This is a genomic window from Corallococcus terminator (assembly GCF_049194865.1).
Taxonomy (GTDB): Bacteria; Myxococcota; Myxococcia; order Myxococcales; family Myxococcaceae; genus Myxococcus; species Myxococcus terminator_A.
This window is the reverse complement of record NZ_JBLZWL010000130.1, coordinates 1-57671: the sequence shown is the minus strand read 5'-3', so window position 1 is coordinate 57671 and position 57671 is coordinate 1. Positions and strand designations below refer to the sequence as shown.

Here is a 57671-nt window from a genome sequence, read left to right as displayed (position 1 = left end):
AACGGAATCACCAGACACATTCCACTCCTTTGCAAGACTCAACGCAGGGCTTCGTAGAGAGAACCCGACAGCTCGCCAATGCTCTTGCCCCCCAGCAACTCCTGGAGGGGAAACTCGACCCGCAGCTCCGCGTGCAGCAGCTTCTTGAGCTCCACGCCCATCAGGGAATCGAGCCCGAGCTCGTGCAACGTCTGCTCCGGCTCCGGGAGCTGGGTGGCGCCCAGCTCCAGGACCTTCGCCACCCGCTCGCTGAACCACTCGAGCACCGCGCTCCGCCCGTCCTCCGCGGAACCTCCGCGAACGCGCCGCAGCAGCTCGCGACGAAGTTCGGCGCCCGCGCGGCCCGAGCCGACATCCCCACCGAAGTCCGCGAACAGCGGCGGCGGTCCATCACCTGGGAGGCCGCCGAGGAAGGTGGGCCAGTGGATGGGCATCACCCCCACCACCGCCGGCACCGGCCCGAACACCTGCTCCAAGATGGCGAACGCCTGTTGCGTCGGCACCATGCCCACGCCCCGCTTGCGCATGCGCGCGTCCAGCGCCGCCGCGGCCGCGTCACCGGGCTGTGCCCAGGCGCCCCAACTGGAGCTCTGCCCGGGCAGGCCCAGGGACCGCCGATACTCGGCGAGTCCGTCCAGGAAGGCCGTGGCCGCCAGGTGGTTGCCCTGGCCCGAAGCACCCATCAACGACGTGGAGGAGGACAACGAGAGGAAGAAGTCCAGCGGTGTGCCCGCGAGCCACCGGTGCAGGTTCCAGGCGCCGGAGACCTTCGCCGCGAACACCCGGCCCAGGCGCTCCCGCGTCTGGTGCACGAGGATGCCATCGTCCACCTCGGTCGCGGCGTGGATGATGCCTCGGAGCGGCGGCATGCTCTTGGAGATGCCCGCCATCACGAAGTCGAGGTCCGAGTCCACCGACACGCCCGCGAGCGAGATGATGGCAGCGCCCCGGCCGCGCATCTCCCGCACCTCCTCCGCGGACACGTCGCTGGCGCGCTTGCGCCCGAGGAGCACCAGGTTGCGCGCCCCCCGGTCGACCATCCACCGCGCCACCTGGAGGCCCAACCCGCCCAGGCCCCCTGTCACCAGATAGGTGGCGTCCGCGCGGAACTGGAGGCACCCCGCGCCCTCCCAGTCCCACTGTCGGTGCCGCGCCAGCCGCAGCACGTGGCGGCGCCCTTCGCGCAGCAGGACCTGATCCTCGTCGTCGCGCGAGCGCAGCTCCGTCCACAGCGCCTGGGCCCCCTCTTCCAGTCCGCGCTGGGGATCCAGGTCGACCCTGCGGCAGTCGAGCTCCGGGTGCTCATAGGCAATCGCCTTCCCCACGCCCCAGAGCGGAGCACCCAGCAGGCCAGGCAGGCCTCCCGCGTCCTCCGCGCGCTGGGCTCCCCGGGTGACAATCCAGAGCGAAGGCGAAGCCGGATGGCTCGCGCCCGCCTTGAGCAACGCCTGGGTGAGGTACAGGATGCCGCCACACGCATCGAGCGTCTCGTCCTGGAGTTGAGAGACGGTCAGTCCCTCGGGCCCCGGCACATCGAGGCCCCACAGGTAGACGACGTGGGAAGGCGCGGGCCCAGCGGCGGACAGCGCCTCCGTCAGCCGGAGGAAGGCCTCCGGGTTCCGGAGGGGCACCTCGTAGCTGCCGTCTTCGTTCTGTCGGAACACCTCGCCCCGGTGGACGAAGGTGCAGCGGCCCCCCGCATCGCCCACGCTCCGCGAGAGCGCTCCGCCCAGTCCACTCCTGTCGGTGAAGACAAGACAGTGCCCGGGCGGCGAAGTGGCCTCCTCCAACAGTGGACGGCTCGCGACGGGCCTCCACCTCGGCGCATACAGCCACGTGTGCGGGAGGTCGGCATAGCGAGGAGCCGTCATCAACCGCTCGCGGTTCAGCGCCTCCACCTGCCGTGGCTCCAGCTCGCTCCGCTTCTCCGCGGTCAGCAGCAGATACGCCGCCGCGCCTCCCCGGAGCAGCCCTCCCATCACGTCGTACGCCCGGGCCGCCTCCGCGCGTGCATCCTCGTTGCCCCAACCGAGCTGCGACAGACGCGCGTCCATCGCGGGCTCGTGGAGGAAGTTGCCCGCCTCATTGGCCGCATCCACGCAGTCCACGATGAGGAAGCCATTCGTGGTGAGCCAGGTGACCAGCTCCTCCAGGAGGGGCAGCGACAGCCGCTCGACGTGCGGCGGCGACAGGCCCGTCTTCAGGAACACGTCCCCGAGGACCAGCCGTCCACCCTCGCGGACCTTCTTCCCCAGGGCCGCGAAGAGGGAGGCGCGCTCCTCCGGATGGCGGAGGGCTTCCACTCCGAAGGCGACATCGAAGCCCGCCTCCAGTCCCTCGGAATCCAGCCCGCCCGTCACGACCTGGATGCGCCCTTCCAGCGAGCGGGCGCGCACGCGCTCGCGGGCAGCCTCCGCCTCCTGCGGCGAGGACGCATGGCCGATGACTTGAAACGTCCCGGGCCGCCGGGCCAGCGCCACCCACTCCCGCCCGTCACCGCCACCGAAGCCGAGGACGCGCTCACAGGCGGTGAGGTCCACGGCCCTGAACAGCGCCCCGCGCAGGTCGCGGTGCGCGTCCTCCAGGAGTCGGGCCTGCTCATCCGTCCGCGAGCCCCGCGCCGCCAACAACCAGGAGAACGACGGAGCGACCTCCGGCAGCAGCGCCAGCGTCGCGAAGTCCTCCGTCCCCTCCTGGAGCACCGCGCCCAGCGAAGGACGAGGGCCCGGCGCACGAGGGGCCGGAGCTCGCGGCCCCTGCCCCTTCAGCGCCAGCTCCAGCAGCGCCCGCCGCTCGGGCGAAAGCGCGGCGAGTCGCTCCGCGAGGCTACGTCCCTGTCCCTCTTGTTCCATGCGACCGCCTCCTCGACGACACCTCGCCCGCGGCGGGACAGCGCCCACCGTCGTGGCGAGGAAAACCGTGGATGCACAACGCGGATGACCCGGACTAGGTGAGGATGATCTTCTCCGGGCCCGTGGAGCCGGAGCGGCTGTCCGGACCGCCTTCCGTGGCCCTGCCGCTGCCCGCGGCGCCATGTGTGGGATTGCCCGGGGCGCTGGCCTTGTCAGACGCCGGGGGTTCGTGGGGCGGTGCGCCCTTGGACGCGCGGAGCTTCGCGCTGGCCTCATCCATCAACTGCTTGATGGTCATCATGCGCGGGCTGAGCGGCGCCCCCGTCTGGATGGCCGAGTCGATGTGCTCCAGCTCGTGAATCTGCGCCTGGAGCAGATGGGAGAAGCCCTGCAGCAAATCTCTCTTCGCGCGGAAGAGCTGCTGGACGAAGCCTCGCCCTCCTGGAACCACGGCGTCGACGACCTCGGCGACCTTGGCCCCTTCCTCGGGCTGGGTCTCGAACCGGAAGAAGCCCTTCGGCAAACTCTTTTTCTGCCAGGCCATATTCAAACCCTCTCTTTCTTGAACTCAACGACAAGTTTGTCGCCATCCATGCTCGCCCCGACGGTGGCGAGCCGCGCAATCATCCTAGGGAGCAGGACATTGCGTCGGAAGGCACCTACCTGGATGACGAGCTCCGCCTCGCGCCGGGAGAGCGTGACCTCTTCCTTGCTCACGAAGGGCAGCTTGACCTCCAGCCTGTACACATCCACGGCATCCTTTCCAACCCCGAGGGCGGGATGGATGACCATGAGCCGCGCCGGGTCCTCGCCTCGGTAGAGCAGCGCCGAGAAGGTCTCAAGCGTCCCTTCTCCGACCACCTCTCCTCCTTGGAGCGCAATCCCTGTCACGGGGATGGAGCCGACGAGGCGCTGGAGGTTCTCGACCGCGGGGTGCCGGGCGAGCGCCGCGTCCGGGGACTCGGCCGTTCCCGCCGGCACCAGGCGATTGAGGACGATGCCATCCAAGGCAATGCCTTGCAGACCGAACGCCGTGCAGGCCCGCCGGGTGGCCTGTTCGGCCCTCCGGTCATGGGTGGTCACCAGCCGCAGGGTCGTCACCGTGGGGTCGCGCAGCAGCGCGCCCACGTCCATCAGCCTGTCACTCGCCCCGTGGAGCACATCGGGGTCCGTGCGCGAGGGCCTCGCCCGCCGAGCGCTCTGCTCCGGCGCCCTCGCTCTGCGCGCGTACCAGCTCACGCAATCCGCGCCGCCGACGAAGCGCAGCGCGTCCCCCGTGCTGGGAGCATCGATGATGATGAGCTCGTACGTCCGCGCGCGGGTGTACTCGCCGAGCAGGAGGAGCGCCAGCAGCGCATCCAGCCCCGGGGTGAGCGCCACCTCCTCCGCCGCCACGTCCTCCAGCCCACCGCCCAGCAGCGCGGCCACCTCGCCGCGGCCCTCGCTCCAGCGGCGCCGAAGCTCCGACGGGACATCGAGCTCCTGGAGGTGCAGGTGGTCATTGAGGCGAACGGGCAGGCCACTGGCCCCCGGGAGCACCGGCACCTCCAGGCCAAAGGCACCGCTCAGGTCTCGGGAAGAGTCGAAGGAGAGGACCAGCGTGCGCAGGCCCCGACGCGAGGCCGCCAGGCCCGTCGCCGCCGCCACCGTCGTCTTGCCCACGCCGCCGCTTCCCGAGACAAGGAGGATTCGGGTCATCTCAGCTCACCTCGCCGTTGGCTGGCCACACTCGGTCTCCCACGCACATCAGGTCCCGACCTGTGAGGGCGGCGCGCCCTGCCGCGAGTCCCCCAGCCAGCCGGACTTCTCGAGCCAGTGCCGCGTTCGCTGGAGCTGGTCCATGGTGGACTGCTGGCTCAGCATCTCGACGAGCGCCGTCCCCACCTGCTTCTGGTCGTAGGCGGAGATCCGCTGCTCCACGACGGGATTCAGCCGGAAGTACTTCTTCCGGAGAATCATGCGGCACTGGTAGTTCACCGCGTCCGAGCCCGCCTCCAGCAACATCTTCACCAGCACCATCGGGTCGCGGGTGTCCAGGAGCCACGGGGCGAAGCCCCAGTTGGCCTCTCCCTCACAGAAGGTGGGCGCGAGATAGGTGGACATGATGCCATTGCCCGATGACAGCACCAGGATGGAGTCCAGGCTGGGCGGCTCGGTCGCCAGCGTGTCCACCTGCTCGTGCTTGCTCGGACGGGACATGTTGTTGATGGCCTGGGCCAACCCCACGAGCGAGGGATTGTTGGCGTAGAGCCCGCCATCCACGTAGCCGCTGCCCTGCTTCTTGAGCCCCTGATAGATGGGATAGGAGAGCGGAGGAGACCCGCTGCGCATCAGGACGTCGACGAGCAGCTCGTTCAGGTCAGGGTCATTGTCCGGGCCCGTGTTGTGGAAGATCTTCGACTTCCAGGTCCGCACGCCCTTGCGCTGCCCGTCGAGCTGGAAGCTCGGAATCACGACCTTGCGCTTGAGGTCCCCCAGCCGCGTCGTCATCCCGAAGTAGCCGCCCAGGAAGTCGCGCATGTAGTTGGAGTCGAGCAACGAGCTGGTGCCCGTCAGCGCCCTCAGGGAGCGTCCGACGGACACGCCCTTCCTGTTCATGGCGACGGCCTCGCCCCAGAACTGGAGGCTCTTGTCGAAGGCGCTGTCCGGGTCCGCCTCGCTGGCGAAGAAGGCCGCGTTGAAGGAGCCCGCGGAGGTGCCCACGAAGAGGTCCACCTGATTGAGCAGGGTTCGTCGGTCACCTCCTGAGTCGAGCGTCTGCCGAAGCGCTCCCAGCATCCCAGTGGTGACATAGCCCTCTCCACCGGAGATGGAGGAACCATCCATTGACAGGATTCGATGCGGCATCACGCGACCTCCTTCGAGAACTGCGCGTTCCACCCGCTCGCGGGCAACAGCGCCCGAGGGGCTTCTTGAATCGACACACCCGATGCAACCGCGTCCAGACACTGCTGGAGCCGTGAAGCCAGCACCGCGGCGTTCTTCTCATCCATGATGAGTGTCATGTGATTGCCGGGGACCGTGATGACTTGCACTCCATTGGGAGCGAACCTGCGCACGCTGTCGACGAGCGAATCCCTTCCTTCGCTCGGAGGCTCGGCCCTGAAGAGGGTGGCGCGGCCGCCATACGCGGTGAAGGTGTAGGAGCGCTCCGCCCGCAGGGTGACCAGCATGTTGCGGGCCGTTCGCGCCACGTCCTTCAGGAACCTCTTCAGGTAGGTGCGCCGCCCGCCCGAGTCCTTGCGCCAGAGGTCCCTGGGAGTCTCGGGCAGGCTGATTCCCATCCACTCGCCCACGAGCCTGAAGTTCTCGTAGTCGCGCGGGAGCGGGGTCTCCACCAGCACCTTCACGAGCTGCGAGCCCGTGGAGACCGCCTGCCGAAGGTCCTGGCTGTCCTGCGCGGCCTTGCGGTCTAACGAGGCGCCATCAATCAGGCCGAGCAGCGCGACCTGCTCGCCCCGGGCTTCGAGCTGGCGCGCCATCTCGCACACGACGATGCCCCCGAAGGACCACCCCGCGATGCGATAGGGCCCCTGGGGCTGGACCCGCCGCATCACGTCCACGTAGTGCGCCGCCGTCTCCTCGACGGTGGCCCTGGGGGCGCTGTCGTCCATCAGGCCCGGCATCTGGAAGCCGAAGACGGGCTGCTCGGGGCTCAGGTGACGGGTGAGGGAGACATAGACGGCCGGATTGCCCGCGGAGGGCGGGGCGATGAACAGCGGCGGGTTGCGTCCTCGCGGCTTCAGCGCCACCACGCCGTCGGGCAGTCGCGGGGCCACCACCCCGACCTGCGCGTCGACCCACCGAGCCAGGCCCTCCACGGAGGGCCGCTCGAAGATTTCGTTGAGGGGGACCTCCACGTCCAGGACGCTTCGGATGCGCGAGATGAGGGTGATGGCCAGGAGCGAGTGCCCTCCCAGGTCGAAGAAGCTGTCGCCGGGAGCCACGGCGTCGAGCCCCAGCAGCTCGCCGTAGAGGCCCTGGAGCTTGCGCTCCGTGTCGGTCAGCGCCCCCGCGTCGCGCCTCGCCAGCCCGCTCTCCCGCCTCCCCGTGGGCGGTGGGGGAAGGGCCTTGCGGTCGACCTTGCCGCTGGACGTGAGCGGCAGCGCGTCGAGGATGAGGAAGACCGACGGCCGCATGTACTCGGGGAGCTGCTCCTGGAGGGACTTGCGCACCGCGGCCTCCAGGCCCTCCCCGTCAGCGGGGAGTCGTGGCTCCGCGGGCTGGACGTAGGCGACGAGGCGTGGCTCCTGGCCGGGAACGCGCTGCAACACCACGGCGGCGTGGATGACCCGCGGGTGTCGCGCGAGGGCAGCCTCCACCTCTCCTGACTCGACGCGGTGGCCACGAATCTTGAGCTGGTCGTCCAGCCGCCCCAGGAACTCGAGGGTGCCGTCCGGGAGGTACCGGACCAGGTCTCCCGTGCGATAGAGCCGCGTCCCCCCCGGGCCAGAGGGCTCCCCCGCGAAGGGGTTGGGGACGAAGCGCTCGGCCGTCAGGTCCGGACGCCCCAGGTAGCCCCGGGCCAACCCCGCGCCGCCGATGTGCAGCTCACCCGACACGCCGACGGGCACCGGCTGTCCGTTCCGGTCCAGGACATACAGCTCGGTGTTGGCGATGGGTTTGCCGATGGGGATGCGCTCGGGGAGCGGGCCTCCGCCCGAAGGCACCTCGTGGAAGCAGCACGCCACGGCGGCCTCGGTCGGGCCGTATTCGTTGATGACGCGCGCGGCGAGGCCTTGAGCGCGCCACGTCTCCAGGTCTCCGCCGTGAAGGCCCTCGCCACCGAGCACGACCGCGTGGGTCCGCTCGAGCACCTCGCGCAGTCGCCCCAGGCCGTCGAACGCCCGCAGGTGGGAGGGCGTCAGCTTGATGAAGCTGAAGCCCTGCTCGGGGTAGTCCCTGGAGGACAGCAGGTCCAGCTCCTGGCCCGGTGGGAGCAGGAACAGGGCGCGTCCCGAGATGAGCGGGGCGAAGAGGCTCGTCAGCGTGCCGTCGAAGCTGATGGACCCGAGCACCGGGCTCCCCGTGCCCTCGTCGAGCCGGTACGCCTCCACGCTCCACTTCAGGTAGTTGACGATGCTCCGGTGCGTCACCTCCGTGCCCTTCGGCTGGCCCGTCGAACCGGAGGTGTAGAGGACGTAGGCGAGGTGGTCGGGCGTGACGTCCCGGCGCAGGCGCTCCCCGATGGCACCCGGGAAGTGCTCCGCCGACGCGTCCACGTGGAGGACCGTCGCGGCGGCCTCCAGCTCCGGTTGCGCACCCGAGGTGAGCAGCACCCGAGGACGGGCATCGCCGACGATGCGCCGCAGTCGCGCGGGAGGTTCGTCCGGGTCGAGCGCGAGGAACACGCCGCCCGCCTTGAGCACCGCCAGCAGGCTCACGACCAATCCGGGCGAGCGCTCCATGCAGACGCCGACCCGCGTCTCGGGTCCCACCCCCATCGCTTGCAGCGCCACCGCGAGCCGGTCACTGCGCTGGTCCAGCTCGCCGTAGGTCAGCTCCCAGTCCCCGACAATGAGGGCGCAGGCGTCCGGGGTCCGCGCCGCGCGGGCCTCGAACAGCTCGTGCAGACACGGCCCGCTGGCCCCCTCCGCGCGCGTGTCGTTCCACTGCCGGAGGATGCGCTCGCGGTCGGCCGCCGGAAGCAAGGGGAGCTCGGCCACCGGCCGCTGGGGCTCGGTGAGGAGCCCCTGGAGAAGCAGCTGGAAGCAGTCCGAGTAGTGCTGGAGGGTGCTCCGGTCGAAGAGGCCCCGGTTGAACACGAACCGCACCGTGAGCCGGTCTCCGTGGTCCTCCACGAAGAGGTTGAGGTCGAAGCGGGAGGTGGTGGTCTCGAACTCGAGCGGCAGAATCTTCATCCCGCTCGCTTCCGGACTCCCGCCTGGCGCCCGCGTCCAGGAGAACACGGTCTGGAACAGCGGGTTGTAGCCGGGGTTTCTCGCGGGCTTCAGCTCCTCGACGAGCAGGTCGAAGGGCAGGTCCTGATGCGCGAAGGCATCGAGCACCACCTCCCGGACGCGCTCCACCACGGTGGAGAAGCCCGGGCGGCCTCCCAGGTCCACCCGCATCACCAGGTTGTCGACGAAGAAGCCCACCAGGGGCTCCAGCTCGGTGCGGGTCCGGTTGATTGAGTTGGCGCCGAGCACCAGGTCCTCCCGTCCGGTGAGCCGGTGCAGCAGGACGAAGAAGGCGCCCAGCATGCCCATGAAGGGCGTGGCGTTGGCCGCATGGCTCAGGGCCTTCAGGGCCTCGGTGAGCGGGGGCCCCAGCTCGAAGTGGACCTCACCTCCTGCGTGGCTCTGCACCCGGGGACGCGGCCGGTCCGTGGGGAGCTCCAGCAGCGGAGGCATCCCGGCCAGTCGCCGCTTCCAGGCGTCCACCAGGTCGCGGCGAACCTCGCCCCGCAGATGACTCCGCTGCCAGATGGCGAAGTCGGAGTACTGGAGCGGCAGCGGCGGCAGCGGCGAGGGCTGCCCCTGGGCGAAGGCCGCGTAGAGCGTCAGCAGCTCGCGGATGAGGATTCCCCGTGCCCAGACGTCCGCCGAGATGTGATGCAGGCAGACCTGGATGTACTGGCCCCTCGTCCCCCGGTCGATGACGAGGACGCGGGTCAGCGGTCCCTCGGACAGGTCGAAGGGCCGCTCCCCCTCGCGGCGGAGGAACCCCTCCGGGCCTCCGGGCTCGTAGGCGAACACCTCCGTCTCGTCCATCACCACGAACTCGAGCCGTGGCTCGGGGTCGACGATCTGGACCGGGACGCCCTCCTGCTCGGCGTAGCGCGTGCGGAGGATTTCGTGGCGCCGGAGGATTTCGAGGAAGCAGCGCTCCAGGAGCACCGCGTCGAGGTGCCCCTCGACGCGCAGGGGCATGACCAGGTTGTAGGCGACGCCGCCGGGCTCGAGGCGGTCGAGGAACCACAGCCGCTGCTGCCCGTAGGACAGCGGGGCCGGCCCCGTGCGTGCAACGGGGGTGATGGGGCGCTCCTCGTCCACCCGGTGGCGCTCTCGCAGCAGCGCCAGCAGCTCGTGCTTGTGCTCGGCGAGCACCTTGCGGAGCTCCTCGCCCGCGGCCCCCTTCGGGCCTCGGAGCTTCAGGTGCTCCCCTTCCGCCCAGACCTCGAGGCCCCGCCGATTCAGCTCGGCGAGCAGCTCTCCCATTTTCATAGCGTCAGCTCCTCGACCTCGGACTGGGCGGCGGGAACAGGGACGCGCGCGAGCAGCTCACTGAGCTCGAGCTGCTCGTGCAGCGCCTCCACGATTCCGGCGACACCGGTTCCATCGATGAAGCGGGCCATGGGCAGGTCCACGCCCAGCTCACGGCCCATGCGGTTCTTCAGCTCGACGGCGCGCAGCGAGTCGAGGCCCATCTCGTTCAGGGAGATCTTCTTCTGGAGCACCTCGTGCTCCGGGGTGAACCCCAGCAGGGGTGCCAGCCGGCCCTGGAAGTAGTGCATCAGGAGCCCGCGCCGACGCGTGCCGTCCGAGCGCTTGAACTCCTCCAGCAGCTCCACCATCCGCGCCGTGCCGGCGGAGCGGGCCTGCTCCCGCATCGCCAGCTCGGAGAACAGGGGGCCATGTCCCGGCGAGGGCGTGGCCTCCAATGAGGAGAGGTTGACGGGCACCACGCCCATCTGCGCGACGTCGCGGCCCAGCAGCTCCTCCAGAATCCGCAGCGCCCGCTGGGGCGGAAGGCTGGAGGCGTCCGCTGTCGACGCGCGCCCCGGGCCCCGCGCCTTCTCGGCCATTCCTCCGCCAGCCCACCGCCCCCAGTTGACGCTGAGCGCGGGCAGCCCCTTCGCGCGGCGGTGGTGCGCCAGCGCGTCGAGGAAGGTGTTGGCGGCCACGTAGTTGGCCTGCCCGGCGACACCGACGAGCGACGCCGCGGACGAGTACATGACGAAGAGGTCGAGCGGGAGCCCGGCCGTGGCCTGGTGCAGGTTCCACGCGCCCAGCACCTTGGGCGCGAGCACCCGCGCGAGACGCTCCCGGTCCTGCCGCAGGAACACGCCGTCCTCCAGCACGCCCGCCGTGTGGAAGATGCCCCGCAGCCGCGGGCCTCTCGCGGAGAGCTCCTCCACGACCCGCCGCACGTCGTCCGGGCGCGAGACGTCGGCGCGCGCCACCGTGACCTCGCAGCCACGCTCGCCCAGCGCGTCGAGCCGGAGCTTCGCCACCGCTCCCGACGCTCCGCGGCCGACCAGGACCAGATGGCGGGCCCCGGCCTCCACCAGCCACTCGGCGGTGGCGAGCCCGAGGGCGCCCAGCCCCCCCGTGATGAGATACGCGCCATCGGCGTGGATGCCCATCGGACTGGCGCTGCTCGACGGCGCGCCGGGCCGCACCAGCCGAGCCCCGAGGAGCCGGGAGCCTCGCAGGGCCAGCATGTTCTCTCCCGGCGCACGGGCCATCCGCTCGAACAGCCGCGAGGCCGCGTCCTCTCCGTCGTCCAGGTCCACCAGCCGACAACCCAGCTCCGGGTGCTCGATGGCGGCGGCGCGACCGAGGCCCCAGAGCGTCGACTGCGCGAGGCCCTCCACGGCGTCCCCCGGCGTGGCCGCGACGGCGCCTCGGGTCACCAACCACAGCGCGGGCCCCTGGGCCCCGGTTGCACGGGCCATGGCCTGGACGAGGTGGAGCACGCCTGTCGCGCTTCGCGTGGTGGCACCCGCCAGCGACTCCGGTGAGAGCGCTTCGGCCCTTGGCTCGTCGAGCCCCCAGAGACAGACGACCGTCGTCGGCGCGGCGCCCTCCGCTGACAGCTCCTGGAGGAGCCTGGCGAAGCCCTCCGGGTCGTTCGGGTCGAGGCGGGCGTGGCCCGAGCCGGAGCGCTCGTAGCCCGGGCCCGGCGTCACGACCTCACACGTCCCACCGTGGCGCTGGACCTGCTCCTTCAACCCTTCGGCGACGCCGCCCGAGTCCGCGAGCAGCAGCCAGCGACCGGGCTGGGGGGGAAGCGGGGTCCACGCCCGGGGAGCTTCCTGCTCGCGCCACGCCAGCTCGAAGAGCAGCTCCCGCGCGGAGTCGGAGAACGAGGTCATGAGCGCGCGCGGGTCGATCCGCTTCAGCAGCAGTCCCTCGACCTCGGCGATGACCTCTCCTCCTTCCCCGAGGATGCGCAGGTCGATGCTCAGCAGCTCGTCGGAGGCGGAGGAGCGGCCGTCGTGGCGCGCATGCACCCAGGCGCTGCTTCCGGGCTTCTTGAACCAGCGCAGCCGCTGGATGGCGACCGGCATCCGTTGCCGGTGGCCCCGCGCCTCCTTCGCCTCCTCCATGAACAGGGCCGCGACCGTCTGGAAGCAGGCATCGAGGATGAGGGGATGCAGCCGGTACTCGCCCATCCCGACGACCTGACTGTCGGGCAGCCGGACGTGGGCGAGACAGGCATTCGTCCCGAACCTCAGCGCGTCGATGGCCCGGAACGACGGGCCGTACTCGATGCCATGGCTCGCCATCAGCGCGTAGAGCGGCTCGGCCGGCCGCGGCGGGGAGAAGCACGCGAACAGCCCGGCTTCCAGCTCGACCGGTCGCGCGGACTCACGGTGCTCCACGAGGTGCCCGTGGGCGAGGCGAGCCCAGTCCCGCTCGGAGCCCGTCGCCCCCTGGCCGTAGATCTCGAAGTGCGTGCGCCCCTCTTCCGGCGTCAGCACCGTCTGGACGTCGCGGCCCTCGCCCTCGCCGAACACCAGCGGGCGCTCCAGCTCGAACGAGAGCAGGTCGAACGACTGCTCCGACCGCGCCGCGAAGTGCGCGGCCCCCAGCGCCATCTCGACGTAGCAGGCGGCCGGCAACACCGGCGCTCCGAAGACGCGGTGCTCGGCGAGGAACGAGGGCTCACGGGCGCTCAGGCGCGCCGCGAAGCGCAGCTCCTTCGTCCCCGCCAGGGACAACGGTACGCCCGCGAGCGGATGGACCTTGTCGCGAGCAGCCCCCCGCTCCGCGAGGGAGCCCATGGAGCCGCCCGCCAGGGAGTCAATCCAATAGCGCTCGCGGCGGAAGGGGTACGTCGGGAGCGTGGCGGGCCGCCGTTCGAAGGGGGCATCGAACGCGGTCCAGTCCGCCTCGAAGCCGCGCACGTAGAGCGCGCTCAGGGTGGAGAGCAGCTGCGCCGTCTCTCCGGACGAGGGACGCAGGCTCGGAAGCCAGCACAGCTCCTCCGCGTCCGGGAAGCCGCGCAGACCGATGCTCGCGAGGACCGGCGCGGGGCCCACCTCCAGGAACGTCCGGTGCTTCTGCTCGCGCAGGACCTCCAGCGCCGCGGAGAAAGAAACGGGCTCGCGCAGATGACGGCCCCAGTACGCGGGCCGGGCCAGCTCCTCCGCGACGAGCCTGCCCTCCAGCGCGGAGACGAAGGGGATTCGCGGCACCGAGAGCGTCACCCCGTCGAAGCACGCCTCGAAGGGCGCCACCACCGGCTCCATGAGCGGCGAGTGGAAGGCGTGGGCGACGGGCAGCGGCTTGCACGCGAAGCCCTTCCGCGCGAGCTCCCCGGCGACCTCGGCGAGCGCCGCGCTGTCCCCGGAGATGACCAGGTCCTCGGGGCCGTTGATCGCCGCGAGGGAGATGAGGTGGGAGACCGGAGCAAGCACCTGGGTCAGGGACTCCAGGGAGGCGCTGACGGCCAGCATCGCGCCCTCGCCCGGGGCCTCATGGATGAGCCGGGAGCGCTCGACGACCAGCTTCAGCGCGTCCTCGATGGAGAGGACCCCGGCGACCACGGCCGCCGCGTACTCCCCCAGGCTGTGCCCGACCACGGCGCCTGGGACGATGCCCCAGGAGGCCCACAGCTCCGAGAGCGCGTATTCGAACGCCACGAGCGCGGGCTGGGCGTAGCGCGTGTCCGCGAGCAGAGAGGAGGACTGCCCGCCATGCAGGATGTCCTCGAGCCGGGGCTCGAGCAGCCCCAGGAGGGCGCTCGAACACCGCCGCACCGCCGCGCGGAACACGGGCCAGGTCTCGGCGAGCTCGCGGCCCACGCCGGGACGGAGCGCCCCCTGTCCCGTGAACAGGAAGACCGGCTTCGGGCTCTCCGTCCCCCGTCTCGGCTCGCGCTGGGGACGCGGCTTTGCGGCGCGCAGCCGCGACAGGCCCGTCCGGAGCTCGTCCGCGGTGGCGCCCGTGATGGCCGCGCGATGCTCGAAGTGGGACCGGCCGACGTTGGCCGTGTAGCACCAGTCCCCGAGCACCACGCCGTCGGCCGCCAGCGTGGACTCATGCACCTCCACCAGCGCCTCGAGGGCCGCCTCGGTCCTGGCCGACAGGGTCAGCAGATGGATGGGGCGCTCCCGCTCCACCGGGGGCCGGGGAAGGACTGGGGCCTCTTCCACCACGAGGTGCACATTGGTGCCGCTGAAGCCAAAGCTGCTGAGCCCCGCCAGCCGCCGCTGCTCTCCTCGCGGCCAGGGCCGAAGCGCGGTGGGGATGACCACCGGCAGGTCATCCCAGCGGATGCTCGGGTTCGGCCGCGAGAAGTGGAGGTGCGCGGGGATGGCCTCGTTCTGCAGGGCCAGGAGCACCTTGATGAGCCCCGCGACTCCGGCGGCGGCCTCCAGGTGGCCGATGTTCGTCTTCACGGAGCCCACGAACAGCGGCGTGCTTCGCGTGGGCTTGCGTCCGAAGACCGAACGGAGCGCCTCCATCTCGATGGGGTCGCCGAGCGAGGTCCCCGTGCCGTGGGCCTCGACGTAGCCGACCTGCTCGGGCTCCACGCCACAGCCCTCCAGCGCCATGCGGATGACGCGCTCCTGCGCGCGCCCGTTCGGCACCATCAAGCCGCTGCTGCGACCGTCGTGGTTGAGCGCCGAGCCCCGGATGACGCCGTGGATGAGGTTGCCCTGGGCCAGCGCGTCCGACAGGCGCTTGAGCACGACGACGCCGCACCCTTCACCGCGCGAGAAGCCATCCGCGGACGCGTCGAAGGTCTTGCAGCGACCGTCGACCGCCAGCATGCGGTTCTGGCACTCGAACATCATGGTGAGGGGCGACAGGCTCAGGCTGACGCCTCCCGCGAGGGCCAAATCACTCTCGTCGTTGCGCAGGCTCTGGCACGCCAGATGGATGGCGACCGCGGAGGACGAGCACGCGGTGTCCACGGTGAGCGCGGGCCCCTGGAGGCCCAGCGTGTGGGCGATGCGCCCGGCGGCCATGGAGGGATAGTTGAGGGACGCGGAGTACATCTCCACGCCCGCGGTGATGCCGAGCACGTTGTAGTCGTTGTGCATCATCCCCACGAAGATGCCGGTGCGACTCCCGGTCAGCCCCGCGGGGGGGATGCCCGCGCGTTCGAGGGCCCGCCAGCACTCCTCGAGCAGCATGCGCTGCTGCGGGTCCATGTCCTTCGCGTCGCGCGGAGGGATGCCGAAGAACGCGGGCTCGAACAGGTCGACGTTCTCGATGAAGGCGCCCCGGCGCGTGTACACCTTCCCGCGCGCTCCCGGCGTGGGGTCGTATATCTCGTCGATGTTCCAGCGCTCGGGTGGCACCTCGCGGGTTGCATCCCCTCCGTCGCGGAGGAACTCCCAGAAGGTCTCCGGCAGCTCGCCTCCGCCGGGGAAGCGGCACGACATGCCGACGACGGCGATCGGCTCCGCGGCCAGGATGTCCTTCTTGGCGCGGAGCTGGCTCGCGAGATAGGCGAGCTTGACGGCCGGCAGCTCGGAGATGCGTGTCGGTAGTTTCGCCATCCGGTCCTCAGCGGGTGAGCGCGCTCACCAGCTCCTCGTCGATGAGTGAGGTGAGCTCCTGCTCCGACAGGGCCTGGATCTCCGCGGCCAGGTCGTCATCCCGCGTCGGGTCCTCCACCGGCTTCCGCGCGTCCTCGCCCAGCCCCAGCTCTCCCGCGAGATGCGAGACGAGCCCGCCCACCGAGGGGAAGTCGAAGACCAGGGTTGAACGCAGGTTCCTGCCGAGGCTGCTGGCGAGCCGGTTCTTGAGCTCCACCGCCAGGAGCGAATCGAAGCCGAGGTCGAACAGCCGCTCGCTGCCGGAAAGTCGCTCCGACTCCGCCAGCCCCAGCGTCCGCGAGACCTGCTCCGTCACGTGCCGACGCAGCAGCTCCAACCTCCGGTTCGGTGCGGCCGCCTCCAGTTGCGCGCGGAAGACAGGCGACCGCGGCTGGAGCGGCGCCCCACCGAGCAGTCCCTGGACGAAGGCCTGACGCGCCAGCCCCGGCCACTGCTCTCCGAGTCGCATCCAGTCGACGGGGAAGACACCGAGCGAGGCGCTCGCTCCACCCATGAGGCGCTCGAGCACGTCCAGCCCGCGCTCCACCGGAATCGTCCCGAACCCCAGCGCACCGGGCGACCCCGAGGCCCCCGTGCCCAGCCGCGCCGCCATTCCCGTCTCCGCCCAGGAGCCCCAGTTGACGGTCAGCGCGGGTCGTCCCTGCGCGTGCCGGAGGTGGGCCAGTCCATCCAGGAAGGCGTTCGCGGCGACGTAGTTGGACTGCCCCGGAGTCCCCAGGAGCGAGGCCGCCGAGGAGAAGCAGACGAAGAAGTCCAGCGCCATCCCGGCGCTGAGCACGTGCAGGTTCCACGCGCCCTGGACCTTGGGCGCCAGCACCTCCTGGAAGCGCTCAGCGGTCTGCTGGGCCAGGGTGCCATCGCGGAGGACCCCAGCGGCGTGGAAGATGCCTCGCAGGGGCGGGGCGCCGCGCGGCTCGGCCAGGGCCGCCGCCACCTCCTCGTGAGAGGCGAGGTCCGCGAGGGCCACGCGCACGTGCACGCCCCGCGTCGCCAGCGCGTCGAGCTGCCGCTGGGCCTCCGTCGAAGGGCCATGCCTTCCCAGCAGGACGAGGTGCCGTGCGCCCCGGTCCGCCAGCCACCCCGCGAGTCGGAGCCCGAGTCCCCCCAGGCCACCGGCGACGAGGTAGCTCGCCTCCGGGGAGAGCTCCAGCTTCCGGGTCGCCGCGCGAGTGCGGGCGCGCTCCAGTCGGGCGGTGTACAGGGCCCCTGCTCTCACGGCGACCTGGCCCTCGTGCTCGGGAAGCGCGCACGCACGGACGAACGCCTGGGCCTCGCCGGCAACGGGCTCGCTGGGGAGATCGACACGATGACATCGCAGCTCCGGCAGCTCGGTCGACACCGCCTGCCCGAGTCCCCACAGCGGCGCCTGCGCGATGCGCGGCCCCTGGGCATCGGAGGGCAGCGCCTGCGTCCCCCGGGTCGCGACGACCAGCCGGGGCATGGGGGCCCAGGAGGCTCGCGACAAGGCCTGCACCAGATGCAGTGCGCCCACGCAGCCCGAGAGCCGTGCTGCCTCCAGCGAAGACTCCGAGTCGGGTCCCCCGTCGAGGCCCCACAGGTACATGAGGCCGTGGGGAGGCGCGCCGTCCCACTCTGAGAACAGGCGGTCGAAGTGGGCGGGAATCGTTGGGTCCACCTGGAGGCCCTCGGCGCCACGGCTGAACGCCGGGCCCTTGCGCACGCAGGTGACTCGGGCTCCCCGCTGTTCGAGCAGCGCGGCCAATTCGCCCCCGAAGCCTCCGTCCCCGATGAAGAGGACCCAGCGCTGGCCCGCCGGGCGCAGCTCGTCCTGGGAAGGACACGGGCTCCAGGTGACGCGGTACAGCCACTCCTGCCAGTCCACGTCGAGGCCGCGCAGCAACACCTCGCGCTCGGCCTTGCGGACAGCGAGCCCCGTGAGGGACGCGACCACAGTGCCATCCTCGGCGCACAGGGTCATGTCGGTGGTGGGGTGTCCTGTCGCGCCGACCTCCGTGCGCCGCGTGGCGAGCGTCCAGAGTCGCGCGGGCAGGCGTTGGTACAAGTCGAGGCGGTGGATGGCGACCGGGAGCAGCAGCGCGTCGTCTGGCGACAGCGGTGTGACAGCGGCCGCCGTCCGGAGGCACGCATCGAGCAGGGCCGGATGGGCGCGGTAGCTCACGCCATGCGCCTCCACCTCACTGGAGGAGCATGCGGCGTGGGGCCCCCGGTGGAGCGACGACAGCACCCGCAGCGAGGGGCCGTAGTCGAGCCCGCGCTGGCGAATCGCCTCGGAGAAGGCCTCGAGGTCGACAGGGCTGGGGCAGCCTTGGCGCCACACCTCGAGCTCCGTGCGAGGAGGCGGCGTCGCGCTCAGCGCGGAGACACGGCACGTCAGGTGGGTGGTCCAGGCCGGACGCGCACCACTCCCCTCTTCCTGGCGAGCCTGGAGCGCGTCCTCCCTGCTCACCACGGTGCACGTGAAGCCCGCTGCGCCCTGGTCCTCCAGGAGCGTCTGGACGACGCGCGTCCGCTGCTCCGGCAGGACAAGGGGCTGGTGGAGCGTCACCGCCTCCAGCGTCATGGCCTCCGAGCCCGACACCTGCGCCGCGGCGGAGAGCACCATCTCCACGAAGGCCGCGGCGGGGACCACCGGCTTGCCGTACACGCGGTGGTCACCCAGGAGAGGAAGCGCCCTGACCTCCAGCTCCTGCGAGAAGACCGTGGTGCCCTCCCGCAGCGCCGCGGAGTCCCAGCGGGCGCCGAGCAGCGGGTGGGTCGTGGGCCGTGCGGGACGGGCCCAGGGCGCGGGCACGTCCAGCCAGTGCCGCTGACGTTCGAACGGATAGGTCGGAAGGGCGATGCGCCCGCGTCCCGCATCGAGACGCTCCCAGTCGACCGGTGCGCCGCGGACGTAGAGCTCCGCCAGGGCGCGGAGCGGGCCCACCCAATCCGAGCGACGGGGGTGCAGCGTCTCCAGAAACAGCGCGGCTTCGGGAGCCACCATGTCGCGCGCGAGGTTCGACAGGACCGGCTTCGGCCCCACTTCGAGGAAGACGCGCACCCCACGTTGGAGGAGCGTGCGGAGGCCCTCCGAGAAGCGGACCGGCTCACGGACCTGCCGGACCCAGTAGTCCGGACGCGTGAAGGCCGCGCCCGCCTCGGCGCCGTCGAGGTTGGAGATGAGCGGCACGCGTGGCGCCTGGAGTTGCACGCGCCCCGCCGCCCGCGCGAACGCCTCCAACATCGGCTGCATCAGCGGCGAGTGGAAGGCATGCGAGACCTTCAGGCGCTGGCTCTCGATGCCCTCGGCGGCCAGCTCCCGGGCGATGGCGTCAATCGACGTCTCCGCTCCGGAGATCACCGTGTTCCGCGGTCCATTGAGGGCCGCCAGCGTCACCCGGTCATGCCCCGCCAGGGCCCGGAGGACACGCGCCTCGTCGGTGAAGAGGGCCAGCATCGCGCCGCGCTCAGGCAGCGCCTGCATCAGCCGCGCGCGCTCGGCCACCAGCGGGAGCCCCACCTCGGGGGACAGGGCACCAGCGAAGATGGCGGCCGCGTACTCCCCGACGCTGTGGCCCAGGACCGCATCGGCCTGCAGGCCCCATGAGCGCATCAGGCCGGCCACCGCCAGCTCGAGCGCCACGATTGCCGGCTGCGTGTACCGGGTCTCGTTCAGGGCGCCGCCGTCGTCCTGGAACAGCACCTCGGTCAGTGGCCGGTCGAGCTGGGGCCGGAGGATTTGCTCGAAGCGGAGCAGGTCGCGACGGAAGCCCGGCTCCGTCTCGAACAACTCCTTCCCCATGCCCACGTACTGGGCGCCCTGGCCGGTGAAGAGCCATGCGACCCGCGGTGCCTCCGCGCCTCGCTGCCCCTCCACCCACGTGCCGGTGGACGGGGGCTCGCCACGACCGAAGGCGCGAAGGGCGGCGGCCATCTCCTCGGAGGTCGAGGCCACGAAGGCCGCGCGCTCCTCCAGCGAGCTCCGACTGACATTCGCCGTGTGGCAGACCTCCGCGAGCGCGTCCTTGCGAGCACCCGCGAGCTCGTCCGCGAACGACTCCGCCAGCCGGCGCAGGCTGCCGCCCGAGCGGGCCGAGAGCGTCATGAGGTGCAGGGGGCGCGCGGGGCTCCGGACAGGCGGCTGCTCCGGGCGCGGCGCTGACTCGAGGATGACGTGCGCGTTCGTGCCCGAGAAACCGAACGAGCTCACGGCCGCGAAGCGATGCTCCGACCCCTGCCAGCCGCGCCGCGCGGTGGGGACGTCGACGAACAGCCGGCTCCAGTCGACGTGCGGCGTGGGGGTCCGCAGGTGGAGATGGGGTGGAATCTCCTCGTTCGCCAGACACAGGGCCGCCTTCATCAACCCCGCGATGCCCGCCGCGCCTTCGAGGTGGCCCAGGTTCGTCTTCACCGAGCCCACCACCAGCGGCTGCTCCCGCGTCGTCCGGTCGCCGTAGACCGCGCCGAGCGCCTCCAGCTCGATGGGGTCGCCGAGCGCCGTCCCGGTCCCATGCGCTTCGACGTAGCCCACGCGCGGCGCTTCGACCCGCGCATCTCGCAGGGCATCCCGGATGACCTGCTGCTGGGCGAGCCCGTTCGGAACGGTCAGCCCGCTGGTCCGGCCATCCTGGTTGACCGCCGAGCCGCGAATCACCGCGACGATGGGGTCCCTGTCCGCGATGGCATCCGAGAGCCGTCGCAGGACGAGGACTCCACAGCCCTCTCCCCTGCCAATCCCATTGGCCGCCGCATCGAAGGTCTTGCAGCGACCATCAGCGGCGAGCATGTGCGCGCGCGACTCAATCAGCGTCGCGACGGGCGACAGCACCAGGTTCACCCCGCCCACCAGCGCGAAGTCGACCTCGCGCTGACGCAGGCTGCGCAGGGCGAGGTGGACGGCGACCAGCGACGAGGAGCACGCCGTGTCGACCGTGAGGCTGGGCCCCTGGAAGCCGAACGTGTACGAGAGCCGACCCGAGGCGACGCTCGCGCCATTGCCCGCCCCCGTGTGGGCGTCGATGAGGTCCGGGGACTGGGTGGCGATCTGCGTGTAGTCCTGCCCCATCATCCCGACGAACACGCCCGTCCGGGTTCCATGCAGTGAGGTCGGGTTGCGCCCGGCGCGCTCCAGGGCCTCCCAGGCGACCTCCAGCAGGAGCCGGTGCTGCGGGTCCATCCGCGCCGCCTCGCGCGGGGAGATGCCGAAGAACCTGGGCTCGAACTGGTCTATCTCCTCCAGGAAGCCGCCGTACCGGCAGTAGACCTTCCCGGGCTGGTCCGGGTCCGGATGGTAGAAGGCGTCCGCGTCCCACCGCTCGGGAGGGACTTCGGTGATGGTGTCGGTGCCTTCGAGGAGCAACCGCCAATAGAGATCGGGACTCGAAGCACCTCCCGGGAACCGACAGCCCATGCCGATGATTGCCAGGCCCTCGTGCCGCTCCCGCGCGTGGGCATCGAGCTGCGCCTGCGCGTCCTGGAGCTTCAGGAGCGCGCGCTTCATCAAGTCCCCGTAGTTTCCCTCGGCTGACATGGCGGGCCCCTAGTTCATCTTCGAGAGCTGCTCATCGAGCATGTGGGCGAGGTGGGCTTCGGACAGGTTCTCCAGTGTGGGCGTGCCCACGTCCTGTGCCTCGGGACGCGCGACAGTGGGCGAGGCGAACTCCAGGGGAATGAACGCGGTGGCGAGCTGCTCCGCGAGCTTCTCGGTGGTGGGGTAGTTGAAGACGAGGGTGGCGGGCAGCGAGAGCCCGAAGCCGCTCTGGAGTCTGTTCTTGAGCTGCAACGCCGCCAGGGAGTCGATTCCCATCTCGTTGAAGCCCTGCGTTGGATCCACCGACGCGCCGGAGCCCGCGCCGCGAATCCAGGCCACCTGCTCACGCAGGTAGTCCATCAGCAGCTTCCGGCGATGCATGACGGGCGACTGGGAGAGCGTCTCCAGGAAGCGCGCGCGCTCCACGGTCCGCCCCCGCGCGGCCTCCCGCAGCTCGGCGTCATAGGGCGCGGGGCGTCCGCCGCCGAACACCGCCCAGTCGATCTCCGCGACGCCCACCTGTGCGACAGGACTCGTGAGCAGCGCTTCGAGCGCCCGCAGTCCCTGCTGCACGGGGAGCACACCCCAGCCCGGGGTGTGGGATTGAGCGCCGACGTCCACGCGCGCGCCAGCGTCACCGGCCCACACGCCCCAATTGATGCTCAGCCCTGGCAGCCCGCTGGCGCGACGGTGGTGCGCCAGCGCGTCCTCGAACGCCGTCGCCGCGCAGTGGTTCGACTGTCCAGCGGAGCCGACCAGCGAGGCCACCGACGAGAACAACACGAAGTGGTCGAGGGCGAGATGCGCCGTCTGGCGGTGCAGGTTCCAGGCGCCCTTCACCTTGGGTCGCAGCACCTTCTCGAAGCGGGCCCAGCGTTGCTGACGCAGGACACCGTCATCGAGCACTCCCGCCGAGTGGAACACGCCGCCCAGCGGCGCGAGGTCGTCCGAAATCTCCCGGAGCAGCGCCGCGAGCGCGGCCTCGTCCGCGACGTCCACCTGTCGGTATTCGACGCGCACACCCCGCGCGCGCAGGCGCTCCAGCCGCTCGGTCGCCTCCAGTCCTACGGCGCCACGTCCGGTCAGCACGAGGCTCCGCGCGCCTCGCAGCGCCAGGAGCTCCGCCGTCAGCAACCCCAGCCGCCCGAGCCCGCCCACCACGAGCTGGCTGCGATCAGACCGAACAGAGTCGGACTCCACTGGCATCGAGGACGCCGTCATCACCTCGCGCGACGCGACCCTTCGCAGCCGCGCGACGCGGCGGCCACCGCGGAAGGCGACCTGGTTGTCGGCCACCTCGGAGCGGCTGTGGAGTTCCCTGACGAGCGCCTCCACTTGAGCATCCGACTCGCTGCTTGGATCCAGATCGACGCACCGGACATCCAGCTCGGACGATTCGATGGCGACAGGTCGTGCCATGCCCCAGAGCAGCGACTGCGCAATCCCGGGAAGTGGCTGCCCCGCGACCACGGCCTGTGCTCCCCGGGTGACCAGCCACACCGCCTCGGAATATCCACGCTCGATGAGGGAGCGCAGCAGCCCGAGTCCGCTCCCGCATCCGCGCAGGGTGTCCGCATCGAGGTGCGCCGGGTCCAGGTTCTCGGCATCCGCGCCGTCGAGCCCCCACAGCAGGATGACGTCCGAAAGTGAAGCCGGAAGCTCCAATGTCAGCAGGGCATCAGCGAGCGCCTCGGGGTCCTCCGGCAACTCGAAGCGCTTGTCGTCGAGCGTGCGGAGCGTCTGTCCGCGGAACGCCAGGAAGCAGGTCCGTCCGTCGCGTTCGAGCGCTTGCGCGAGCTGATGTCCCAGCCCTCTCTGGTCCGCGAGAATCAGGCACGGTCCGCCACCCGTCGCTGTCGGAGCAGGAACTGCCGCCTCCAGCGCGAGCGGCTCCCACCGGCGCTCATAGAGCCATCCGTCCAACGCTTCCGGGGTCGCCGGGCTCAAGGCCTCCCGGCTCGTCCGCTGAAGCTCCAGTCCCAGGACGCGCGCGCACAGCCTCCCGTCACCTCCGAAGACGCTGACGTCGGCGCGCAGACGCCTCCGCGTCGCGTCCAGGGGCCGAACCACCGCGTGACTCCACATCCGCTCCTCGAGTCCTCCGAACAGCACGAGGCTCTCGATGTTCATCGGCACGTAGAGCTCGGAAGCGCTCGGGTCCGGGTAGGCGCCCCCCACCACCTGGAGACAGGCATCCAGCAGCGCCGGGTGCGCGAGGAAGACACCGTCGCCTCCGAGCGCGGCGGGCCTCTCGATGCGGGCCAGGAGCTGCTCTCCCTGCTGACGCAGCTCGGTGATGCCCTGGAACTCCGCGCCGAAGTCGACCCCGGACTCCCGCGCCCTTCGATAGGTGTCCTGGATGAGAGGCGCGGTCCGCAGCATCGCGAGCACCGCGTCGTGCCCCGGCTCCACGGGGATATCCTCGCCGTCGCGCGAGGCGCGGAGCGTCCCGGTCGCATGGAGGACCCACTCGCCCTCCGAGTCACCCGTGGCGCGACTGAAGATGCGCGCCGTCGCCGTGTCCGCCTCTCCCCTGTCCACCGCGCACTGCACCCGGCGTCCGGAGTCCTGGGGGAACGTCATCGCCGCGAGCAGGGACAGGTTCTCCAGCCGCGGCGTCTTCGTCCCGAGCAGTCGCGCACCTCCGGCCAGCGCCATCTCGACATAGGCGGTGGCGGGCAGCGTCGGCGTCCCGAAGACACGGTGCTGTCCCAGGAACGCCTGCGTCGACGGGCCCAGCGTCGTCTCGAACAGCAGCGCGTCGGCCCCGAGCACGGCCAACGGCACCCGGGCGCCGAGCAGGGGATGCTCCTCCCGAGCGACGCTCGCCCCCTGAAGCCGCTGCAGCCCCGCCCCCTCCTCCCAGTACCGCTGGCGCTGGAAGGGATACGTGGGGAGCGCCACCTTGCGCCGGGCAAAGCCCGCATCGAAGGCCGCCCAGTCCACCCGGACGCCTCGCACGTACAGGGCCGACAGACTCTCCAGCATCTGCTGCCAGCCGCCGTCCTCGGGCCGCAGGCTCGGCAGCCACGCGCACTCCCCTTCCGGAAGGCACCGCGCCGCCATGCCGAGCAGGGTGGCCTTGGGCCCCATCTCGACGAACACCCTCGCCCCGTCGCGGTACAGGCGCTCCACGCCCTCCGCGAAGCGCACCGGGTCGCGGAGCTGGCTGCACCAGTAGTCCGGGGTGGCGATGGCCTTCGTGACGGGCTCGCCGGTCATCCCGGAGACCATGGGAATCGCGGGCAGCGCGTAGGTGAGCGTGGCGGCGATGGCCCGGAACTCCGGGAGGATGGCCTCGACCATGGCCGAGTGGGCCGCGCGCGGAATGTTCAGGCGCCGCACCTTGAGGCCCCGCGACTCCAGGGCCGAGGCCACCTCGCCCAGCTCGCCGGGAGGACCGGAGACGACCACGTTGTCGGGGCCGTTGAGCGCGGCGATGGAGCAGCTCCAACCGCCCCCCGCCAGGACCTCGCGGACCTCCGCCTCCCCCGTGGAGACCGCGAGGTTTCCGCCCTCGGGGAGCTGGTGCATCAGGCGGCCGCGATGAATCGCCAGCTTCAGCCCGTCCTCGAGGCTGAACACCCCGGCGAGGCACGCCGCCGCCAGCTCTCCGGTGCTGTGTCCGAGCAGGACATCCGGCTGGACGCCCCAGGACATCCACAGCTCGGCCAGCGCGTACTCGAGCGCGAAGAGCACCGGCTGGGCGTAGTCGAACTGGTCGATGGGCGAGGTCTGCCCCGGCTCCGGATAGAGCACCGAGTGGAGCGACTGTTCCCAGGCGCCTCGCAGCAGCGCGTCGAACGCATCGATGCGGCGGCGGAAGCCCGGATGCGTCGGATAGAGCTCGCGAGCGGCCCCGACGTACTGCGAGCCCTGCCCCGAGAAGAGGAACGCGACCTTCGGCGACTGCTTCGAGCCCAACACCCCCTGCACCATCCCCGGGCGCTCCTCCTTCCCCGCCGCGGCGCCGAGCAACGCGGCCATGGCGCCGCGCTCCGAGGCCACCAAGGCGAGCCGATGCTCGAAGGCGACACGACCGGTGTTCGCGGAGAAGCACACGTCCGCGAGCGCCGCGTCGGTGCCCTCCAGCAGCGCCTGGTACTGGCCCGCGAGCGTCCGCAGCGCCGCGTCGCTCCGCGCCGAGAGCGTCAGGACATGGCGGGAGCGCTCCCTTCGTGGCGCCGTGGCCTCCGCCTCCCGTGTCGCGGGGGCCTCCTCCACCACGACATGGGCGTTGGTGCCACCAATGCCGAAGGAGCTGACACCCGCGCGGAGAGGGCCGCTCGCCACGCTCCAGGGCGTGGCCTTGTCGACCACGTAGAAGGGGCTGTGCTCGAAGTCGATGCGCGGGTTCGGCTGCTCGAAATGGAGCGAGGGCGCCAGGGTGCGGTGCTGAAGGGACAGCACGACCTTGATGAGCCCGGCGATTCCGGCCGCGCTGTCCAGGTGCCCGATGTTGCTCTTCACCGAGCCCAGCCCACAGGACCGGGACTCCGCCTGCTCACCAAAGGCCCGGGTCAGCGCGGCGAGCTCGATGGGGTCGCCCATCGCGGTCCCCGTCCCGTGCGCCTCGACATAGGAGATGGTCCGCGGGTCCACGCCCGCCCGCTGGTGCGCCCGTCGGACGACGTCGAACTGCCCCTCGACACCGGGCGCCATGAAGCCGACCTTCCGGTGCCCGTCATTGTTGATGGCCGAGCCCTTGATGACGGCGAGGACGCGGTCCCCGTCGGCGAGCGCCTGGCTCAAGCGCTTGAGGACCACGACGCCGGCCCCGCTTCCGGGGAGGGTGCCGTTGGCCCGGGCATCGAACGGCCGGCAGTGGCCATCTCCCGAGAAGATGCTGCCCTCCTCGTAGAGGTAGCCGACCTTGTGGGGGACCTTGATGGCCACCCCCCCCGCCAGCGCCATGTCGCAGCTGCCGTTGAGCAGCGCATCGCAGGCCGTCGACACGGAGACGAGCGACGTCGAGCAGGCCGTCTGGAGGTTCATGCTCGGCCCGCGCAGGTCGAGCTTGTAGGAGGTCTGCGTCGCCAGGAAGTCCTTGTCCTGGGACACGAGGTCCTGGAAGAAGCTGATGGGCCGCGTCAGGTCCGGATAGGGATAGCGGTAGTGGCTGACGCTCTTGCCGGCGTAGACCCCGACGACGGCGTCGCACGCGCTCGGCGGGTAGCCCGCATGTTCGAGCGCCTCCCAGGCACACTCCAGGAACACGCGCTGCTGGGGGTCCAGGGAGCGCGCCTCGCGGGGCGTGAGGGAGAAGAAGTCGGCGTCGAACGCGTCGAACCCCTCCATCACCGCCGAGGCGCGGACGTAGCGGGGATCCCTGAACGCGGTCTCGCTCACGCCCGCGGCCAGCAGCTCCTCATCGGTGAAGGTGCCGACGGACTCGACGCCCCCTACCAGGTTGCTCCAGAACGCGTCGAGCGTGGCCGCGCCGGGGAAGCGGCCGCTCATCCCGATGATGGCGATGTCCCGGTCACCCTGCTCCCGAGGTGCCTCGGCGGCGGGCGTGGGCTTCGCGGCCACGCCACGGGCACCGAGTCGTGTCGCGAGGGAGCGGACGGTCGGGTTCCCGAACAGCTCGACGACGGAGATGGTGAGCCCCAGCTCCTGCTTGATTCGCAGATGGAGCTGGATGAGGTGCACGGAGTTGGCGCCGAGCTCGAAGAAGTTGCGCTCCGGATGGACCGCGGGAACACCGAGTACGGCCCCGACGGCCTTCGACAGTGCGTCCTGGAGCGCGCGGGCCTCGCCATTGCCCCCGTTGGCGACGACCGGTCCCGACGCGGCGTCCCTCTTCGCCTGGGAGGCCAGGTCCGGATGGGGCAAGGCCCGGCGGTCCACCTTGGCGTTGCGGGTCAGCGGCAGGGCGTCCAGGACGACGTATGTCGCCGGCACCATGTGCTCTGGCAGCTTGCGCGAGAGGAACTCGCGGACACGCCGCGTGTCGAGCTCCCGCGTCCCGTCAGCGGGGACGGCATACGCGACGAGCCGCTTCTCGTGGTGCTCACCGACGGCGCCCACCACGGCCGCGCGGATGCCCGGCTCCTGCAGCAAGGCCGCTTCGATTTCCCCGGGCTCGATGCGCTGTCCCCGGATGGAGAGCTGGAAGTCGACGCGGCCGAGGAACTCGATGGTTCCATCGGGCAGGTAGCGTCCGAGGTCTCCCGTTCGATAGATGCGCTCCCCCGTGCGCGGGTGGACAGTGAACTTCTGGGAACCCGCCCCCGCGCCGATGTAGCCCAGGGCCACGCCGATGCCCGCGCAGCACAGCTCACCCGGCACCCAGAGGGGCCGTTCCTCCAGTCGCTCGTCCAGCACGTAGTACCGGGTGTTGGCGATGGGCTTGCCGTACGGAATGCTGCGACGGCGCTCGTCCGCCTCTTCCACCGGGTGGGTGATGTTCCACAGCGACGTCTCTGTCGGTCCACCGACGCTCACCACCTTCACGCCGCCGAAGCGCGCCCGCAGGCGCCCGGGGAGCGTGACGGCAATCCAGTCGCCGCCCAGCATCACGAGCCGCAGCGGACACGAGAGCCGGACGTTGCCTCCTTCGAGGTACGTCATCAGCATCTCCATCATCGCCGGCACGGTGCTCCAGACCGTGACGCCGTGACGGGCCATCAGCTCGACCCAGTGTGAGGGGTCCCGACGCCGGGAGGCGTCCGGCATCACCACCGTCCCCCCCGCGCTCAGCGTTCCGAAGAGGTCGTAGACGGAGAAGTCGTGGTGGAGCGCGCTCAGGGCGATGAGTCGGTCATCCGGCCCGACACCGAACTTCCGGTTCGTCCACTCGATGGCGTTGACCATCCCCGCGTGCGTGAGCATCGCCCCGTTGGGCTGGCCCGTGGAGCCGGACGTGTAGAGGATGTGCGCGAGGTCCTCGGGTCGCTGCGCCGTCGACAGCGGCGCGTCGGGGTACTCGCGGAAGGCCTCCGGAGAGAGGACCAGCACCTGGACCTGCTCCGGCCAGGAGTCCCTTGCGAACTTCGGCTGGGTCACCACCAGCTCGACGCCGCCGTTGCGCATCATGAAGGAGCGGCGCTCCAGCGGCAGGCCCGCGTCGATGGGCAGGTAGGCCGCGCCGGCGCTCAGGACGCCCAGCACCGCGACGACCTGCTCCCAGCCCTTCTCCATCACCACCGCGACCACGCGATTGGGCGCGGCGCCCCTCTCGCGGAGCGCATGCCCCAGGCGGTTGGCGCGTCGGGCCAGCTCGCCGTAGCTCAGCGTATTTCCCTCGGCGACCAGGGCGACGGCGTCCGGACGCGCGGCGGCGTTCCGGTAGAAGCCGGAGTGGAGCAGCTCACCGCTCAGCGGGCGGGCAGTGTCGTTGACGCGGGCGAGCAGCTCGCGCTGGCGCGCCGGCAGGAGGTCCAGGTCCGCGCGCTCCCAGGCCGTGTCGTCCTCCGCCAGTCGGAGGAGCAACGCGTGGAAGGCGTCGAACATGTCCTCCAGCATGCCGGGCGGAAACAGCTCCTCCGCCACGTCCCAGTTCAGGAAGACGCCGCCTCGCTGGTAGACAATCTGGAGGTCGATCCACACCTGCGGCGTCTGCGTGAGGGCCTCGACGAGCTCACCGAACGCCTCCGCCAGGAAGTCCACCCAGTGCGAGTCCCCGCTCCTGGAATGGGAGGCGAAGCTCGTCATCACCACGGGCATGAGGGCGCCGGAGATCCGCCCCTGGGCCCGGAACAGCTCCCGCAGCAGCTCGACGCCGCTCACCTCGCGGTGCTCGAGCGCGAGGAGGAGCTGCTCGCGAATCGCCAGCGCCCGCTCGGTGAAGCCGCGCTCCGGCCGGTGGTCCACTTCAATCAACGTGAAGCTGGCGAAGGTCCCGATGATGTCGTTGACCTGCGGGTGGACGGGCAGCCGGTTGAAGTGCGGGACGTTGAGCGTGAAGCGCGGGCCGCGGCTCCAGCGGGCGATGACCTCCGCGTACGCGGCCAACAGCAGCTCGGGCTCCGTCAGCCGGCGAGCCCGGGCCCGCTGCTTGAGCCGCTGCCACACCTCGGCGTCCACGCGCGCGAACCAGCGGCGGAAGCGGGGACGCCGGAGCGTGCGAGGGTCCTTCTCCAGCGGGAGGTCCGGTGCGGGGGGAAGGTGCGGGAGGCGCGCGCGCCAGTATTCGAGCGAGCGCGCGTGGCGGGCACCTCGGGAGTGGTGCACGGCCAGCGAATAGTCCCGGTACGACAGCGTGAGGGCCGAGGGAGAGGGAGCGACCTCGGGGTGCCGGTAGAAGTGCACCAGCTCCCGGTAGAGAATCTGGAAGCTGTACCCATCGATGAAGGTCCCATCGATGCTCATGAAGAGGCGCACGCGGTCGCCGTCGAGCAGGCACGCGCGCAGCTCGAACAGGGGCCACTGGTCGAGCGGGAGCACCTGCTGGGACAGCCGCTCGCGGATGGCGACGAGTCGCGCCTCGGCCTCCTCCTGACCGCGCCCGCGCAGGTCCTCGACGGGCAGCCGGTAGCGCGGAACCGAGGGGAGGACCTGCTGCTGGAAGCCCGGGGCCTCCACGGCGCGCAGCATCTCGTGGCGGGCCACGACCTGGTTCCATGCCTCCTCGAACCGCGAGAGATCGAGCGCGCGGCAGTCGAGCTCGTTGTACGCGTGCATCGACGCGTTCATCTCCAGCTCGGCCTGCCGGCCCACGCTGTAGGCCTGCTGAAGCTCCGTCATGGGGAACGGCAGGTGCCGCTCCTCGGGCCGGGGCACCACCTCCACCGGGGTGTCCGACAGGGGCTCGCCCTGCTCCGACAGGAGGGCCAGCAGCGCCGCCTTGTTCTCCACGAGCTGTTCGCGCAGCCCCGTGGGAAGCGCTCCGTCCGGCGCGTCGACGGCCAGGTGCTCGCCGTCCACGCTCAGCTTGATGCCGTGCGCGGCCAGCGCCTGAAGGAGCTCTGCCAGCGTCATAGCAGGACCCGCTTCGTGTCGGTCCGCTCCGAGGACACCCCGCCCATCACGCTGACGACGGCGAGCTTCTCCAGCAACTCGGCCGCCACCTGCCCGATGGAGCGCTCATCCACGAAGCTCTTCAGCGGCAGCCCTACGTCGAGCTCGCCCATGACCAGGTCGCGCAGCTCCAGCGCCATGATGGAATCGAAGCCCAGCGCATCGAACGAGTCCGTCGCGGAGAGGCGCTCGGGAGCCAGTCGGCTGACCTTGCCCACCATCTCCTTGAGTCGGGCCTCCAGCAGGCGGGAACGCGCGGAGCCCTCCAGCGAGAGCAGCACCTCCCGGAGCTTGCGCGGCGCGGCGTCCGCGACCTCCACGACGGGACGGTGGACCCGCGCACGAAACAGGGATGACCTCGCCACGGACGGGTGGCTGTTTGCCCAGCGCTCCACATCGAAGCGAGCGATGCCGCGGGCCACGGGAGCGTCGGCGAGCGTGAGGGCCATGGCGGACAAGGCGTCCTCGACGGACATGGGCTCCATGCCGTGCTCCGCGAGTCGCGCGCCGCGCCGCGCGTCGGCGGCGGCCATGCCGACCTCACCCCAGCTCCCCCACTGGAGACTGATGGCGGGCAGCCCTTGCGCGCGCCGGAGACGGGCCAGCGCGTCGAGGAAGGCGTTCGCCGCGGCGTAGTTTCCCTGCCCCGGAGCGCCGAACAACGCCGCGGTCGACGAGAACAGGACGAACTGCTCCACCGAGGCCTCCGTGGCGAGCGTGTGGAGGTTCCAGGCCCCGTCCACCTTCGGGCCCATGACGGTGTCGAAGCTCCGGGGCTCCAGTTGCAGCAGCGAGCCGTCGGCCAGCACGCCCGCGCAATGGAAGAGCCCGCCCAGGGGAGCGCCTCCACTCCGAACGGACCGCAGCAGGTCCGCGACCGCCTCCGGTTGGCTCACATCGACGCGGAAGACCTCCACCCGCGCACCCAAGGCCCTCAGCGGTGCCAGGGCCTCACGCGCCTCCGGGGTCTCCCCCATCCGACCGCACAGCGCGAGGTGACGCGCGCCCTGGTCCACCAGCCACGAGGCCAGCCGGAGCCCGATTCCGCCAAGCCCCCCGGTGATGAGGTAGGTGCGGTCCGCCCGGGGACGGAACGACTTCGTGCTCGCGGGAGTCCGCCGTCCCTGGGTGAGCGTCGAGACCCACCGTCTGTCTCCACGCAGCGCGACCTCGTCGTCCTCCGCGCCCGAGCTCGTCGACGAGCGCCCGAGCTCATCGACCAGCGCGCGCGACGACTCCGCACCCGACACGGGGGCGACATCGATTCGCGTACACCTCAGCTCGGGGTGCTCATAGGCGATGACCCGTCCGAGCCCCCAGAGGCCGGCGCCCAGGAGCGACACCGGCTCCGGGTCTCCACCCGCTGCCTGCGCGCCCTGGGTGATGAGGTACAGCCGAGGAGTCTTCTCCAGCGTCGTGCGAGCCAGGGCCTGAACGAGCGACGTCACGGCGACGGCCTGGCCCCGAACGCCACGGCTCAAGTCCTCCAGCGCCGCGGGATTCCCGGTGCGCGCCACGAAGAGGACGCCGCGAAGCTCCTCGTTCGCCGAGGCCAGCTCGCCCAGCAGCCGGGAGAAGGAAGCGGCCTGGGTGAAGTCGAGGCGGAAGTCGCGAGCGGACACCCGCTCGTAGGACGCGCCTGGACGCGCCAGCACCACCTTCCCCCCCGCCTCGGCCAGTCCGTCACGGAGCGCCACCGTGGCCTCCGGCTCCTCGGCGACGAGGAGCCACGCGCCATCCAGCCGGGGTTGCCCGTGCTCCGTCTCGCGAGGGCTCCACGAGAGCTCGTGGAACAGCCCCTCCCATGCGGAGGTGTCCCTGACCACCGCGGGCGGCGCCTTCGCGGGCTCCCGCTCCCCGTCCCACCAGTAGCGCTCGCGCTGCCAGGGGTAGGTCGGGGCGACGACCTTCTTCCCCTCGGGGAAGAGCGTCTCGAATCGGAGGGGGACTCCGGCGCAGTAGAGCTTCGCGGCGAGGGTCAGCAGCACCTGCCGGGCATCCGCGCCGTCCACCGGAGCGGCGTGCAGGACGAGCACGTCCCTGCCCCGGCGCTGCGCCGCGGCCTCCAGCGCCTCACCGAGCGAGGCCTCACACGCCAGCTCCAGGTAGACGGAGGCGCCGCGCTCCATCAGGTGCTCGGCGGACAGGTCCATCTCGGGAACGTCCCGGTTCGTCCAGGCCCCGGCGGTCCCTTCGGCCCCCACATCGAGCCAGACCTCCTCGGAGAAGCAGAGGAAGGGGCACTTCGCCGGACGGGCGGGAATCGGCTGTGGATGCGGGAGCCCGAGGACGCTCCGGGCCGCCTCCTCCACGGTGAGCACGCCCGCGATGACGGCGGCGGCCAGCGCTCCCGTGCCATGACCCGCGACAGCGGAGGGCTCGACGCCGAAGGAGCGCCACAGCTCCACCAGGGCGAGCTGACAGGCGAGGAGGACCGCGGCACTGCCCTCGCTCCGGCCCTCCTGCTCGAACGCCGACACGTCCGCCACCTGGCGGAAGACGCCGTCGAGCTGCGCGACGTGGCGAAGGAAGGAGGACTCCTGGCCCTGCCCCGCCCGCACGAGCCCCGCGGCCACGGAGGCGTCATCCCCCAGGACGAAGACCACGCCACGTCCGCCCGAACCCTTGAGGCGTCCCTGGAAGAGTCCCGCACCCTCACGCCCCTCAGAGGCGCGGCGCAAGAGCGCCTGCAGCTCCTCGCGAGACTGGGCGACGAAGGCAAACCGCTGGTCGTGGTGCGCGCGCCCCACTCCCGCCGTGAAGCAGGCATCCCTGAGCCGCACACCCTGGAGCTCCGCGAGCTGGCGCGACCAGGCTCCGGCCAGCGCCCTCAAGGCCGGCTCGCCGAGCGCCGAGAGCGGCAACAGGTAGGGCCCCGAATCGGGCGCTACCGAGACACTCTCCCGATGCGCTTCGAGGAGCGCGTGGGCATTCACGCCGCTCATCCCGAACGAGCTCACGGCGGCCCGAAGCGGGCGGGCCTGCTCCGGGAGGGGCATGCGCTCCCGAGCCACGGCGAGGCCGGAGCCCTCCCAGGCGAACTCGGGCGTCGGATGCTCGAAGTGGAGGGCGGGCGGAACCTCTCCGGACTGGAGGATGGACACCGCCTTGATGAGCCCCGCGATTCCCGCCGCCGCCTCGGTGTGACCGATGTTCGGCTTGACGGAGCCAATCCAGAGCGGCCGCTCCGGAGCCCGCGCGCGCCCGTAGACCCTCGCAATCCCCTCCAACTCGATGGGGTCCCCGAGCCGGGTCCCCGTCCCGTGGGCCTCCAGGTAGTCCACCTGCCCCGGCTCGATGCCCGCGCGCTGGAGCGCGAGCCGATACAGCGACTCCTGCGCCCGGACGTTCGGCACCGTCAGCCCGCCGCTCGCGCCGTCATGGTTCGTCGCCGTGGCGCGAATCGTCGCGAGGATGCGATCTCCATCGCGAACCGCATCCCGATGCCGCTTCAGGATGACCACGCCACACCCCTCGCCCTGCACCATGCCGTCCGCCTCGCGGTCGAACGCGCGGCAGGTCTGGCTCGGAGAGAGCGCCCCCGCCTTGGACAGGAACACGCTCAGGTGGGGCGCGAGGAGCAGCTTCACGCCCCCCGCGATGGCCACGGTCGACTCGCCCGAGCGAAGGCTCTGACAGGCCAGATGCACCGCGACCAGCGACGAGGAGCAGGCCGTGTCCACGGCCATGCTGGGCCCTTCGAGTCCCAGCAGATACGAGAGGCGCCCGGCGACATAGCTCGCGTCCACGCCGGTGGAGTAGTGCGCGCCGACCTTCTCCAGCCCGCCCTCCGCGACCAGCGCGTAGTCCCGAGCGTGGATGCCGGCGAAGACGCCCGTCCGCGTCCCCGCGAGCCGGTGCGGCGCGAGCCCCGCGTCCTCCAGCGCCTCCCAGCTCACCTCCAGGAAGAAGCGCTGCTGGGGATCCATCCCCTCCGCCTCGCGCCGGGAGATCCGGAAGAACTCCGCGTCGAACCGGTCAACTCCCTCCACGAACGCCGCCCGGCGCATCGTCGTCTTGCCCGGCGTGGAGGGCTCGGGGTGATGGACTCCCTGGAGCGCTCGCCGGTCCGGGGGGATGTCCGTCACCGCGTCGCCGGCGCTCCAGAGCAGCTCGCGAAACCGCGCGGGGCTCGAGGCGCCTCCCGGAAACCGACAGCCCATCCCGATGACTGCGATGGCCCCCTCGTCCGCCCGGGCGACGGACGCGAGCTTCTGTTGAAGCTTCTCGATGGTCAGCAAGGCCTGCTGGAGAGGCGTCAACTCCACGCCTGTGCCGTCCTTGCGGCTCATCACCCCACCTCCTCGAGGCCAAGCTCCGCGAGCTTCCGGGCAATCAGCTCGCGGGCCTGCTCCTCGGACAACCCGGAGATCCGCTCCACCAGCGCCGCATCCTCGCCAGACTCCGGAGGGCCTCCCGCCCGCGAATCCAGGAGCTCCCGCAGCCGCGCCGCCAGCGACTCCAACCGCGGATGCTCGAAGAGGAGGGTCGTCGGAAGGGCGACGCCCAGCCCCTGGGCGATGCGCCCCTTTAGCATCACCAGGGCCACGGAATTCAACCCCAGCTCAAACAGGGTCCGCCCCCGCGCGTCCAGCGCTGCGGGCTCCACCTCCAGCACCGCCGCCACCTGCCCCTGGAGGAACTCGAGCAGCCGGGCCTCGCGCGCTTCCCCGGAACCCTCCCGGAAGTCCATCCCGGCCGTCCCACCGGGAGCAGGCGCCTCGGCGACACCCGGCCGCGACCGCGTGGGGGCGCGAGACACCGCCTCGGGCGAAAGCCACTCCGGCCACAAGCGCTGTCGCTGAAAGGGATAGACCGGAAGACTCACACATCTCCCTTCGCCCCCTGGAATGGCCTCGCGCGAAACCCTGCCACTCTCAATATAGGTCCGCGCCGCCTCAACCCCTTGGATTGGCTGCCCCTCCTCCACCCAGAGGGTCTGCTCTGGAGAGCCAATGAATGCCTTCAGCATTCGCATCAACCCTTCCCGCCCCCCGGCGATCACCGCGGCGCGGTGACGGTGGTGCTGCCGCTTGAATATCGCGGTAAAGCAGACATCCTCGAGTCGCCCGACAGGGTCGGCGGTCTCAGCGAGGAACTCCAGGACCTGGTGAGCCTGCTGCCGAAGCGCCTCCGGGGTCAGCGCCGAGAGCACCAGGAGGTGGCCCGGCGAAGAGGATGCAAGCCCTTGCGTGAGAGGGAATTCGGGGGCGGACTCCAAAACGACAAAGGCATTGGACCCACCCAGGGAGGTAGACACGACGCCCGCACGCGGGGGCGCACCTGTTCCCCGGTCGGGCCAGGCTTCCAGCTCCGACTGGATTCGCAACCCCAGCTCGTCGAACGAGATGTAGGGATTGGGGGAATCCACATGAATCGTCGGCGGTAGGGTGCGGTGGTACAGCGACAGACACACCTTGATGAACTGCGCGATGCCGGCCGCCGCCCCCAGGTAGCCCAGGTTGTTGCTGACCGCGCCCAGCCGGCAAGGAACCGCGCGCGCGCCGCCGAGCGCCGCGCCGATGGCGAGAGCCTCGGCCGCATCGCCCTTGAGAAAGGCCGAGCCGTGCAACTCCACGTAGTCGAGGCTGGCGGCCTCCACGTCGCCCCGCGAACAGGCCTGGCGGATGACCTCCGTCTGCGCCTCGACGCTGGGGGCCATGATCCACTCGTTCCGGCCGTTGTGGTTGACGGCGCTGCCGCGAATCACCGCGTACACGCGGTCACTCGCGTCCACCCGGGACAGCGGCTTGAGCACGACCAGCCCGGCGCCCTCGCCACGGAGGTAGCCGTCCGCTTCCGCATCCAGGGTCCGGCACTCCCCGCGCGCCGACAGCACCCCCGCCTGGGAGAGCATGATGCTGCTGTCCGGAGAGAGCATCAGCTCCACCCCACCGGCGAGCGCGCAATCCACCTCGCCCAGCATCAGGCTCCGACAGGCCTCGTGCAGGGCCGTCGTCGACGAGGCGCACCCCACGCTGGAGCAGGTGCTGGGGCCTCGGAGGTCGAACGCATGGGAGATGCGGTTGGCCGCGAAGGCCGGCGTCGTGCCCAGCAGCGAGTACCCATCCAGGGCCGCCCAGTCCCGCGCGAGCATGCGCTGGAAGTCGCTGAAGTTGATTCCCACGAAGACGCCCGTGCGACTGCCGCGAAGGGCATCGAAGGGGATGCCCGCATCCTCCAGCGCGCGCCACGCGCACTCGAACAACACGCGGTGCTGGGGGTCCATCTGCCGAAGCTCCCGCTTCGAGAGACGGAAGGCCTGGGGGTCCACCGACGCCACGTCTTCCAGCAGTCCAGCGCGCCGGTTGCGAATCCGACCCGGACGCTCCGGCGCGGGGTCATGCAGCAATCCCATCTCCCAGCGGTCCGCCGGAATCTCGCCAGTCGCATCCAATCCCTTGCACAAGAGTCTCCACAGCGCTCGCGGGCACTCGACCCCTGGAAAGCGGAGCCCCATTCCCACGACAGCTATTGCCTCGCTCCGCATCGCCTCGCACTCTTAATGCAATCCAAAACCCCAGGTCAACGACCCGAGATGAATTACCATTCAACTGTCATGCACCCATTCACATACATACACGCGAAAGGACAACCCAGGGGATTCTTGACGACTCACGCAAGTGAAAGAGAAAGTCTTCAGACGCCCCTGGCTCTCCTGGCGCGGCCGGCCAATCACCACCGATGGAGCAGGACCGCATGGACTTCAGTTGGACGAGCGAGCAGGTGGAGCTGTACGAGCGCGCCCTGGCCTTCGCGAGGTCGGAGCTGAACGCGGAGGCCACGGCCAGCGAGGAAGGCTTCCCGCGTGCACTGTGGCGGCAATGCGGCGAGTTCGGCTTCCTGGGCCTGCCCGTGCCCGAGCACCACGGAGGCCTCGGGCTGGACACGTTGACGACGGCGCGGGTGATGGAGGCGTTGGGACGTGGGTGCACGGACACGGGGCTGGTGTTCTCCGTGGGCGCCCATCTGTTCGCGTGCGTGCTCCCCCTGATGGAGAGTGGCGACGACGCGCAGAAGCGCCACTACCTTCCCCGGCTGTGCTCGGGAGAGTGGGTCGGCGCCAACGCCATCTCCGAGCCGGAAGCCGGCTCCGACGTCTTCGCGCTCAAGACGCGGGCGGTGCGCTCCGGCGACGGCTACGTGCTCGACGGGAGCAAGAGCTACGTCACCAATGCGCCCGCCGCCGACGTCTTCCTGGTGTACGCCGTCACCGACCCCGCGCACGGCTACATGGGCCTGAGCGCCTTCCTCATCGAGAAGGGCACGCCGGGACTGTCGGTGGGACGGCCCTTCCAGAAGATGGGCCTGTCTACCTCCCCCATCGCCCCCATCTACCTGGAGGGTTGTCTGGTGCCCGCCGCCGCGCGGCTCGGGACCGAGGGCCAGGGCGCGCCCCTCTTCAAGCGCTCCATGCAGTGGGAGCGGGCCTGCCTGTTCGGCGCCTATGTGGGGTTGATGGAGCGGGTGCTCGAACAGACGGTGGACTTCGCCCGACAGCGCAAGCAGTTCAAGCGGGCGATTGGAAAGAACCAGGCCCTCTCCCACCGGATGGCGGACATGAAGCAGCGGCTCGAAGCCGCGCGACTGTTGCTGTACCGGGCCTGCTGGCTGATGGACCGCGGGCAGGAGGCGGCGATGGAGGTGTCCCTCGCCAAGCTGGCCATCAGCGAGGCCGCGGTCCAGTGCGGCCTGGACGCCATCCAGATTCACGGGGGACTGGGCTACGTGGCCGAGGCGGGCATCGAGCGGGTGCTGCGCGATGCCATTCCCAGCACCCTCTTCTCCGGTACCTCGGAGATGCAACGCGACATCATCGCCAGTCACCTGGGCCTATGACGCTCGACGAGATTGTCATGCGCGGCGCGGCGAGGACTCCCGGGGCCATCGCCGTCAGGGGGCCCGATGAGACCTACACCTATGGACAGCTCGACGCGCTCGCCAACCAGGTGGCCCGGGCCCTCCAGGGGCTGGGCGTCCAGCGGGGCGACCGGGTGGGCTTGTGGACGGAGAAGTCCGCGCGCGCGGTGGCGGCGATGCAGGGCATCGCGCGGCTGGGCGCGGCCTATGTCCCGTTGGATCCACTGAACCCGGCCGCGCGGACGCGGTTCATCCTCGACGACTGCCGCATCGACGTGGTGGTGACCAGCGCCGCGCGCGCGGCCGAGCTTCGCAACGGAGGCCTGTCCCGCCTGCGCTTCCTGCTGGTGGACGACACGGGCCCGGCGCTCGCCTGGGCGAGCCTGTCCGACGTCTCCCCGGAGCCCCTGCCCGGACACGGCCTGGACGCTCACGCGCTGGCCTACATCCTCTACACCTCCGGCTCCACCGGCACGCCCAAGGGGGTGTGCATCAGCCAGCGCAACGCCCTGGCCTTCATCGAGTGGAGCCACGCGCTGCTGGGCACCACACCGGAGGACCGCTTCAGCAATCACGCGCCGTTCTTCTTCGACCTCTCGGTGCTGGACCTCTATGCGGCGTTCCTCGGGGGCGCCTCGGTCACCCTCATCCCGGAGACGCTGGCCTTCGCGCCGAAGAAGCTGGTGGAGCTGGTGCTGCGCGAGCGGTTCACCGTCTGGTACTCGGTGCCCTCGGCGCTCATCCTGATGATGACGGAGGGAGGGCTGCTCGCCCATGAGGACCTGCCCTTCCGGACGGTGCTGTTCGCGGGAGAGCCCTTCCCGGTCCGCCATCTGCGTCCCCTGCGAGAGCGCCTGGGCGCCGCGCGGTTCTTCAATCTGTACGGCCCCACGGAGACGAACGTCTGCACCGCCTACGAGGTGGGCACCCTCTCCCCCGAGCGCACCGAGCCGGTTCCCATCGGCCATGCGAGCTGCGGTGACCGGGTCTGGCTGGCCCGCTCGGCGGATGACGAAGCGACGCCACAAGGCGGTGGGGCGGTGGGAGAGCTCATGGTGGAAGGGCCCACGGTGATGCTGGGCTACTGGGGACAGCCTCCCCAGGGAGAGGGGCCCTACGCGACGGGAGACCTCTGCCGCCAGCTCCCGGATGGCGGCTTCGAGTACCTCGGCCGCCGCGACAACATGCTGAAGGTGCGGGGGCGACGAATCGAGCCGGGCGAAATCGAGACGGCGCTGCTGTCCCATCCGGGCGTCCGCGAGGTGGGGGTCGTCACCAGCGATGCGGGCCTGGAGGCGCGGCTGGTGGCCTTTGTCGTGGCCGCCGACGGCCCGAGGCCCACCTTGCTCCAGCTCAAGAAGCACTGCGCCGAGCGGCTGCCCCGGTACATGATCATCGACGAGCTCCGGGTCTTGTCGGAGCTGCCGAGGACCCAGAACGGCAAGCTCGACAGGCGGGCGCTCCGCGACCTGGCGCCGCGGCGACCAGCGACCTGACGGGCCGCCCCCCCTGTGCCTGGCCACAACCCGGTCGCCGCGTCATGGGTGCGTCACTGCCCCATCAGGAGCTTGTTCTTCCAAGCCGGCGTGCGCTCCGCGACCCAGCGGTAGCGTCCGTGCCTGTCCTTGGACTCGACGCCAAAGCGGGCGCGGAGGGGGCCCGGGGGGCGCAGCGGGTTGCCTGCCCGCGAACGAAGAGCGAGCCTGCGCCGCATGGAGATGCATCAGGTCCGGTACTTCCTGGCGGTGTCGGAGACCCACAGCTTCACGCGCGCGGCGGAGCGCTGCCACGTGGCCCAGCCCACGCTGACCGCCGCCATCAAGAAGCTGGAGGGCGAGCTGGGAGGGCCGCTGCTGCTGCGTGACCGGAGCGGCGCGAAGCTCACGCCCCTGGGCCGGCAGGTGCTGCCCCGGCTCCAGCGCATCGACGACGAGAACCGGAGCGTGGCGCTCATCGCGGAGAACCACCGCCGGCTGAATCAGGTGCCGCTGCGCGTAGGCGTGCTGTGCACCATCGGCCCCGCGCGGTTGGCCCGCGACCTGGCGGCGTTTCGCGCCGTCGCGCCCGGCGTGGAGGTCGAGCTCCGGGTCGGCACTCGCGACACGGTGGTGCGGCAGTTGGAGGAGGCCGAGGTGGACCTCGTCATCACCCACGCCGCCGCTCCCACGCCTGACTGGTGCGTCGTCACGCCGCTCTACGAAGAGCGCTACCTCGTCGTGCTCCCACCCGGACATCGCCTCGCCGCGCGGGACACCGTGCAACTGGAGGAGTTGGCCGATGAGCCCTACATCGACCGGCTCTCCTGCGAGATGCGCGACCAGGTCGGCGAGCTGTGCACGTCGCGCAAGGTGGCGCTGTACGCCAGCTATCGCACCGAACGCGAGGAGTGGGTGCAGAGCCTGGTCGCCGCGGGCATCGGCTTCGCCTTCATGCCCGAGCATTCGCTCCTGCCCTCTCCGAGCGCCACCACCGCGCGTCCGCTCGTCGAACCATCACTCCAGCGCACCGTGTCCCTGATGCGCTCAGGAGACCGGACCTCGCCACCGGCCGCGAAGCTCTTCTGGCGCACGCTGCTGGAGAGCGCGGGGCGCGCGCGTCCAGGCGCCTGACCGGAGGTCGCTCAGCGCTTCACCGCGAGCACATCCACCTTCTCGATGGACGGCGGCCGCGCGAGCAACTCCGGCGCCTGGGCCATCAGGGCCGCGGCGACCTTGCCGCTCAGGTGCGCCTCGCGGCCCGCATCGTCCGCGAAGGTATCGAAGATGCCGAAGGAGGTCGGACCGAAGCGCAGCGCGAACCACTGAGCTGTCGCCGGCTCTGCCTGGACCACCGACAGACCGCCCTCCAGGAACTTCTGCACGTCGGCCTCCTTGCCTGCCTTCGCCTCCAGGCGGACCAGCAGGCCCACGTGAACATTCTCTGCCTTCTGTGATTGTGTCGTCATGGATTCACCCCTCGTGCTCGTGCAAGTGGATGCGCGACCTGGTTCCGCCAGGGAAGTGGCCGGCGCGATGAAGGTCCTGCGGTACGGCTTCGGGCCGCGAGGCGTTCAGCACGCCAACCCGGCCGCGATGGGTCCACATATAGACCTCGCTTCCGGCCACCGTGAATCCCGTGGCGTCAATGGATGGATAGTCATCACCTATGGGCGAAAGCCGCCCCGCCCCACGCCCCTGCATGCGTGCCCCGCCGGGGCAGCGAGTGAGGGGACGCGGCCGGCCTACAGCCCCGCCTGCAACAGGAGGATGAGCCGCGAGAAGGAGTCCGTGCCCTCCCGCAGCGCCGGATGGTGGTCCCAGCTGAGCGCGACCCCCACCGGACCGAAATGCAGGTCAGCGAGGAGCCGCAGACCCGGCCTGACTTCGGGAAGCACCTGCACCGGCACGCCCAGGCCGAGCCCGAGACTGGGGATGATGGCGACCTGGGGCGTCGCATACTGCGTGAGGGGCGTGAGGACGAGCTGCTCGCGAAAGTCCGTCTCCACCGAGAGCGAGTGCAGGAAGGACTCGGGCGCGGCGAGCTGGTAGCCGAGCCGTGCCATGAAGCGGGAGTCGTCCCCGAGCCGGGCGCCCAGGCCCAGCTGCACACCCCCCGGAGTCCACCACGGCTCGCGCTTCGTCAGCGTGACGTTGAGCCATTCGGGCGCGCTCGCCGCCGTGAGGCGCCGCTCCGCCACGACATGCGCGCCCTCGTGCCGAAGCCGCCAGTCCGTGGCCACCGGCGGTGTGCGCGCGGATGCGTCCGGGCTGCTGCCCACCTCCCACGAGGAAGGGACCCTCACGGTGACGTGAAGCTCGGGGTTGCCCGCCCAGGTCCGGATGGGGCCCAGCAGATAGTCAATGTCCCAGCGCGTGGCCCGCCCCGGCCCAGGGGACAGCAGCACGTGTCGCGCCTGGACCGCGGGCCACACGTACCCCGATGGCAGGAAGCGCCGCTCGAGCCGCACCACGCCGCGAACCACCAGCTCCCCGTCTCGCCCGGGTGGAAGCGTGAGGGTGAAGCCGAAGCGCTGCGCGAGCGCATTCTCCGGTGACGACCGCGCCGATGCGGTCTCCCTGGACTTTGACGTGGGGTCGATACGATCCGCCTGCTCCTCCGTCACCGGGAGAGGCTCCTCGTCGAATCGTACGCTCACCTCGTGCGTGCGGAGCCCCAGGAAGGCGGCATCAATGACCTCCGCCTCGGAGGTCCCGTTGCGCAGCTGGTAGCGCGCCTCGAAGCGGCAGGCCGCCTCGCGCTCCGCCTCCGCGCAATCGAAGTCCAGCTTCTCGCTGAGCACCTCCGAGCGCGTGCGCGCGAGACCTGGCGACAGGGTGAAGGCCGCTGGCGTGCGCGTGGATGCGGCCACGTTGGCGGCGGCAGGCAATGCGACGAGGAGACAGAGGACGGAAACGAGGCGGGCCACCATGTCCGCCATTGTCGCTCAAATCCAAGGTCCAGCAGCTGGTAGGGACCGAGGCCCGCGCGAGGCGAAGCGCCACACGCGGGGCCCAGGACGACAGGTCTCAGCAGAACCAGCCGTTCTGCACCTGGCCGTCCACGCCGCAGTTGCCCCAGGAGTGGCCGGAAACCCACTCGCTGCCACCGCTATACACGGTGAAGGTCTGCCCGGAAGTCAGCGTACAGGTCGAGCCGTTGGGGCGGTGCACCGTCAGCGTGCTGGCACAGACCGTGAGCCGCTTCCCGTTGTCCCACGTCTGCGCGTAGTAGTACGGGCCCGCCATCGCGGTCACCGAGCCCTCGCCATCCTGCTGCGGCGCGGACTCCACCGGCGCCTCCTGCAGGGTCTCCGGAGCTTGCTCCTCGCCTCCACATCCAACGAGCAGGGCGGTCGCGGCGAGCATGGATGCAATCAAACGCATGGTGTACTCCAGTTGGGGAGGAACATGTTAAGCCGGATGTTCCGGCTATACCAGTCTATGGCAAGATTTGACTCCTGCCAATGCATCCAAGGTCTGGGGGGCCCCTGAAGCGACCTGTTTCTGACGATTCAATAGGCGACCGTCCCTAACGCCTTGCGTTGAAGATTTCGGGCTGCGCCTACCCAAAATCGGGTCGCCGCGGTGAGCGTCAAGAGAGAGGTCGCGTGAGAGGGTTCAGGCGATGCGCTTCACCTCAACGCCCCAGGCGCTACGGACTCAACCGGGCCGTGCGCGAAGGAGCAACCTCGGCCTGTGCACCTGGACGGCGAGCACGTTGCGCCCGGATGGATTCACGCTCGGGCCGCGAGAAGCGATATGCAGGGGGCTCCGCGTGGCCCGGCCGGTGGACACCGTCAGCCCAGGCACGTGAGCAGCGTGTCCGGAGCATCGCGGCTCCGACTCAATTGATGATCGGCGGGTGGTTGAGGCTGGAATCCCAGACCACCCAGCGCTGCGCGAACCCACCATTGAACGGCCAGCCCCAGACTGGCTGCCATGCTTGAATCGTGCCGTTCATGACGTCGAGGAAGAAGTCGGCGCCCTGCGCCGTGCGCGTGAACAGGAGTTCTGCTTGGGGCCCGTTCCCGCTCGAGACGTTCGAGCGAAACCACTTCTGCTGTGGAGGCGTGGGGGAGTAGCAACCCCATGTGTGGATCTTCGCGCCCGCGTTCGCTGGCGGCGAGGAGAAATCCAGACAGTCATTCCAGAAGTCCGACAGCCAGATTTTAAAACCGCCACCCAGGGGCATGCTGGTGACTTGCCACTTCGCGGCACCATATGGATGACAGGGATAGATTCCGACCTGGAGTCCGTTACTCGGATTGCCTCCCAGCGCATCGAGACAGTACAGGACCGACCCAGGAACAATGGACGCAATATAAGCAATGTGCGGAGCAAGCGTTCACGGGCGCAGGCGATTGCGAACGTGAGCTGCCGTTGGGTGCTGATCGGCAGCGAGGGCGCGCGCGTGCCCTTCTCTCCGCGCCCGCGCCCCCTACCAAGCACCGCGACCTGAGACTCAGCACGCGAGGAGGTGGTCGAGGTGCTGCGAACTCACGCCCCACCAGTACAGGCCGCCGCAGTGGCAGCCGAACTGACCGACGAGGTTCGTCATGGAGGCGTCGCTGTAATAGTTGCGCAGATCGTCTCCAGAGGATTGGCAGTCAGGTAGCGCGGCCTGCTGGGAGGCCAGGTCAGGGGACTCCTCCTGCTCCAGCGACCCGCCACAGCCCACCGCCGTCAAAGCCGTCGCCAACAGACTACCCACAACGAAGTTTCGCATGAGTCCTCCGTGAAGAGATGCGGCTCAGAGCATAGCCGACCCGATATGGCTCTTCCTCCACCTCCAATTTTCCGCCGCTTCCTGGTTCGCCACTCTGGGACGGTGGCCTCTCCGAGAGCATCGCGGACATGCCGGGCGGCATGAGTCCCAAGGGCATGCCGATTCACTTCGAGGTCCCGAAGAAGCTCACCGCCCGCGTCGGCGAACTCGGGTTGGCACCGGCCGATATCGGGAAAAGTTCGTGATTCGGTGCGCCACCCCGCGCTGGGGACCGTCCTCCTGGTGAAGGGTCACGACTTCCCACGGAGGCCCCCATGGGCATCAACACGAGCTACCAGAGCAGCCCCACCTATCGCGGCGATCCCGGCGCACAGGCGCCCGCCCCCAACTCCGCGGCTCAAGCAGCGGAGGCGGCCAGGGCAGCGGCGGCGGCTGAAGCGGCAGCGGAGGCCGCGCGTCAGGCAGCAGCGGCCGCGGCGGAAAAGGCTCGCCAGGAGGAAGCGGCGGCGCGCACAGCGGAGACGGGCTTTGGCACGGCGGACCAGAAGAAGCTGGACGCCCACACCGCCCTGGGCGACGCGCAGCAGGCGTTGGCGGGCTTCGACGAGTCCAAGTTCAAGAAGCCGGCATCCGGTCCCTATCTGGACAAGGCCGCGTTGCAGCAGAACGTTCAGAACGCCCAGACCACGCTGAACACCGCCACCACGGATGCGGCCAGGCTGGAGGGCCCCGCGACGCAGGCTCGCACCCAGGCGGACGCGTCCAGGCAAGACGCCATCACCAAGGGCAACGCGGCGCTGGAGGCGCAACGCACCGCCAATACCTCCGCCAAGGCCGCGGGCAAGCCGGAGCCCTTCTCGGAGGTCAATCAAGTCCGGGACGTCTTCGACGCGGCCAGCATGGACGCGCAAGCCCAGACCAGGCTGCTCGGCGCACCTTCCGTCATCAACATCTACGAGGCCGCGAAAGCGGACGCGGTGCGCGTCGGAGAGGCCACCGCGCGCAGCCCGCGTGAAGGTGCCCAGGAATTGGAGCGCCAGCTCTCCCTGAGCATGAATCCGGAATACAAATCCTCGCTGGTGGCGGAGTCCACTCCCCACATCCAGACGATGACGGACTCGCTGGGAGGCAAGGCGATCACCCGCTATTCGCCCTACATGACGGGCAACAGCGCTCCCGCCTCATCCACCACGGTGGAGGGCAAGGTCAGCCAGGAGGATGCGCGTGCCATCGTCAAGAGTCTGGCCAACAGCGCGGACATGGCGGGCAAGGGAGGGAAGGAGACTATCGCGGAAAGACTGGTCACCGCGAATCAGGAGGTGATGCAAGACGGGCTCAAGGCCAACGCGAGCGACCCCAAGGTCCCCCAGCTGGCCCAGGCCCTGGTCCAGGAGCTCCGCTCCAACAACAAGCTCGACCAGGCGAACACCCTCATGAAACTGGGGCCGGAGTTCATCACTGCCAAGGACGCGGCGCTTCAAAAAGAGGTGGACCTCAACACCGTGGGCGAGGAGCGCGCGCAGCTGGAAGGCGACCGACAGACCCTCATCACGCAGGCCAGTGAGCAGAAAAAGCTCATCACCGACATGGCCGCCAGGCCTCCCCAGGAGCTTCCTCCGGGAGTCAGCGTGGAGCGCGACGAGGCCAAGAACACGCTCACGCTCGTCAAGAAGGACGAGCAAGGCAATGTCCTGGAGAGGATGACCTCCCACCAGGGCGGCGGAGCGGTCGCCACCACGCGATATGACCGGGAGAAGGGGGTCGCCGCGCAAACCCTGCTCGCCAACAACGGCGACGCGGCAGTCATTGAGAACAACAGCTGGAAGATAGACCCCAAGGCGGCGGACCCGGGCCTGCCCGACGTGAAGGAGTTGCTGGCCAGGAATGAGCCGGACGCCACGAGCACCCGGACCGAGCTGAAGAAGGTGTCCGGCAACAAGCACTTCGACGAATTCTTCGTCGCGACCACCACTTCGCAGGACGCCAAGACGGGTCTGACCCAGACGGAAAAGCATTACGGCACGCAGAAGGACAAGGACGGAATCAAGGACGAATTGGATGAGCGGTTCGACAAGAAACGCCCCATCGACAAGGTGGACATCAAGACCGTCCACGTTCCTCCGCCGGGTGCCAAGGATCCCGAGGGCAAGCTCGTGAAGGCCAGCGTCGTCACCGGCACGTCCTATTCCCAGGACAACGTGCGCCTCACCAGCTCCCAGAGCCGGTTCGTGGACTCGCCCGCGAACAAGAAGAATCCTCCGGGGGCGCTCGTGTCGTATGTGCTGGACGACGCTCGTAACAATGACAAGACGCCCAAGACCTGGACCCTGGAGTCCAGCAAGCCCAACGAGTTGGACACGCAGACCTTCATCGAAGGCAAGAAGGACCTTTCCGTCGTCACCAGGAGGACCCTCCAGGGCGAACAGGTTGTAGAAACCACCACGGGCAAGTCGCCCAACCCCTCCGGCAAGGGGAAGCCGGTGGACGTGAGTGGAAACTCCACCCGGACCTATGACAACCAAGGTCAGGTCACCTCCGCGCATTCGGAGCAGGTGGATGCCACGGGCGCGCGCTCCGTGGCGGACTACAAGCGACAGGAGCTAGCCAGACCCAATGGCGCTCGAGAAGTCCTTGAGACCAACTCCTCCACGCGGCAGGACCCAGGGTGCCAGCCCATCCCCACCGGCAACAGCACGCTGGCCCGGACCTTCAATCCCCAGGGCCAGGTGACCCAGATGCACCTGGAACAGACGGACAAGGACCGCACCAAGACGACCTCGGACTATTCACGGACGGAGGCGCGCAACGCGGCGGGTGAAGTGGAGGTGACCGAGCAGAAGAACACCACGCGACAAGAGGTCACCGGAACCGTGAGCAAGGTGGACAAGGAGCAGGTGGCGGTCCAGACGGACAAGGGCCCCCAGCTCACCCGCGCCGCCACGACGATCACCAGCCCGGATGGGACCTCCACGCATAGCGTCACCCCGGCGGGCCAGCAGCTCCTGGTGGACGGCAAACCCGTGGGCTCCGTGACACAGCTCAATGAACTGCCTCCGACCAAGGCGTCGATGGGCGCCGCCGCCGTCGACGAGGTGTCCCAACAGCTCCAGGAGTTCGGTGACCTTTCAACCCGGATTCAGCCGGACCAGAAACAACTCTGGCATGAGAGGTATGAGACGACGGGCGCGGCGTCCGCCAGCAATTACGGACTCTTCCGGCTCAAGCTGGACCGTACTCCCACCCAGCCGGGGGCTCCCCATGCGGACCTCTCCGCCACCGGCAGAATGCTGGCCGGAGGCACTGGATTCGTGAAGATCTTCGCGGGAGCGTCCGTGCTGGCCACGGATCCTCCCATCATGAAGGAGCTGAGCGAAGGCAACTACAGGGCGGCCTTCAAGGGAGCCACCGCGACCGCGGGAGCCTGGAGCTCCGTCGTCACCGGAGTCAGCCCTTTGTGGACGGCCATCACGGGCAAGGGAGACCTGGCCCTGGATGGAACAGTCGGCACGCTGGGAGGACACCTCAGCCCCACCAGGATTGCCATGGTCTCGGAGGCCGCGGGGAAACTCTCGGCGGCCTTCGCGGTACTCCATGGTGGGGGGCAGATGGTGGATGGCTTCCAGAATGGCAATGGCTGGCAGGTGGCCAGCGGCGCGGTGACGGCCGCGGCCGGAGCAGGCGGCTATTTCGCGGTGAATGCCGTGGTGGCGGCGTCGTGGGGCGGAGGGCCGGCTGGCGCGGCGGCGGGTCTGCTCATCGCGGCGGGCGCCTATGGTCTCAACAAGATGTTCGACCACTTCGACAAGAGCGAATACCACATCGCCAAGCCGGTGATTTGACGCCATGCAGCCCCAATCCCCTCCAATTCCTCCCACCCAATCCATTCGCCACGGCGCGCTGACCCTCTCCCTTCCCATGGGTTGGGAGGACCGCAGTCAGGTCATCGCGGTGGCGCCGGAAGTGGATGGGTTCCGCTCCAGCCTGGTCGTCTCGGTGGAGCCCGTCACCTCCTCTGAGACGGCCGCGCGGCTGGCGGCGCGCATGCTGTCCAATACCCAGAGAGTGGCACCGGGCTTCATCCTGGTGAGCGAACGCGACGCCATCTTCGGCGGGAACAAGGGCTTCCTGCGCGAATACAGCGTCCTGCTGCAGGGCCAGCGCGTGTCGCAGCTCCAGTTCTACACCGTGAAGGAGTCCGTGGGGTTCACCTTCACCTATACGCAGCGCGAGGACCTCCTGGTTCGCACGCGGTCCGTGGCGGAGACGGCGTTCGCGTCTGCTCAATTGGGCATGCCGGATACGGAGGCCGTGAAGCGCCTGGGCTTCATCCGCAGCTAATACGACTTGGTCACTTCAAGAATGCGTGAGGGAGGGCGGACTGTTCCCCAGGCATGACGCCGACGCAGATGAAACGACTGGAGGGGGAGCTGGCGAGCTTCCTGGAGTCGATGTTCTCGGGCTTGGGACGTGTGGAGCGGCGCCGGGCCATGGACTGGTACGTCAAAGGACTGCTGCTTGAAGGCGAGCGCAAGAGCATCGACCCGATGGCGGGGCGACTGGTGGAGCAAGCATCCGAGAAGGAGGCCATGCGCCAGCGCCTCCAGCAGTGCCTCAGTGGCAGCAACTGGGCGGACGATGAGGTCATGCGCCGGCTGGCCTTGAAACTGGAGGAGGACCTGCCAGGCATCGAAGCTCTGGTCTTGGATGACACGGGCTTCCCCAAGAAGGGCAAGCACTCCGTGGGCGTGGCCCGTCAGTACTCGGGCACGCTGGGCCGCACCGACAACTGCCAGGTGGCCGTCAGCCTGCATCTGGCTGGTGAGAAGGGCAGCGGCTGCATTGGGATGCGGCTGTATCTGCCGGCGGAATGGACGTCCGACACGGAGCGCCTGAGCAAGGTGGGCGTGCCGGAGGACGTGGTGTTCAAGACGAAGCGGGACATCGCTCTGGAGCTGATTGGCCGTGCGTTGGATTGGGGAGTGAAGCGGCGGCTGTTCCTTGCGGACTGCGGGTATGGGAATGACATCGAGTTCCGAGAGGAACTCACTCGCCGAGGGTTGCCGTACATCGTCGGCATTCGGGGAGACTCCGTGGTCTGGCCTCCCGGATTCGAGCCTCCGCCCATTCCCTCGAAGCCCCCGGGCATGAGTGGGCCAGCTCGCACGCGCTACCGTTATGGCGAAGCGAGGCCCGTTGCCGCTCAGAAACTTGCCGCCGACCTACCACCCACCGCATGGAAGTCGCTCACCTGGGGTGAAGGTCCCAAGGGCCGCAAGCGCTCTCGTTTCGCGGCACTGCGCATTCGCATTGGCCATGGACACTCGATAGGGCTGGCCCCGGGCGACGAACAGTGGCTGCTCTGCGAATGGCCCAGGAACGAGGAGGGGCCCACCAAGTTCCATCTTTCCACGTTGCCGGCGGACACGTCCCTCAAGCAGTTGGTGTGCCTGACGAAGCTGCGCTGGCGCGTCGAGCGGGACTATCAGGAGCTGAAGGCCGAAGTCGGCCTCGACCACTTCGAAGGGCGCACGTGGCGCGGCTTCCACCACCACGCCACCCTCTGCGCCGTGGCCCACGGCTTCCTCGCGCTCCGTCGGGCGCTTTTCCCCCCAGAGCCGAGTGCACTGGACCCTGCCGATGGTGCGGCGCGCGATTCAACCCATCCTGCTCCAGCAGATTGGCACCTGCCCGCTTTGCAACAGGGCCATCAACGCCAGAGCGCCGCCTGAGCTGCCCTCGCGGATGTGACCAAGTCGTACTAAACGACGGAGCGCGATTCCGGATCGGCCTGGAGAGTAGGCGGGCGCCAGCAGCGCGGTGATGGGGCTGCGCCACCTCCACCGTGGTGGCCGCCGTGCTGCGCTAGCAGGAGCGCGGCCGTGAGGGACTGCGAGATGGCAGAGCCTTCAACGGCCAAGTCGCCCGCGACCATGGGACGCGCGCTGGTGGCCTCGGTGGGCGCACGTCGCAAGGGTGCGCTGCCCCTGGCCCGCGCGGCGGCGGCGCCAGCGCCTGTGGCAATTGAAGTGCCGGGCCACCTACGCCCGTCCCCAGGAGCCCGTCCTCTACGAGGACGAGATGGACGTGCACCTCAACCCCAAAATCGGGCCTGAGCTGGGGAGAGCGCCCGGGCTGTCCGGCCACGCTTCATGCCTGTCTCAAATATGTAAATCCTGTATTAATTGAATAGACAGCGAATACGGCAAACTGCAAGAAGAAGGCAGTTGGTGTGATGCCAACTGTTTGCACACAAAGGAATTCTATGTCCAAGCTTCACAATGCGCTGCTGACAGCTTCCGTTGCGCTCCTCGGTTTGAACGGGTGTGGCGGCGCCGACCTCCCGGACGCGGAGGTGGTCAGCACCCGCCAGGGGGTGGAATCCGCGACGGCCATCCCTCTCCCAATCCCCGCCTGCGCGCTTCTCCCCGATACGGACCGCGACGGCGTCTGCGACGTGGTGGAGCTGGTGCTGGGCACCAATCCCAACAACCCCGACACGGACGGAGACCGGCTCAACGACTACGCGGAGTCGTTCGGCTTCGGCGGTGGCCTGGACCTGACGGCCCTCGGCGCGAACGCGCGCAGGAAGGACGTCTTCGTGGAGGTGGACTACTATCCCAACCTCAGGCCCAGCCAGGCCACGCTGGACAAGGTCATCACGGCTTTCGCCAGCGCGCCGGTGAGCAATCCGGATGGGTCCACTGGCATCACGCTGCACCTGGTGCTGGATCAGCAGATCGCCGCCGCGGACGCGGACATGAACCTGAGCCCCGTGTGGACGGAATTCGACGTCATCAAGAATAAGTACTTCGCCGCCGCCCGCGCGCCCTACTTTCACTACGCGGTGTTCGCGCACCAGTACAACGGGAACTTCTCCAGCGGTATCTCTCGCGGCCTCCCCGCGCATGACTTCCTGATGACGTTGGGCTCTTTCAATGGCACCGAGCAACAGCAGGCCGGCACCCTCATGCACGAACTGGGTCACAACCTGGGCCTGGACCACGGTGGCAACGACGGAGCCAACTACAAGCCCAACTACCTGAGCATCATGAACTACGAATACCAGTTCTATGGATTCGAACTTGGCGGCACGGTCGGCGCGCTCGACTACTCGCGTGTGCACGTGGATTCCATCAACGAGGCGGCCGTCAATGAGCTCACCGCGTTCGCGGCCGTCGCCCCGTCCACCGGGTCGGAACTGACTAGGTACTACGGGCTGCGCTTCAACGGCGCCCAGGTGGCGATGTTCTCCGCAGCCGACTTCGTCGACTTCAACAACAACCGCCAATACGACTTCAACACCATTGCGTTGGACTTCAACCGCGACGGCGACGCGACGGATGTGTACCCCGTGTCGCAGAACGACTGGGCGGCCCTGTTGTACGACGGCGGCGGCCAGATTGGCTTCGCCACGCCGGGCATCACCCAGGACCTGGGCCGCGAGGAGCTGTTCCTCGTCGCCCCCGAGAAGATGGAGCCCTGCCTCACCGGGGACCCGCGCGACGCCCGCTAACCCGCTTCAGGTAAATCGGTGAACCGTGCTCGGAGAGGGAGCGGATGACCTCTCCGAGTGCGCGGCCTTTCCCAGCCCCGTGCTGCGTGCCGTCACCGCACGACGCGCAGCATGAGACCTATCGAGAATCGCGCTCCGTCGTTTAGCAGTCCCGCCCATGAGCCCGACGCACACGACGATACGCAGGAGGGGGCTGGACGACCAGGGCCGTCCTGGACGTGCAAACGCAAAACCAGAGGGGCCCATCACGCGCGTTTCTCACCGCGCACGCCCCGTTCCCCTCCAGTGCGCCGTCGCAATCTCTACTCCCGCCGTGAACACCGACGCATGACATTTGTCATGCGGTATTGATGGCTTTTTGCCCTGGCGTCGAAAGACCGCCACCGGGTACTTCTCCCACCAGACCTCAGGGGAAAAATTGCTCAAACCACTGCTTCTGGCCACCGCTCTCGGTGCGGCGCTGCCCGCCTTCGCCGCCACCACGCTGATCCGCGATGTGCGCGTGTTCGACGGACAGCGCACGCACGAACACCGCGATGTGCTGATCGACGGCACCAGGATCGCCGATCCCGACTTCCGCGGAAAGCCGCCTGCCGATACCACCCTCATCGAAGGCAAGGGCCGCACGCTGATGCCGGGCCTGATCGACTCGCACGTGCATGCCTATCGCTATCTGGACCTGCCGCTCCTGTTCGGCGTCACCACCCAGATTGACATGTTCACCAGCGTCTCCATCATGAAGGAGATGACAGCGCGCATGCAGCGCGGCGAGAACCACGACCGCGCTGACCTGTTCTCCGCCGGTACGCTCGCCACCGTGCCGGGCGGCCACGGCACCGAGTACGGTATTCCCATCCCCACGCTGACCCGGCCGGAACAAGCGCGGGGCTGGGTCGACGCCCGCATCGCCGAAGGCTCCGCTTTCATCAAGATCGTGCTGGAGTCGGGCAGCGACGAGCATCCGACGCCCAGCCTTGACGTGCCCACCATGAAGGCGCTGGTAGAGGCAGCGCACCGCCGCGGCAAGCTGGCGGTGGTCCATATCGCCACGCTGGCCAGCGCGCGCGCCGCGCTTGAAGCTGGCGCCGATGGGCTGGTGCACCTCTTCGTGGGCGAAGACATCGCGCCGGACGACCTGACGGCCTTCGCGAAGCTGGCCCGCGACCGAAAGGCCTTCATCATCCCGACCTTCAGTGTCATGGAAAGTATCGCGGGCGTGCAGGAACAGGATGTGCTGGATGACCGCTCGCTGATGGCGCTGCTGCTGAAAGAGCAGCTGCCATCCCTGAAGACCAGCCATGGGCATACCGTGAGACCCGAGAAGCTGCTTGCGCCGCGCGCCGTGGTGAAGGCGCTGCGCGACGCAGGCGTCACGCTGCTGGCAGGGACCGACGCGGGCAATGCAGGCACCCAGTACGGCGCCAGCATGCACCATGAGCTGCTGTCGCTGACCCAGGCGGGCATGACTCCGTCCGAAGTGCTGGCCGCCGCCACCAGCGCACCGGCGCAGGCCTTCCGCCTGCCGCGGCGCGGCCGCATCGCCAAGGGCTACAAGGCCGACCTGCTGCTGGTGGATGGCGACCCGACGGCTGATATCGGCGCGACGCGCCGCATCGTCGAGGTGTGGAAGGACGGCACGCCGGCTTCACCGCTGCGTGCCGCGCGGTTGAAGGCCGTGGCGGAGGAAGCCAGCACCCCAAAGGGCATGGCCATGGCACTGCCGCCGGAAGGACGCATCAGCCTCTTCACGAAACAGAAGTTTGGCAGTCCCTTCGGCATCGGCTGGATGCCTTCCACCGACAACTTCATGGGCGGAAAGTCGATGACAAAGCTGGCCTTCGTAGAGGCTGACGGCCAGCACGCGGCGGAAGTGAACGCGAACGTGCGTCCGGGCTTCGCCTACCCGTGGGCCGGCCTTGCCTTCATTCCAGGCTCGCAGCCCATGCAGGCGGTGGACCTGAGCGCCGCCAAAGTGCTCCGCTTCCGCGTGCGAGGCGACGGCCAGAACTACTCGGTGTCGACAATGTCGAAGGGAGTGTCGATCCCCATCCATCAGCCATTCACGGCGGGCGAGGGCTGGACCGAGGTTGTGCTGCCACTGTCAGCCTTCAAGGGGTTGGACCCCAGCGCGCTCACCCTGATATCATTCAACGCAGGCCCCAAGCCGGGCGACTATCGATTCCAGCTCGCCGACGTCCGCCTCACGGAAGAATAAGGAGAACAGCATGGACAGGGTACGGCGATGGCTGGCGGGGCCATGGGTGCCGCCTGCGATAGGCAAGGCGCCGTATCTGTGGCTGCTGTCGCTGAATTTCTTCGTGTGGAAGTACTTCTACATCCGGCCATCCGTGCTGGAGCTGGCGATGCTGGCGCTGACGATCATCGTCTTCGTGCCGATGTACTTTTCCAGCTACTGGTTGCGCAACAGGCGCCTCATCCCCGTGCTGCTCGCAACCTTCGTGTTGGGTGTGGTCTGGGCGCCCTTCAACTTCGGCGCCTGCACCTTCTTCATCTTTGGTTCCGCCATGTGCGCGGGGATCGAGAACCGGCGCTACGCATACGGCACGATTGCGCTGATTTTGTGCGGTGCGGCGCTGATTGCGCTGTCGGTCGAGTTGCCGCTCAGCTTCCTCATGCCCACGCTTGCCGTCGGTACGCCGGTGGGCATCGCCAGCGTGATGGACGCCACCCTCAAGCGCAAGCAGTGGCAGCTGCTGCGCAAGCAAGAGGAAGTGGAGCACCTGGCCCGCATCGCCGAGCGTGAACGCATCTCACGCGACATGCATGACCTGCTGGGGCATACGCTCTCGCTGATCACGCTGAAGGCGGAACTGGCGGGCCGACTGCTGGACCGTGATGTCGAAGCCTCCCGCCGTGAAATCAAGGACATTGAAACCAATGCACGGCAGGCGTTGGCTGAAGTGCGCAGCGCCGTCAGCGGCTACCGCCAGACGGGCTTCGCGCACGAGCTCGCGCAGGCGCGTGCCACACTGGCCGCCGCGAATGTCACGCTGGACGCCCATGTCCAGGCCTTCACCATGCCCGCTACGGCGGAAAGCGTCCTGTCGCTGTCGTTGCGCGAAGCGGTCACCAATATCCTGCGCCACGCGGAGGCAAGGCGTTGCGAGGTCAGCGTGACCTTGCAGGACGGCGTGGTGGTCTGCCACATCAGGGATGACGGAAAGAAGCTCGATTCGCTACAGGCGCTGGAGCAGGGTAATGGCCTGCGGGGCATGCAGGAACGCGTAGCCTCGCTGGGGGGGCAGCTGCGCGTGGAAGTGGCGCGCGGGCTCTCGCTCGAACTGCGCCTGCCAACGGGGGGTATCGCATGATTCGCGTGCTGATCGCGGAAGACCAGTCGCTGGTGCTTGGCGCGCTTGCCGCATTGCTCAAGCTGGAAGCCGACCTTGATGTGGTAGGACAGGCGCGCAACGGACAGGAAGCGCTTGCCATGTGCGCGCAGCTATCGCCGGACATTGTCCTGACCGATATCGAAATGCCGCTGATGACGGGCCTCGAGCTGGCCGCCGCGCTGGCCGAACGGCATGCTGCCGCGCGTATCATCATCGTGACAACCTTTGCGCGTTCCGGCTACCTGCGCCGCGCCATGGTGGCCGGTGTGCGCGGCTATCTGCTGAAGGATGCGCCGTCCGAGTCGCTGGCGGCCGCCATCCGTACGGTGCATTCCGGCGGCAGGGCCATCGCGCCGGAGCTGGCGCTGGAGAGTTGGAGCGGAGCGGAAGACCCGTTGAGCGAGCGCGAACGGCAGGTGCTGCGGCTGGCAGGCGAAGGCCGCAGCGGCGCCGATATCGCGAAGCAGCTGTCGCTGTCCGAGGGAACGGTCCGCAACTATCTTTCGGAAGCGATCAGCAAGCTCCATGCAAGCAACCGCGTCGAAGCCTTCCGTATCGCCCGCGAAGCAGGCTGGCTGTGAGCAGCGGGCCGACCCACCATCCCCGCGAGCCCCGCCGCGTCCCCGGAGGAGACGGCCTTCATCACCGCCGACGCCTCGACCTCACCGCCGGGGACCGGCTCCAGCGCCTGGGCACATCCCGGCGCGAGCAGCACCCACGCGGTGATGGCCAGTGGGCCCAGGACTCCACGGAGCCCCGTGACCCACGGCTGACACTCAGGAGCCGTCCGTCCCCGGCGCTTGGGGAGTCGGGGACGGACGCGAGACAGAGGGGCCATGACCCATTCAACCCAGAGAACCCCCTGGATGGAAGGCCGGCGCCTTCCCAGGTGGGCGTCGGGCGTCTGGGTAAGGACAAGCCCGATGCGAAAGCGGGGCGGTCAGTACATCCGCAGGTCGTACCCCGGCTCGGTGCCCGGGGTGACGGTACCGTAGTCCCACGGCGGTGAGGTGCGCAGGTCGGTCACCTTCACCACGTAGGCGCCCTGGGCCGCGACATTGCCTGTGATGGTGACGTTGCGGCACTGGGGATAGAAGAGATCACACGGGAACCCCTGGCCGCTGGCCAGCCGCGCGCCCAGGATACGGTTGTTGTAATCATAGGCATAGAGTTCCACACGGACCGCTTGATTGTAGCCCATGTTGTAGGCCTGCACCGTCAGCACCTGGGCGACCGGCGTGTAGACGAGGAGCCAGTCCACGTCGCCCACCCGGTGGAAGGTGTGCTTGAGCTGCGGCGCCCCGTACGCTGAAGCGGTGAGGTGCGTGTCGTCGTTTTCGAAGGCGTCCGGGGGCACCAGCAGGCAGTTGGCGTTGGACGAGGGGACGTTCTTGGTGCAGACGCCGCCCTGGCATCCGCAGCCGGTGATGCAATCCGCGCCCGAGGTGCAGGTTCGCACGGGCGGCGCGTCGCAGTCGATGACGGGGGGCGGCGGCCCGGGGATCACGTCCTTCGGCACGCAGGCGCCGCTTCGACATTGACAATAGTCGCTGCAGTTTCGGTCGCTCGTACAGCTCCGGAGCATGTCTGCTTCCGTTTGGAGTGGGTCAGCGGGGGCCTCCTCCTCGATGCCGCCACAACCCACGAGGCCCAGCAGCAGTGCGGCGACACTCCATCGGATTCTCTTCACGGGGTTCTCCTCTGGGGTTTCCAGGTCGGACGCCTCAGGCGTCTCTCTCCAGAAAGCCATTCCTTCACGGGCCGTGAATCCTGACACCCGGAGAGGAGATCGGCAACCTCTGTCAAAGAAGACCCGGATGTTTGACTTTGTCCGAGGTCTCGTCACGAAGGCGCGAGCTCGCGCGCCTGGAGTTGCCTGCGCGAGATGAGGTATGCCACGCCGAGGTTGGGGAGCCAGCAGAGCCAGGCGACGACTCTGTAGGCCGAGGTGAAGTCGCCCAGGGCGTGAATCAGGATGGGCATCCAGAGCCTCAGCGTGACCGCCGCGAAACAGGCGGCATAGCTGTAGGTCATCATGAGCTGGTGTTCTTGGAGTCGCCGGCTCTTGATGAGCCGATAGGCGGCGGCCGTGGTGTAGAGCCAGACGAGGCCCAGGCAGATGAAGCCTGACGCGGCGATGACGCCCCCCGTGGCGAAGAAGCCGACGTAGACGCCGGCGAGCCCGCTCAGCAGGACCGCTCCGATGTAGACCTTTCCGAGGAGCCGGTGTGCGCCTGGGCGCTTGAGTCGCAGTCTCGTGACGAACTGCGTCCAGCCGACGGCCAGCGCGAGTCCTCCCAGGGCGATGTGCGTGTAGAAGGCCGCGTTCCAGACGGGGTCGGCCAGGAGCTCGCTGCTCTTCGAGGCACGGAGTCCGAAGTTCGAGTCCGCGAGGAAGTAGCTGACAGGATAGAGGCCCACGGCCAGACAGAGGAAGGCGAAGAGGACCCAACATGCCTTGTTTGCCATCATGGAGACTCGTGGTTCGGAGTGAGGAGGACTTGCGGGAGAATGCTGAGCCGCGGGATTTCCTGAGCCCCTACGATACGCGGCTCACACGATTGCGGAGCAGGAAGTCCGCGGCGGCTCGACTTCCGGCCGCCCCCCATACGGTGCGCCCCGCCTTGGACCGCGCGACAGCCATGGCATTCGCCATAAGTACGCCGTCCCAGCTCACCCTGTTTACCCGAAGGCT

The 57671-nt window shown here is 69.4% G+C and carries 28 protein-coding genes (1 of these 28 running past the window's edge); 10 read left to right on the top strand and 18 right to left on the bottom strand.

What is annotated here, in order from left to right:
- The 11 genes from ACN469_RS39080 to ACN469_RS39030 all read right to left on the bottom strand — a co-directional run.
- Window positions 1-18: the 5' end (the start) of a RiPP maturation radical SAM C-methyltransferase gene (locus ACN469_RS39080; protein ID WP_498776707.1), read on the bottom strand. Its footprint begins 2007 nt before the window's first position; only the first 18 of its 2025 coding nucleotides appear in the window; it begins with the start codon at window positions 16-18; the stop codon falls past the left edge of the window.
- 20 nt (window positions 19-38) lie between these two features.
- The gene (locus tag ACN469_RS39075; protein ID WP_498776705.1) at window positions 39-2852 is read right to left on the bottom strand and encodes a KR domain-containing protein; all 2814 of its coding nucleotides are present in this window, start codon (window positions 2850-2852) and stop codon (window positions 39-41) included.
- Between the two features lie 94 nt (window positions 2853-2946).
- Window positions 2947-3396, bottom strand: coding sequence for a hypothetical protein (locus tag ACN469_RS39070; protein ID WP_498776703.1), 450 nt, complete (start codon window positions 3394-3396; stop codon window positions 2947-2949).
- A gap of 2 nt (window positions 3397-3398) precedes the next feature.
- Window positions 3399-4550 carry an ArsA family ATPase gene (locus tag ACN469_RS39065; RefSeq protein ID WP_498776701.1) on the bottom strand — a complete coding sequence of 384 codons (1152 nt, stop codon included), beginning with the start codon at window positions 4548-4550 and terminating at the stop codon, window positions 3399-3401.
- Between the two features lie 48 nt (window positions 4551-4598).
- Window positions 4599-5699, bottom strand: a complete 1101-nt coding sequence (locus ACN469_RS39060) for a patatin-like phospholipase family protein (RefSeq protein WP_498776699.1) — start codon at window positions 5697-5699, stop codon at window positions 4599-4601.
- Complete coding sequence (locus tag ACN469_RS39055; RefSeq protein WP_498776697.1) at window positions 5699-10018, bottom strand: amino acid adenylation domain-containing protein; 4320 nt, start codon at window positions 10016-10018, stop codon at window positions 5699-5701. Before ACN469_RS39055 ends, ACN469_RS39060 begins: the two co-directional genes overlap by 1 nt.
- Entirely contained in the window at window positions 10015-15534 is a 5520-nt protein-coding gene (locus ACN469_RS39050) for a type I polyketide synthase (protein WP_498776695.1), read from the bottom strand. Before ACN469_RS39050 ends, ACN469_RS39055 begins: the two co-directional genes overlap by 4 nt.
- Window positions 15535-15541: 7 nt before the next feature.
- Window positions 15542-21085 carry a type I polyketide synthase gene (locus ACN469_RS39045; protein WP_498776693.1) on the bottom strand — a complete coding sequence of 1848 codons (5544 nt, stop codon included), beginning with the start codon at window positions 21083-21085 and terminating at the stop codon, window positions 15542-15544.
- Window positions 21086-21094: 9 nt separating this feature from the next.
- The gene (locus ACN469_RS39040; RefSeq protein ID WP_498776691.1) at window positions 21095-30007 is read right to left on the bottom strand and encodes an amino acid adenylation domain-containing protein; all 8913 of its coding nucleotides are present in this window, start codon (window positions 30005-30007) and stop codon (window positions 21095-21097) included.
- The gene (locus ACN469_RS39035) at window positions 30004-34338 is read right to left on the bottom strand and encodes a type I polyketide synthase (RefSeq protein WP_498776689.1); all 4335 of its coding nucleotides are present in this window, start codon (window positions 34336-34338) and stop codon (window positions 30004-30006) included. The genes ACN469_RS39040 and ACN469_RS39035 overlap by 4 nt, the downstream gene beginning before the upstream one ends.
- A complete protein-coding gene (locus tag ACN469_RS39030) occupies window positions 34338-36536 on the bottom strand; it encodes a beta-ketoacyl synthase N-terminal-like domain-containing protein (protein ID WP_498776687.1) in 2199 nt (732 codons plus the stop codon). The genes ACN469_RS39035 and ACN469_RS39030 overlap by 1 nt, the downstream gene beginning before the upstream one ends.
- Before the next feature lie 209 nt (window positions 36537-36745).
- Between ACN469_RS39030 and pigA the strand changes: the two genes are divergently transcribed.
- From pigA to ACN469_RS39015, 3 genes are all read left to right on the top strand, one after another.
- Window positions 36746-37885: a prodigiosin MBC biosynthesis dehydrogenase PigA gene (gene pigA, locus ACN469_RS39025; RefSeq protein WP_498776685.1), complete on the top strand. Its 1140-nt coding sequence runs from the start codon at window positions 36746-36748 to the stop codon at window positions 37883-37885.
- Complete coding sequence (locus ACN469_RS39020) at window positions 37882-39402, top strand: amino acid adenylation domain-containing protein (RefSeq protein WP_498776683.1); 1521 nt, start codon at window positions 37882-37884, stop codon at window positions 39400-39402. The genes pigA and ACN469_RS39020 overlap by 4 nt, the downstream gene beginning before the upstream one ends.
- 216 nt (window positions 39403-39618) lie before the next feature.
- The gene (locus ACN469_RS39015) at window positions 39619-40515 is read left to right on the top strand and encodes a LysR family transcriptional regulator (protein ID WP_498776681.1); all 897 of its coding nucleotides are present in this window, start codon (window positions 39619-39621) and stop codon (window positions 40513-40515) included.
- An 11-nt stretch (window positions 40516-40526) separates the two neighbouring features.
- On the opposite strand, the gene ACN469_RS39010 is transcribed toward ACN469_RS39015, so the two are convergent.
- From ACN469_RS39010 to ACN469_RS38990, 5 genes are all read right to left on the bottom strand, one after another.
- Complete coding sequence (locus ACN469_RS39010) at window positions 40527-40850, bottom strand: putative quinol monooxygenase (RefSeq protein ID WP_498776679.1); 324 nt, start codon at window positions 40848-40850, stop codon at window positions 40527-40529.
- A 276-nt stretch (window positions 40851-41126) separates the two neighbouring features.
- A complete protein-coding gene (locus tag ACN469_RS39005) occupies window positions 41127-42323 on the bottom strand; it encodes a hypothetical protein (RefSeq protein ID WP_498776677.1) in 1197 nt (398 codons plus the stop codon).
- Window positions 42324-42411: 88 nt separating this feature from the next.
- Entirely contained in the window at window positions 42412-42768 is a 357-nt protein-coding gene (locus ACN469_RS39000) for a hypothetical protein (protein WP_498776675.1), read from the bottom strand.
- Between the two features lie 460 nt (window positions 42769-43228).
- The gene (locus ACN469_RS38995; protein WP_498776673.1) at window positions 43229-43576 is read right to left on the bottom strand and encodes an RICIN domain-containing protein; all 348 of its coding nucleotides are present in this window, start codon (window positions 43574-43576) and stop codon (window positions 43229-43231) included.
- A gap of 270 nt (window positions 43577-43846) precedes the next feature.
- A complete protein-coding gene (locus ACN469_RS38990) occupies window positions 43847-44110 on the bottom strand; it encodes a DUF6289 family protein (RefSeq protein WP_498776671.1) in 264 nt (87 codons plus the stop codon).
- Window positions 44111-44424: 314 nt separating this feature from the next.
- Between ACN469_RS38990 and ACN469_RS38985 the strand changes: the two genes are divergently transcribed.
- The 7 genes from ACN469_RS38985 to ACN469_RS38955 all read left to right on the top strand — a co-directional run bounded on the left by ACN469_RS38985 (window position 44425) and on the right by ACN469_RS38955 (window position 55557).
- On the top strand, window positions 44425-47949 hold the full coding sequence (locus tag ACN469_RS38985; protein ID WP_498776669.1) for a hypothetical protein: 3525 nt from the start codon (window positions 44425-44427) through the stop codon (window positions 47947-47949).
- A 4-nt stretch (window positions 47950-47953) separates the two neighbouring features.
- Complete coding sequence (locus ACN469_RS38980) at window positions 47954-48448, top strand: DcrB-related protein (protein WP_498776667.1); 495 nt, start codon at window positions 47954-47956, stop codon at window positions 48446-48448.
- 53 nt (window positions 48449-48501) lie between these two features.
- Window positions 48502-49839 (top strand): IS701 family transposase, encoded by a 1338-nt coding sequence (locus tag ACN469_RS38975; RefSeq protein ID WP_498765154.1) that lies wholly within the window; start codon window positions 48502-48504, stop codon window positions 49837-49839.
- Window positions 49840-50372: 533 nt separating this feature from the next.
- Window positions 50373-51623 carry a zinc metalloprotease gene (locus tag ACN469_RS38970; protein WP_498776665.1) on the top strand — a complete coding sequence of 417 codons (1251 nt, stop codon included), beginning with the start codon at window positions 50373-50375 and terminating at the stop codon, window positions 51621-51623.
- Between the two features lie 418 nt (window positions 51624-52041).
- Window positions 52042-53838: a CIA30 family protein gene (locus tag ACN469_RS38965; RefSeq protein ID WP_498776663.1), complete on the top strand. Its 1797-nt coding sequence runs from the start codon at window positions 52042-52044 to the stop codon at window positions 53836-53838.
- A 10-nt stretch (window positions 53839-53848) separates the two neighbouring features.
- Window positions 53849-54955 carry a sensor histidine kinase gene (locus tag ACN469_RS38960; protein ID WP_498776661.1) on the top strand — a complete coding sequence of 369 codons (1107 nt, stop codon included), beginning with the start codon at window positions 53849-53851 and terminating at the stop codon, window positions 54953-54955.
- Window positions 54952-55557 carry a response regulator transcription factor gene (locus ACN469_RS38955; protein ID WP_498776659.1) on the top strand — a complete coding sequence of 202 codons (606 nt, stop codon included), beginning with the start codon at window positions 54952-54954 and terminating at the stop codon, window positions 55555-55557. The genes ACN469_RS38960 and ACN469_RS38955 overlap by 4 nt, the downstream gene beginning before the upstream one ends.
- A 359-nt stretch (window positions 55558-55916) precedes the next feature.
- On the opposite strand, the gene ACN469_RS38950 is transcribed toward ACN469_RS38955, so the two are convergent.
- Window positions 55917-56495 (bottom strand): hypothetical protein, encoded by a 579-nt coding sequence (locus tag ACN469_RS38950; RefSeq protein WP_498776657.1) that lies wholly within the window; start codon window positions 56493-56495, stop codon window positions 55917-55919.
- Between the two features lie 323 nt (window positions 56496-56818).
- Window positions 56819-57448: a DUF2306 domain-containing protein gene (locus tag ACN469_RS38945; protein ID WP_498776655.1), complete on the bottom strand. Its 630-nt coding sequence runs from the start codon at window positions 57446-57448 to the stop codon at window positions 56819-56821.
- Window positions 57449-57671 lie beyond the last annotated feature (223 nt).

Bases quoted from the DNA above. Each gene is read 5' to 3' on its own strand.
- ACN469_RS39035 (WP_498776689.1), bottom strand. From the start codon at position 34,338: ATGAGCCGCAAGGACGGCACAGGCGTGGAGTTGACGCCTCTCCAGCAG.
- ACN469_RS39000 (WP_498776675.1), bottom strand. From the start codon at position 42,768: ATGCGTTTGATTGCATCCATGCTCGCCGCGACCGCCCTGCTCGTTGGA.
- ACN469_RS38955 (WP_498776659.1), top strand. From the start codon at position 54,952: ATGATTCGCGTGCTGATCGCGGAAGACCAGTCGCTGGTGCTTGGCGCG.
- ACN469_RS38995 (WP_498776673.1), bottom strand. From the start codon at position 43,576: ATGCCCCTGGGTGGCGGTTTTAAAATCTGGCTGTCGGACTTCTGGAAT.
- ACN469_RS38960 (WP_498776661.1), top strand. From the start codon at position 53,849: ATGGACAGGGTACGGCGATGGCTGGCGGGGCCATGGGTGCCGCCTGCG.
- ACN469_RS38985 (WP_498776669.1), top strand. From the start codon at position 44,425: ATGGGCATCAACACGAGCTACCAGAGCAGCCCCACCTATCGCGGCGAT.
- ACN469_RS39075 (WP_498776705.1), bottom strand. From the start codon at position 2,852: ATGGAACAAGAGGGACAGGGACGTAGCCTCGCGGAGCGACTCGCCGCG.
- ACN469_RS39060 (WP_498776699.1), bottom strand. From the start codon at position 5,699: ATGCCGCATCGAATCCTGTCAATGGATGGTTCCTCCATCTCCGGTGGA.
- ACN469_RS38945 (WP_498776655.1), bottom strand. From the start codon at position 57,448: ATGATGGCAAACAAGGCATGTTGGGTCCTCTTCGCCTTCCTCTGTCTG.
- ACN469_RS38975 (WP_498765154.1), top strand. From the start codon at position 48,502: ATGACGCCGACGCAGATGAAACGACTGGAGGGGGAGCTGGCGAGCTTC.
- ACN469_RS39070 (WP_498776703.1), bottom strand. From the start codon at position 3,396: ATGGCCTGGCAGAAAAAGAGTTTGCCGAAGGGCTTCTTCCGGTTCGAG.
- ACN469_RS39030 (WP_498776687.1), bottom strand. From the start codon at position 36,536: ATGCGGAGCGAGGCAATAGCTGTCGTGGGAATGGGGCTCCGCTTTCCA.
- ACN469_RS39005 (WP_498776677.1), bottom strand. From the start codon at position 42,323: ATGGCGGACATGGTGGCCCGCCTCGTTTCCGTCCTCTGTCTCCTCGTC.
- ACN469_RS38980 (WP_498776667.1), top strand. From the start codon at position 47,954: ATGCAGCCCCAATCCCCTCCAATTCCTCCCACCCAATCCATTCGCCAC.
- ACN469_RS39020 (WP_498776683.1), top strand. From the start codon at position 37,882: ATGACGCTCGACGAGATTGTCATGCGCGGCGCGGCGAGGACTCCCGGG.
- ACN469_RS39055 (WP_498776697.1), bottom strand. From the start codon at position 10,018: ATGAAAATGGGAGAGCTGCTCGCCGAGCTGAATCGGCGGGGCCTCGAG.
- ACN469_RS38990 (WP_498776671.1), bottom strand. From the start codon at position 44,110: ATGCGAAACTTCGTTGTGGGTAGTCTGTTGGCGACGGCTTTGACGGCG.
- ACN469_RS39015 (WP_498776681.1), top strand. From the start codon at position 39,619: ATGGAGATGCATCAGGTCCGGTACTTCCTGGCGGTGTCGGAGACCCAC.
- ACN469_RS38970 (WP_498776665.1), top strand. From the start codon at position 50,373: ATGTCCAAGCTTCACAATGCGCTGCTGACAGCTTCCGTTGCGCTCCTC.
- ACN469_RS39045 (WP_498776693.1), bottom strand. From the start codon at position 21,085: ATGTCAGCCGAGGGAAACTACGGGGACTTGATGAAGCGCGCGCTCCTG.
- ACN469_RS39050 (WP_498776695.1), bottom strand. From the start codon at position 15,534: ATGGCGAAACTACCGACACGCATCTCCGAGCTGCCGGCCGTCAAGCTC.
- pigA (WP_498776685.1), top strand. From the start codon at position 36,746: ATGGACTTCAGTTGGACGAGCGAGCAGGTGGAGCTGTACGAGCGCGCC.
- ACN469_RS39040 (WP_498776691.1), bottom strand. From the start codon at position 30,007: ATGACGCTGGCAGAGCTCCTTCAGGCGCTGGCCGCGCACGGCATCAAG.
- ACN469_RS39065 (WP_498776701.1), bottom strand. From the start codon at position 4,550: ATGACCCGAATCCTCCTTGTCTCGGGAAGCGGCGGCGTGGGCAAGACG.
- ACN469_RS39010 (WP_498776679.1), bottom strand. From the start codon at position 40,850: ATGACGACACAATCACAGAAGGCAGAGAATGTTCACGTGGGCCTGCTG.